The organism is Enterobacter sp. RHBSTW-00901, from assembly GCF_014103115.1.
Taxonomy (GTDB): Bacteria; Pseudomonadota; Gammaproteobacteria; order Enterobacterales; family Enterobacteriaceae; genus Enterobacter; species Enterobacter cloacae_P.
This window is the reverse complement of sequence record NZ_JABXPB010000001.1, coordinates 1606516-1664186: the sequence shown is the minus strand read 5'-3', so window position 1 is coordinate 1664186 and position 57671 is coordinate 1606516. Positions and strand designations below refer to the sequence as shown.

General features: G+C 54.9%; 44 protein-coding genes (1 of these 44 running past the window's edge). 32 read left to right on the top strand and 12 right to left on the bottom strand.

Features of this window, described 5'->3' with window-relative positions; genetic code table 11:
- Positions 1 to 38 precede the first annotated feature (38 nt).
- Complete coding sequence (locus tag HV318_RS07915) at positions 39 to 887, bottom strand: MurR/RpiR family transcriptional regulator (RefSeq protein WP_182272318.1); 849 nt, start codon at positions 885 to 887, stop codon at positions 39 to 41.
- 117 nt (positions 888 to 1004) lie between these two features.
- Between HV318_RS07915 and murQ the strand changes: the two genes are divergently transcribed.
- The 3 genes from murQ to tadA all read left to right on the top strand — a co-directional run bounded on the left by murQ (position 1005) and on the right by tadA (position 3876).
- Positions 1005 to 1898, top strand: a complete 894-nt coding sequence (murQ, locus tag HV318_RS07910) for an N-acetylmuramic acid 6-phosphate etherase (protein ID WP_182272317.1) — start codon at positions 1005 to 1007, stop codon at positions 1896 to 1898.
- A 12-nt stretch (positions 1899 to 1910) separates the two neighbouring features.
- Positions 1911 to 3272, top strand: coding sequence for a PTS transporter subunit EIIC (locus HV318_RS07905; protein ID WP_182272316.1), 1362 nt, complete (start codon positions 1911 to 1913; stop codon positions 3270 to 3272).
- Positions 3273 to 3336: 64 nt separating this feature from the next.
- Positions 3337 to 3876: a tRNA adenosine(34) deaminase TadA gene (gene tadA / locus HV318_RS07900; RefSeq protein ID WP_182272315.1), complete on the top strand. Its 540-nt coding sequence runs from the start codon at positions 3337 to 3339 to the stop codon at positions 3874 to 3876.
- On the opposite strand, the gene mltF is transcribed toward tadA, so the two are convergent.
- On the bottom strand, positions 3764 to 5314 hold the full coding sequence (gene mltF, locus HV318_RS07895) for a membrane-bound lytic murein transglycosylase MltF (RefSeq protein WP_182272314.1): 1551 nt from the start codon (positions 5312 to 5314) through the stop codon (positions 3764 to 3766). The two genes, tadA and mltF, sit on opposite strands and share 113 nt — an antisense overlap.
- A 267-nt stretch (positions 5315 to 5581) precedes the next feature.
- Here mltF and purL point away from each other — a divergent pair, with 267 nt between their 5' ends.
- The 5 genes from purL to glnB all read left to right on the top strand — a co-directional run bounded on the left by purL (position 5582) and on the right by glnB (position 13919).
- Entirely contained in the window at positions 5582 to 9469 is a 3888-nt protein-coding gene (purL, locus tag HV318_RS07890) for a phosphoribosylformylglycinamidine synthase (RefSeq protein ID WP_182272313.1), read from the top strand.
- A 529-nt stretch (positions 9470 to 9998) separates the two neighbouring features.
- Positions 9999 to 11432 (top strand): two component system sensor histidine kinase QseE/GlrK, encoded by a 1434-nt coding sequence (qseE, locus tag HV318_RS07885; RefSeq protein WP_182272312.1) that lies wholly within the window; start codon positions 9999 to 10001, stop codon positions 11430 to 11432.
- The gene (qseG, locus tag HV318_RS07880) at positions 11429 to 12181 is read left to right on the top strand and encodes a two-component system QseEF-associated lipoprotein QseG (protein ID WP_182272311.1); all 753 of its coding nucleotides are present in this window, start codon (positions 11429 to 11431) and stop codon (positions 12179 to 12181) included. Before qseE ends, qseG begins: the two co-directional genes overlap by 4 nt.
- Positions 12178 to 13515: a two-component system response regulator GlrR gene (gene glrR, locus HV318_RS07875; RefSeq protein WP_182272310.1), complete on the top strand. Its 1338-nt coding sequence runs from the start codon at positions 12178 to 12180 to the stop codon at positions 13513 to 13515. Before qseG ends, glrR begins: the two co-directional genes overlap by 4 nt.
- Positions 13516 to 13580: 65 nt before the next feature.
- Positions 13581 to 13919, top strand: a complete 339-nt coding sequence (gene glnB, locus HV318_RS07870) for a nitrogen regulatory protein P-II (protein WP_003860685.1) — start codon at positions 13581 to 13583, stop codon at positions 13917 to 13919.
- A gap of 41 nt (positions 13920 to 13960) precedes the next feature.
- Here the strand turns inward: glnB and HV318_RS07865 are convergent, their stop codons facing one another.
- From HV318_RS07865 to hmpA, 5 genes are all read right to left on the bottom strand, one after another.
- Entirely contained in the window at positions 13961 to 15427 is a 1467-nt protein-coding gene (locus tag HV318_RS07865) for a POT-type proton-dependent oligopeptide transporter (RefSeq protein ID WP_182272309.1), read from the bottom strand.
- Between the two features lie 62 nt (positions 15428 to 15489).
- The gene (gene cadA / locus HV318_RS07860) at positions 15490 to 17634 is read right to left on the bottom strand and encodes a lysine decarboxylase CadA (protein WP_182272308.1); all 2145 of its coding nucleotides are present in this window, start codon (positions 17632 to 17634) and stop codon (positions 15490 to 15492) included.
- A gap of 83 nt (positions 17635 to 17717) precedes the next feature.
- Positions 17718 to 19052, bottom strand: coding sequence for a cadaverine/lysine antiporter (gene cadB, locus HV318_RS07855; protein ID WP_182272307.1), 1335 nt, complete (start codon positions 19050 to 19052; stop codon positions 17718 to 17720).
- A gap of 349 nt (positions 19053 to 19401) precedes the next feature.
- Complete coding sequence (cadC, locus tag HV318_RS07850; protein WP_182272306.1) at positions 19402 to 20955, bottom strand: lysine decarboxylation/transport transcriptional activator CadC; 1554 nt, start codon at positions 20953 to 20955, stop codon at positions 19402 to 19404.
- A 149-nt stretch (positions 20956 to 21104) separates the two neighbouring features.
- Positions 21105 to 22295, bottom strand: a complete 1191-nt coding sequence (gene hmpA, locus HV318_RS07845; RefSeq protein WP_182272305.1) for an NO-inducible flavohemoprotein — start codon at positions 22293 to 22295, stop codon at positions 21105 to 21107.
- 304 nt (positions 22296 to 22599) lie between these two features.
- Here hmpA and glyA point away from each other — a divergent pair, with 304 nt between their 5' ends.
- Entirely contained in the window at positions 22600 to 23853 is a 1254-nt protein-coding gene (gene glyA / locus HV318_RS07840; protein WP_014071358.1) for a serine hydroxymethyltransferase, read from the top strand.
- A 54-nt stretch (positions 23854 to 23907) separates the two neighbouring features.
- Here the strand turns inward: glyA and HV318_RS07835 are convergent, their stop codons facing one another.
- Together HV318_RS07835 and HV318_RS07830 are read right to left on the bottom strand one after the other, a co-directional pair.
- Positions 23908 to 24330, bottom strand: coding sequence for a DoxX family protein (locus HV318_RS07835; protein WP_182272304.1), 423 nt, complete (start codon positions 24328 to 24330; stop codon positions 23908 to 23910).
- Between the two features lie 116 nt (positions 24331 to 24446).
- Complete coding sequence (locus tag HV318_RS07830) at positions 24447 to 25637, bottom strand: ROK family transcriptional regulator (protein ID WP_182272303.1); 1191 nt, start codon at positions 25635 to 25637, stop codon at positions 24447 to 24449.
- 113 nt (positions 25638 to 25750) lie between these two features.
- Here HV318_RS07830 and HV318_RS07825 point away from each other — a divergent pair, with 113 nt between their 5' ends.
- The 4 genes from HV318_RS07825 (at position 25751) to HV318_RS07810 (ending at position 32593) form a co-directional block, all read left to right on the top strand.
- Positions 25751 to 29026 (top strand): DUF5107 domain-containing protein, encoded by a 3276-nt coding sequence (locus HV318_RS07825; protein ID WP_182272302.1) that lies wholly within the window; start codon positions 25751 to 25753, stop codon positions 29024 to 29026.
- A gap of 69 nt (positions 29027 to 29095) precedes the next feature.
- Positions 29096 to 30532 (top strand): sugar porter family MFS transporter, encoded by a 1437-nt coding sequence (locus HV318_RS07820; RefSeq protein ID WP_182272301.1) that lies wholly within the window; start codon positions 29096 to 29098, stop codon positions 30530 to 30532.
- Positions 30532 to 31380, top strand: a complete 849-nt coding sequence (locus HV318_RS07815) for an aldose 1-epimerase (protein ID WP_182272300.1) — start codon at positions 30532 to 30534, stop codon at positions 31378 to 31380. The genes HV318_RS07820 and HV318_RS07815 overlap by 1 nt, the downstream gene beginning before the upstream one ends.
- Before the next feature lie 73 nt (positions 31381 to 31453).
- Positions 31454 to 32593, top strand: coding sequence for a 3-phenylpropionate MFS transporter (locus tag HV318_RS07810; RefSeq protein ID WP_182272299.1), 1140 nt, complete (start codon positions 31454 to 31456; stop codon positions 32591 to 32593).
- On the opposite strand, the gene csiE is transcribed toward HV318_RS07810, so the two are convergent.
- Complete coding sequence (gene csiE / locus HV318_RS07805) at positions 32594 to 33871, bottom strand: stationary phase inducible protein CsiE (protein WP_182272298.1); 1278 nt, start codon at positions 33869 to 33871, stop codon at positions 32594 to 32596.
- Between the two features lie 125 nt (positions 33872 to 33996).
- On the opposite strand from csiE, the gene HV318_RS07800 reads away from it, so the two are divergent.
- Together HV318_RS07800 and HV318_RS07795 are read left to right on the top strand one after the other, a co-directional pair.
- Positions 33997 to 34635, top strand: a complete 639-nt coding sequence (locus tag HV318_RS07800) for a DUF1007 family protein (protein WP_182272297.1) — start codon at positions 33997 to 33999, stop codon at positions 34633 to 34635.
- Positions 34626 to 35606: a nickel/cobalt transporter gene (locus tag HV318_RS07795; protein ID WP_182272296.1), complete on the top strand. Its 981-nt coding sequence runs from the start codon at positions 34626 to 34628 to the stop codon at positions 35604 to 35606. Before HV318_RS07800 ends, HV318_RS07795 begins: the two co-directional genes overlap by 10 nt.
- 67 nt (positions 35607 to 35673) lie before the next feature.
- Here the strand turns inward: HV318_RS07795 and suhB are convergent, their stop codons facing one another.
- Positions 35674 to 36477, bottom strand: coding sequence for an inositol-1-monophosphatase (gene suhB, locus HV318_RS07790; RefSeq protein ID WP_182272295.1), 804 nt, complete (start codon positions 36475 to 36477; stop codon positions 35674 to 35676).
- A 131-nt stretch (positions 36478 to 36608) separates the two neighbouring features.
- Here suhB and trmJ point away from each other — a divergent pair, with 131 nt between their 5' ends.
- The 11 genes from trmJ to sseB all read left to right on the top strand — a co-directional run bounded on the left by trmJ (position 36609) and on the right by sseB (position 45408).
- Positions 36609 to 37340, top strand: coding sequence for a tRNA (cytosine(32)/uridine(32)-2'-O)-methyltransferase TrmJ (gene trmJ / locus HV318_RS07785; RefSeq protein ID WP_182272294.1), 732 nt, complete (start codon positions 36609 to 36611; stop codon positions 37338 to 37340).
- A 221-nt stretch (positions 37341 to 37561) separates the two neighbouring features.
- On the top strand, positions 37562 to 38053 hold the full coding sequence (iscR, locus tag HV318_RS07780; RefSeq protein ID WP_182272293.1) for a Fe-S cluster assembly transcriptional regulator IscR: 492 nt from the start codon (positions 37562 to 37564) through the stop codon (positions 38051 to 38053).
- Between the two features lie 184 nt (positions 38054 to 38237).
- On the top strand, positions 38238 to 39452 hold the full coding sequence (gene iscS / locus HV318_RS07775; RefSeq protein ID WP_182272292.1) for a cysteine desulfurase: 1215 nt from the start codon (positions 38238 to 38240) through the stop codon (positions 39450 to 39452).
- Between the two features lie 27 nt (positions 39453 to 39479).
- Positions 39480 to 39866: a Fe-S cluster assembly scaffold IscU gene (gene iscU / locus HV318_RS07770; protein WP_003860661.1), complete on the top strand. Its 387-nt coding sequence runs from the start codon at positions 39480 to 39482 to the stop codon at positions 39864 to 39866.
- 13 nt (positions 39867 to 39879) lie between these two features.
- Positions 39880 to 40203: an iron-sulfur cluster assembly protein IscA gene (iscA, locus tag HV318_RS07765; RefSeq protein WP_003860659.1), complete on the top strand. Its 324-nt coding sequence runs from the start codon at positions 39880 to 39882 to the stop codon at positions 40201 to 40203.
- 77 nt (positions 40204 to 40280) lie between these two features.
- Positions 40281 to 40796: a co-chaperone HscB gene (gene hscB / locus HV318_RS07760; protein WP_182272291.1), complete on the top strand. Its 516-nt coding sequence runs from the start codon at positions 40281 to 40283 to the stop codon at positions 40794 to 40796.
- A gap of 14 nt (positions 40797 to 40810) precedes the next feature.
- The gene (hscA, locus tag HV318_RS07755; protein ID WP_182272290.1) at positions 40811 to 42661 is read left to right on the top strand and encodes a Fe-S protein assembly chaperone HscA; all 1851 of its coding nucleotides are present in this window, start codon (positions 40811 to 40813) and stop codon (positions 42659 to 42661) included.
- A gap of 1 nt (position 42662) precedes the next feature.
- Positions 42663 to 42998 carry an ISC system 2Fe-2S type ferredoxin gene (gene fdx, locus HV318_RS07750; protein ID WP_182272289.1) on the top strand — a complete coding sequence of 112 codons (336 nt, stop codon included), beginning with the start codon at positions 42663 to 42665 and terminating at the stop codon, positions 42996 to 42998.
- A gap of 1 nt (position 42999) precedes the next feature.
- Positions 43000 to 43200 (top strand): Fe-S cluster assembly protein IscX, encoded by a 201-nt coding sequence (iscX, locus tag HV318_RS07745; protein WP_182272288.1) that lies wholly within the window; start codon positions 43000 to 43002, stop codon positions 43198 to 43200.
- 53 nt (positions 43201 to 43253) lie between these two features.
- Positions 43254 to 44540 (top strand): aminopeptidase PepB, encoded by a 1287-nt coding sequence (gene pepB, locus HV318_RS07740; protein WP_182272287.1) that lies wholly within the window; start codon positions 43254 to 43256, stop codon positions 44538 to 44540.
- Positions 44541 to 44631: 91 nt separating this feature from the next.
- Complete coding sequence (gene sseB / locus HV318_RS07735) at positions 44632 to 45408, top strand: enhanced serine sensitivity protein SseB (RefSeq protein ID WP_182272286.1); 777 nt, start codon at positions 44632 to 44634, stop codon at positions 45406 to 45408.
- 49 nt (positions 45409 to 45457) lie between these two features.
- On the opposite strand, the gene sseA is transcribed toward sseB, so the two are convergent.
- Positions 45458 to 46309 (bottom strand): 3-mercaptopyruvate sulfurtransferase, encoded by an 852-nt coding sequence (gene sseA, locus HV318_RS07730; RefSeq protein WP_182272285.1) that lies wholly within the window; start codon positions 46307 to 46309, stop codon positions 45458 to 45460.
- Between the two features lie 258 nt (positions 46310 to 46567).
- Between sseA and HV318_RS07725 the strand changes: the two genes are divergently transcribed.
- From HV318_RS07725 to ispG, 6 genes are all read left to right on the top strand, one after another.
- Entirely contained in the window at positions 46568 to 51520 is a 4953-nt protein-coding gene (locus tag HV318_RS07725) for an alpha-2-macroglobulin family protein (protein WP_182272284.1), read from the top strand.
- Between the two features lies 1 nt (position 51521).
- Positions 51522 to 53846: a peptidoglycan glycosyltransferase PbpC gene (pbpC, locus tag HV318_RS07720; protein ID WP_182274557.1), complete on the top strand. Its 2325-nt coding sequence runs from the start codon at positions 51522 to 51524 to the stop codon at positions 53844 to 53846.
- Between the two features lie 157 nt (positions 53847 to 54003).
- A complete protein-coding gene (ndk, locus tag HV318_RS07715; RefSeq protein ID WP_182272283.1) occupies positions 54004 to 54435 on the top strand; it encodes a nucleoside-diphosphate kinase in 432 nt (143 codons plus the stop codon).
- A 169-nt stretch (positions 54436 to 54604) separates the two neighbouring features.
- Complete coding sequence (rlmN, locus tag HV318_RS07710) at positions 54605 to 55771, top strand: dual-specificity RNA methyltransferase RlmN (RefSeq protein ID WP_182272282.1); 1167 nt, start codon at positions 54605 to 54607, stop codon at positions 55769 to 55771.
- 293 nt (positions 55772 to 56064) lie between these two features.
- Complete coding sequence (rodZ, locus tag HV318_RS07705; RefSeq protein WP_182272281.1) at positions 56065 to 57072, top strand: cytoskeleton protein RodZ; 1008 nt, start codon at positions 56065 to 56067, stop codon at positions 57070 to 57072.
- 26 nt (positions 57073 to 57098) lie between these two features.
- Positions 57099 to 57671, top strand: the 5' portion of a protein-coding gene (ispG, locus tag HV318_RS07700) for a flavodoxin-dependent (E)-4-hydroxy-3-methylbut-2-enyl-diphosphate synthase (protein WP_182272280.1). It continues 546 nt past the right edge of the window; the window shows 573 of its 1119 coding nt (coding positions 1-573); it begins with the start codon at positions 57099 to 57101; its stop codon lies beyond the right edge, outside the window.

Genomic DNA, 57671 nt, shown 5'->3' with positions numbered 1-57671 from the left:
AACACAAACAGGGCGGGCATTATATGCGCATTCCCTGCTCAAACCAATTTTTTTACCAGCTCTTCACTGTGACGGATACGTTTCGGGGCGTGCTCCAGATCTTGCTGAACCAGCGCCATAAACAGCAGATCGGTCAGCATCATTTGCGCGCTGGTGGACGAGATAGCGGCGCTGCGTGTGGCCTGCTCCTCCGCAATGGTATACAGACAGCGCGTTGCCCGCTGTTGTAGTGAATTGGGGGTAAAACCGGTGATTGCCAGAATTTTACCGCCGACACGCAGGGCCTCATCGGTGGCCATGTTGATCTCGCGACGCTCGCCGGAATAGGAAATAGCCAGCAGTAGATCGCCAGGATCCATCGCCTGCACGGTGGCCAGAAGGGCATGCATATCCTGTTCGACAATGGCGTTATAGCCGATTTTTGTCAGCTTCCAGCCAAAATTACGCGCCACTAAGCCGGAGGCACCAATTCCGGTCAAAATGATACGCCGGGCAGTGCGCAGCATCGCTACGCTTTCCAGCAACTTCTCTTCAGTATTCACGTCAAGGGTGGCATGCATGGCCGCCACATTCTCTTTGATGAGCTTTTCGCCCACCAGACGCATCGGGTCATCGCCACGGATCTGATTATGCACCGGCATCGACTGCGGATTAGGGTTATTCACCAGTGCTTCGCTAATCGCCAGCTTCAGTGCCGGGAAGCCTTTAAAGCCAATCTTCTGGGCAAACTTCACCACGCTGGACTGACTTACACCGGCCTCACTCGCCAGCTGTTGCGAGCTGAGATGGCGCGCGTGATCGGGCTGAGAAAGTAAAAAATCCGCCAGCTTTTTGTCGCTTTGAGCAAAGCCCGCATAACGCTGGCGAATGCGAATTAAACAGTTCATAGGTTCTCCTGGCGAAAATGTGATTGTCTGCGCAAATAAGAATTTTGCTCGCCTGAATGAATTTTATATTCCATTATAGTGTGATTATTATGAATTAAAAATTCTCGAGGTACAAAGATGAATCTTGGCTCACTTGTTTCTGAAGCGCGTAACCCGCAAACGCTGGATCTGGATGCACTCTCCACCCTGGAGTTGGTTAACCGTTTCAATCAACAGGATACGCTGGTCGCGCTGGCAGTGAAAGAGACATTGCCGGAGGTCGCGAAGGCGGTCGATGCGGCGGCGGCGGCGCTGAAAGCCGGCGGTCGCATTATTTATATGGGAGCGGGCACCAGCGGGCGTCTTGGGGTACTGGATGCATCCGAATGTCCGCCGACCTTTGGCGTCCCACACGGTCTGGTTGTCGGGCTGATTGCCGGTGGGCCAGGTGCATTACTGAAAGCCGTCGAAGGGGCGGAAGACAGCAAACAGTTGGGCGAGGACGATCTGAAGGCACTGAATCTGACCGCGCAGGATCTGGTTGTCGGGCTGGCAGCATCCGGACGTACACCTTATGTCATTGGGGGGCTGGAATACGCCAGACAGACCGGCTGCACCACGGTGGCTATCTCCTGTAACCCAGGTTCGCCGATTGCGCAGGTTGCTGCCATTGCAATCTCCCCGGTTGTCGGGCCAGAAGCGCTTACCGGCTCCACGCGTCTGAAATCAGGAACGGCACAAAAGCTGGTGCTCAATATGATTTCCACGGGAGCAATGGTGAAGTTCGGTAAGGTCTACCAGAACCTGATGGTGGATATGAAAGCCACCAATATTAAGCTGGTGGACAGAGCCTGCCGTATGGTGGTGGAAGCGACAGGGGCAAGCCGTGAAGAGGCTGAAGCGGTACTCAAACAGACGGACTACGACGTGAAGCCCGCCATTCTGATGATCCTGAGTGGGCTGGATGCTGCTGCTGCGAGAGCGAAGCTCAATGTGCATCATGGATTCTTACGGGCGGCATTAGAAAACTAAAAAGAGGCGTGTATGGAAAAAACAGCAGCGCTCGCCAGCGGGATTTTGCAGGGTATCGGCGGGGAAAAAAATATTCAGCGTCTGGAAAACTGCATGACGCGCGTGCGCGTCGAAGTGCATGATGATGACCAGCTTGATATCGCGCGTCTTAAGCAACTCCCCGGCGTGAGCGGATACGTCAAACAGGGGCAACAGCATCAGCTGATTGTCGGGCCGGGTAAGGCGGCGCAGGTCGTGGATAAGATGCGTACGCTGATGGGCGGGAAGGTGGAGGCGTCGTTTGACGATGCCGAACGCACCAAAACGCAGGTTAAGGCCAAATACAAAGCCCCGATGAGCGATGCGCTGCGACAGCTGGCAAACGTCTTTATTCCGCTGATCCCGGCGTTTATTGCCTCCGGGTTGATCACCGGGATCATCAATATCCTCAAGCGCCCGGATATCGTGGGGGACTTTGCGACCCACTATCCAAATTTACTGGGCATTCTGGGGATCTTCGGCAGCGCCGTGTTTGCCATCATGAACATTCTGGTGGGGGTCAACACCGCGAAGGTGTTTGGCGGCTCGCTGGCAATGGGCGGCGTGATGGCGGGCATTCTTTCCAGCCCACAGCTGGCTCAGATTACGCTCTTTGGTGAGGCGTTACAGCCGGGGCGCGGTGGTGTTATCGCCGTGCTGCTGGTGGTCGCGCTGATGTGCTGGATAGAGAAGCGGCTGCGGAACATTCTGCCGGGTTCTCTGGAGCTGATCCTCAATCCGCTGCTGACCACGCTGGTTACGGGCAGCATTGCTATCATTGCGCTACAGCCACTGGGCGGCTGGATCTCCGAATCCATTGCGCATGGGGCATCCTGGGCTATCGATCGCGGTGGGTTCCTCGTCGGTGCGGTGCTGGCCGGGACTTTCCTGCCGTTGGTGCTGACGGGGCTGCATCAGGGGCTGGTGCCGATCCACGTTGAACTGGTTCAGGCGCATGGTTATAACGCACTGTTCCCGATACTGGCGATGGCCGGGGTCGGGCAGGTGGGGGCTTCGATTGCCGTGCTGATGAAAACCCGTAATACGCGACTGAAAAAAGTGATTAAAGGGGCGCTGCCGGTTGGCTTGCTGGGGATTGGTGAACCGCTAATTTTCGGTGTCACGCTGCCGTTAGGCAAACCTTTCCTGGGAGCCTGTCTTGGCGGTGCGGTGGGCGGGGCGCTGATCAGCTACTGGAAGGTGGCGACGGTGATCACCTTTGGGATCTCCGGTTTACCTCTGGCGCTCACGATCGTCACCGGAAAAGTGATGCTCTATCTGGCAGGTTTTCTGGTCGCGGTGATCGCCGGGTTCCTGTTTACCTGGCTGTTAGGATTCAACGATCCCGAAGAGTGAGTTCTACCCGGTCAAAGCAAGATCTCAGCAACTCGAATAGTCTTATCCATAGCGGGTGTGTATAATGCCGCCCGCTTTTAGACTGGAGTATCAACCGTTGTCCAACCCCGAGCTTGATCATGAATACTGGATGCGCCACGCGCTGATGCTGGCTCAACGCGCGTGGGATGAAGGCGAAGTGCCCGTGGGTGCGGTGCTGGTTCATAACAACCAGGTGATTGGGGAAGGGTGGAACCGCCCTATTGGCCGCCATGACCCCACCGCTCACGCTGAAATCATGGCGCTTCGTCAGGGTGGGCTGGTGCTGCAAAACTATCGCCTGCTCGACACCACGCTGTATGTCACCCTTGAACCGTGCGTGATGTGTTCCGGCGCTATGGTACACAGTCGTATCGGTACTCTGGTCTTTGGTGCGCGGGATGAAAAAACCGGCGCGGCCGGTTCGCTGCTGGACGTGCTTGGACACCCGGGGATGAACCACCAGGTGAAGACTATCGGCGGGGTACTTGCACCAGAGTGTTCGGGGCTATTAAGTGATTTCTTTCGAATGCGGCGTCAGCAGAAAAAGCAACAAAAGGCAGAATTGAAGTTGTCGGACGATTAATTTCGTCCGGAGCCACGACCGGATAGCTTTGTGCCAGCTGTTTGGTCTCTACCGCCTCTTTTTCCTTCTCCAGCAGATAACCTACCAGGCTAATCTGATACTTACGAATATTCTCCACATAGGCGTAGGCTTCATGCCCGCGCGCATAACCGTAGGTCAGCTTGTTGTACCACGGCTTCTGGCTCAGCAGCGGCAGACGCTGTTTTACGTCAGACCAGCTATCCGGGTTGCCTTTCGTTTTGGCCGTCAGCGTGCGTGCATCCAGCATATGTGCGTAGCCCATGTTGTAGGCTGCCAGCGCAAACCAGATACGTTCCTCTTCCGGCACCGTGTCCGGGACTTTGGTCATCATATCCTGCAAATAGCGCGCACCGCCGCTGATACTCTGTTCTGCATCGGTACGGTCGCTCAGGCCGAGGCTCTGCGCAGTATTTTTGGTCAGCATCATTAAGCCGCGGACCCCGGTGGGGGAGGTGGCCTGGGTATCCCAGTGCGATTCCTGGTAGGAGATGGCTGCCAGCAACCGCCAGTCGATCTCCTGCGCGTACTTTTCGAATAGCGGTTGCAGATCCGGCAGTACGCTATCCACTGCGCGCAGGAAGGTGCGGGTATCGACGTAATCAAAGTCTTCGCCATGCCCAAGATACTTCTCTTCCAGGCGCGCCAGCGTGCCATCCTCATTGATGGAGTTGAAGAAATCGAGCATCGCTGCCGGAACGGTCTGATCGTCATCCCGCTGTGTGAACCAGGTCACTGGCTGTTCGTCAGTGACATCAAGTGCCACGGCAATTTCAGGATGAACGCGCTGGAAAAGGCTAATCGCTACAGAATCGGCAATGGTGTAGTCCAGCTTCTTGTCTTTCACCTGCTCAAGTAGTTCAGTCGTGCCAAGTTTAGGGTCAACCGTCCAGCTGAGTGCCGGGTATTTCTTCTCTTTAAGCCCACGTAAATCGTCAATCACCACATGTCCGGGGGCGATGATTAATTGCTGATCGTTAATGGCGGCCAGCGTTCGCGGACGCTGATTGCCGACGCGGTAAACCAGCTGCTGTGAAACGGAGTAGTAGGTTGGGCCTGGCTGATAGTTCTTGCTGCGCTCGCTGTTGTACACCAGCCCGGCGGCGAGGATATCGGCATCGTCGTTATCCAGGTCATCAAACAGCTGGCTGATGTTCTGGCGTACGGTAATTTTGAGCTTCACACCCAGGTAGCTGGCGAACTGCTGAGCCAGTTCATAATCCAGACCGATCGTTTTGCCGTTGATGTCGCCGTAAATCAGCGGTGAGCTCAGGGTACTGACGCGCAACTCCCCCCGCGCCTTAATCGCAGCGATACGGTTTTCGGCTTTGCCGAACCAGGGGATAGAAGGCCAGAGGGCCACTGCCAGCAGCAAGGTAACAATGCCGATGAGCAGATAATTAATCTTTAATTTTTTCAATTAGTTAATTCTCTGCGACGCCGGTTGCCTCAGTATGCTGTAGCCATGTTAAGAATAAGGTTTGTCATTGAATGAGCGGCATTTTGCGCAAAGTTACGCCACTTGGCAACAAATTAGAGAGACAGGTCACATCTATCGTTAAACGTAAACGTTGATTTTATTTCGACGCAAACGGTTTCGTCTGCGCTCAGGATTCTCTATAATGACGCCCGTTTTCCCCCCTTGCGCACACTGTAAGCGCCCCGGCGCTTCGAAGACGAGAGACTTATGATGGAAATTCTGCGTGGTTCGCCTGCACTGTCTGCCTTCCGTATTAACAAATTGCTGGCACGTTTTCAGGCAGCCGACCTTCCGGTAAGCAATATTTACGCTGAGTATGTCCATTTTGCTGACCTGAATGCACCCCTGAATGCAGAGGAGCGCGTACAGCTGGAACGCCTGCTCAAGTATGGCCCAAGTCTGAGCAGCCATACGCCAACCGGCAAACTTATCCTTGCGACGCCTCGTCCTGGTACCATCTCCCCCTGGTCTTCCAAAGCCACCGACATCGCCCACAACTGCGGTCTGAGCCAGATTAACCGTCTGGAACGCGGTGTGGCGTACTATGTGGAAGCCTCTACCCTGAGCGAAGAGCAGTGGCAGGCCGTTGCCGCTGAGCTGCACGATCGCATGATGGAGAGCGTGTTTACCTCTCTGAACGACGCGCAGAAGCTCTTCTCCCATCACCAGCCTGCGCCAGTACAGAGCGTGGATTTGCTGGGGCAGGGCCGTCAGGCGCTGATTGACGCCAACCTGCGTCTCGGTCTGGCGCTGGCAGAAGACGAAATTGACTACCTGCAGGATGCGTTTGTTAAGCTGAACCGCAACCCGAACGACATCGAACTCTATATGTTTGCGCAGGCCAACTCTGAGCACTGCCGCCACAAGATTTTCAACGCCGACTGGATTATCGACGGTGAACAGCAGCCGAAGTCGCTGTTCAAAATGATTAAAAACACCTTCGAACAAACCCCTGACCACGTGCTGTCTGCCTATAAAGACAACGCAGCGGTGATGGAAGGTTCCGAAGTAGGCCGCTTCTTCGCCGATCGCGAAGCCGGGCGCTATGACTTCCATCAGGAGCCTGCGCATATCCTGATGAAAGTCGAAACTCACAACCACCCGACGGCGATCTCTCCGTGGCCAGGTGCCGCGACCGGTTCCGGCGGTGAAATCCGTGATGAAGGCGCAACCGGGCGTGGCGCTAAACCGAAAGCGGGTCTGGTCGGTTTCTCTGTTTCCAACCTGCGTATCCCGGGCTTCGAACAGCCGTGGGAAGAAGATTTCGGCAAGCCGGAACGTATTGTTACCGCGCTGGATATCATGACCGAAGGCCCGCTGGGTGGCGCTGCGTTCAACAACGAATTTGGTCGTCCGGCACTGAACGGTTATTTCCGTACCTATGAAGAGAAAGTGGAGAGCCACAACGGCGAAGAGCTGCGCGGTTACCACAAACCGATCATGCTGGCGGGCGGGATCGGCAACATTCGTGCCGATCACGTGCAGAAAGGCGAGATCGTCGTCGGTGCGAAGCTTATCGTACTCGGTGGCCCGGCGATGAACATCGGTCTGGGCGGCGGGGCGGCTTCGTCTATGGCCTCCGGCCAGTCTGATGCAGACCTCGACTTTGCTTCCGTACAGCGCGACAACCCGGAAATGGAACGTCGTTGCCAGGAAGTGATCGACCGTTGCTGGCAGCTGGGCGATGCCAACCCCATCCTCTTTATTCACGACGTGGGCGCGGGTGGTTTATCTAACGCCATGCCAGAGCTGGTGAGCGATGGTGGTCGCGGTGGTCGTTTCAACCTGCGCGACATTCTGAGCGATGAGCCGGGCATGAGCCCGCTGGAAATCTGGTGTAACGAATCTCAGGAACGCTACGTGCTGGCGGTTGCCGCCGACCAGTTGCCGCTGTTTGACGAGCTGTGCCGCCGTGAGCGCGCTCCGTATGCCGTTATCGGTGAAGCCACCGAAGAGCAGCACCTCTCCTTAAGCGATACCCACTTCGACAACCAGCCGATCGATCTGCCGCTGGACGTCCTGCTGGGTAAAACGCCGAAGATGACCCGCGACGTGCAGACCCGTAAAGTGGCGGGTAAAGCACTGGATCGCCAGGGCATCACCGTTGCTGAAGCGGTCAATCGCGTACTGCACCTGCCAGCCGTGGCAGAGAAAACCTTCCTCGTGACCATCGGCGACCGTACCGTGACCGGTATGGTGTCGCGCGACCAGATGGTCGGCCCGTGGCAGATCCCGGTGGCGAACTGCGCCGTGACCACCGCGAGCCTCGACAGCTACTACGGTGAAGCAATGTCGCTGGGTGAACGTACCCCGGTGGCGCTGCTGGACTTCGCTGCTTCTGCCAGTCTGGCTGTCGGTGAAGCGCTGACCAACATCGCCGCGACGCAGATTGGTGATATCAAACGCATCAAACTGTCTGCAAACTGGATGGCCGCAGCGGGTCACCCTGGCGAAGATGCCGGCCTGTATGAAGCGGTAAAAGCGGTTGGTGAGGAGCTGTGTCCTGCACTCGGCCTGACCATTCCGGTGGGTAAAGATTCCATGTCGATGAAAACCCGCTGGCAGGAAGGTAATGAGCAGCGCGAGATGACCTCTCCGCTGTCGCTGGTGATCACCGCGTTTGCGCGTGTGGAAGACGTGCGTCATACCATCACCCCACAACTGGTGACCGAAGACAACGCCCTGCTGCTGATTGATCTTGGTAAAGGCAATAACGCCCTGGGGGCGACTGCACTGGCACAGGTTTATCGCCAGCTGGGCGATAAACCTGCTGACGTGCGTGACGTGGCGCAGTTAAAAGGCTTCTACGACGCCATTCAGGCGCTGGTGGCACAACGTAAACTGCTGGCCTACCACGACCGCTCCGATGGTGGTCTGCTGGTGACCCTGGCTGAGATGGCCTTCACTGGCCACTGTGGCGTTGAGGCGAACATTGCTTCTCTGGGTGACGATCGTCTGGCGGCGCTGTTTAATGAAGAACTGGGCGCAGTCATTCAGGTGCGTGCGGCAGATCGCAATGCGGTTGAAGCTGTTCTGGCTCAGCATGGCCTGGCAGACTGCGTACACTATCTGGGTAAAGCCGTAGAGGGCGACCGCTTCGTGATTGAAGCAGACGGCCACGCGGTATTCAGCGAAAGCCGCACTACGCTGCGTATGTGGTGGGCAGAAATCACCTGGCAGATGCAGCGTCTGCGCGACAACCCGGAGTGTGCCGATCAGGAACATGACGCGAAGGCCAACGACAACGATCCGGGCCTGAACGTGAAACTCTCCTTTGATATCAACGAAGATATCGCCGCACCGTACATTGCGACTGGCGCGCGTCCGAAAGTGGCCGTGCTGCGCGAGCAGGGTGTCAACTCCCACGTTGAGATGGCGGCTGCCTTCCACCGTGCGGGCTTTGATGCCATCGACGTTCACATGAGTGACCTGCTGGCAGGGCGTACCGGTCTGGAAGATTTCCAGGCGCTGGTCGCGTGCGGCGGCTTCTCTTACGGTGACGTGCTGGGTGCGGGTGAAGGCTGGGCGAAGTCCATCCTGTTCAACAGCCGCGTGCGTGACGAGTTCGAAACCTTCTTCCACCGTCCGCAGACGCTGGCTCTGGGCGTGTGTAACGGCTGCCAGATGATGTCTAACCTGCGTGAGCTGATCCCGGGCAGTGAAGCCTGGCCGCGCTTTGTACGTAACCAGTCTGACCGCTTTGAAGCGCGTTTCAGCCTGGTCGAAGTGACGCAAAGCCCGTCTCTGCTGCTGCAGGGTATGGTCGGTTCACAGATGCCAATTGCCGTTTCTCACGGTGAAGGTCAGGTTGAAGTGCGTGATGCAGCACATCTGGCTCAGCTTGAAAGCAAAGGCCTGGTGGCGCTGCGCTTTGTCGATAACTTCGGCAAGGTCACGCAAACTTATCCGGCTAACCCGAACGGCTCGGCAAACGGTATCACCGCGGTGACCAGTGAAAGTGGTCGTGCAACCATTATGATGCCGCACCCGGAACGCGTGTTCCGTACCGTGAGCAACTCCTGGCACCCGGAAAACTGGGGCGAGGACAGCCCGTGGATGCGTATCTTCCGCAATGCGCGTAAGCAGTTGGGTTAAGTTTTAAAACGAGTGCCCTCACAGGCCCGGTAGGCGTAGCGCCACCGGGCTTTTTTTGTCGCAATACTGCGACAACCCGATAATACAACCGTCTCCAAAAGGCGACACTTAACTTGTTGATTTATATGCATCTGATAATGTTCCCGTTAAGGTGTTGCTAATTAACGACACTTAGCTCGAAAATCATTCACGGATTAATGAATTTAAAGAATCACTTAAAGTCATTATTATCAATGAGATAAGTTATTTGTTTGCATTCTGGCACGGCTGTTGCATAATAACAGCCAGTGGCTCATTCACCCTCTTATGTCAGCCCCTTCGGGACGCGCTACATAAACTTAGAATGACGCACAAAAAGGTGCCTGCCGTCCAACTACTGATTATAGCGATGCTTTATCAGGCCAGGGCGAAACGTCGAGTTAGGCACCGCCTCATTTCATAACAAAGCCGGGTTTTTACCCGGCTTTGTTGTATCTGAAGGGCAGACTCAGTTACGCTCTCCTCACCCCCATATTAAGAGAGTAATGCGTTGAAACGCTGGCCTGTTTTCCCTCGCTCCCTGCGACAGCTTGTCATGATGGCATTCTTGCTGATCCTGTTGCCCCTGCTGATACTGGCATGGCAGGCGTGGCAAAGTCTGAATGCGCTAAGTGCCCAGGCGGCATTGACTAACCGCACGACGTTGATTGACGCCCGGCGCAGTGAAGCCATGACCAATGCAGCGCTGGAGATGGAGCGCAGCTACCGGCAGTATTGCGTGCTGGACGATCGCACCCTGGAAAAGGTCTATCAGAACCAGCGTAAACGCTACAGTGACATGCTGGATGCCCACGCCGGTGTGTTGCCGGACGATAAGCTGTATCAGGCGTTGCGTCAGGATCTAAACAGCCTTGCTCAACTACAGTGTAAAAACAGCGGGCCAGATACCGATGCCGCTGCGCGTCTTGAAGCGTTTGCTGCGGCCAATACCGAGATGGTGCAGGCCACGCGCACGGTGGTGTACTCGCGCGGGCAGCAACTGCAACAGGAGATTGCCGAGCGTGGTCAGTTCTTTGGCTGGCAGGCGCTGGTGCTGTTCCTGGTCAGTCTGGGGCTGGTTTTGCTGTTTACCCGCATGATCATCGGCCCGGTGAAAGGTATCCAGCGGATGATTAACCGTCTGGGGGAGGGGAAATCCCTCGGGGACACGGTGGCCTTTAAAGGTCCGCGTGAGTTACGCTCCGTCGGTCAGCGAATTATCTGGCTTTCTGAGCGTCTGACATGGCTGGAGTCGCAGCGTCACCAGTTCTTGCGTCATCTTTCTCATGAGCTCAAAACACCACTCGCCAGTATGCGCGAAGGGACGGAACTGCTGGCGGACGAAGTGGCGGGGCCGCTAACCTCTGAGCAAAAAGAGATTGTCGAGATCCTGGATGCCAGTAGCCGTAATCTGCAAAAGCTGATTGAACAACTGCTGGACTACAACCGTAAGCTGGCTGATGGGGTGGTGGTGCTGGAAAAAGTCGAGATTGAGCCACTGGTGGACATGGTGATCTCCGCCCACAGCCTGCCAGCAAGAGCTAAAATGATGCATACGGAGGTGGATCTCAATGAGTCTGCCTGCCTGGCTGAACCCATGCTGTTGATGAGCGTTCTGGATAATCTTTATTCCAATGCGGTGCACTATGGTACTGAATCCGGTACCATTTACATCCGAAGTTATACCAGGGGTTCCCGGGTGTTTATCGATGTAGCGAATACGGGTACCCCCATTCCGGATGACGAAAAAACGATGATCTTCGAGCCCTTTTTCCAGGGGAGTCATCAGCGAAAAGGTGCGGTAAAAGGAAGTGGTCTGGGGCTCAGCATTGCCCGCGACTGCATACAACGCATGCAGGGTGAGCTTAAGATCGTCAGTGACGATCGTTCGGATGTGTGTTTTCGTATTGAACTGCCTCTTGAGCCGGAAAAAACAATGAAATGAGTCTATATCTGGTGAGTATGTCACACGTCTTTTCCCGCGCAGTGCGCGCGGTATTTTCCAGCAAAACAATGCGTCTGAGCGTCTCCTGTTTGCTTCTTGCGGGATGCGTTTCCCATGCACCTAAAAGTGCTATCAGCGATAAACAAAACGATAAATGGCCGGAGAATCAGCTGGCGGATTTCCTGACCACCCGTTGTGACGATCTCTGGAATTTGTCCGGGCATGAGGTTGACTCGAACCCGCTGTACTGGTTACGCGGGATAGATTGTTCCCAGCGCCTTGCTCCAGCCGCTGCCCGTGCTCAGGCAGCGCTGTGGGGCAATGAAACCTGGCAGGAAAATTTCAAACGCGCGATTTTACTGGCTGATGCCAAAATCACGCCTGTCGAACGCCGCGCCAATACCGCACGTCTGGATGCCGTCAGCGCAAATATTCCCGCGCAGGTTCGCCCGGTTTACCAGCTGTGGCGTGACGGGCAGGCATTACAACTGCAGCTCTCTGAGGAGCGTTCTCGCTATAGCAAACTGCAGCAATCGTCTGATGCCGAACTCGATACACTCCGCCAGCAACAGCAATTTTTACGTACACAGCTGGATACCACGACGCGCAAGCTTGAAAATCTGACCGATATCGAAAGACAACTTTCGACGCGTAAACCTGCGGGCAACTACCTGCCTGACGGGTCGAAAGGCAATTCTGCCACGACACCGGACAACGATACGCAGAAACAAGAGGATGTGAAGCCATGACAAGCCGTAAACCTGCCCATCTGTTGCTGGTGGATGACGACCCGGGGCTGTTAAAGCTGTTGGGGATGCGCCTGGTCAGTGAAGGCTACAGCGTGGTGACTGCGGAAAGCGGGCAGGAGGGGCTGAAAGTGCTTGGCCGCGAGAAAGTTGATCTGGTGATAAGCGACCTGCGGATGGACGAAATGGACGGCATGCAGCTGTTCACGGAGATCCAGAAGCAGCAGCCAGGCATGCCGGTGATTATCCTGACTGCGCACGGGTCGATCCCGGATGCCGTTGCCGCGACACAGCAGGGCGTGTTCAGCTTCCTGACCAAGCCGGTGGATAAAGACGCGCTCTATAAAGCTATCGACAGTGCGCTTGAACACACGGCTCCATCGAATGATGAAGCATGGCGGGAGTCGATTGTCACGCGTAGCCCCATTATGCTGCGTCTGCTTGAGCAGGCGCGGATGGTGGCGCAATCTGACGTCAGCGTGCTGATTAACGGCCAGAGCGGAACCGGGAAAGAGATCCTGGCGCAGGCTATCCACAACGCCAGCCCGCGCAGTAAAAATGCCTTTATCGCCATTAACTGTGGCGCGTTGCCGGAGCAACTGCTTGAGTCTGAACTGTTTGGTCATGCCCGTGGAGCCTTCACCGGCGCGGTGAGCAGCCGGGAAGGGCTGTTCCAGGCGGCTGAAGGCGGTACGCTGTTCCTCGACGAAATTGGCGATATGCCAGCGCCGTTGCAGGTCAAACTGCTGCGGGTGTTGCAGGAGCGAAAAGTTCGTCCGCTTGGCAGCAATCGCGATATCGATATTAACGTGCGTATTATTTCCGCCACGCACCGCGATTTACCGAAAGTGATGGCGCGCAATGAGTTCCGTGAAGATCTCTACTACCGCCTGAACGTAGTGAACCTGAAAATTCCCGCCCTGGCCGAGCGTGCGGAAGATATCCCGCTGCTGGCGAACCATCTGCTGCGCCAGTCTGCCGATCGTCACAAACCTTTTGTGCGCGCGTTTTCCACTGATGCGATGAAACGGCTGATGACCGCAAGCTGGCCGGGCAACGTGCGCCAGCTGGTGAACGTTATTGAGCAGTGCGTGGCGCTGACGTCATCGCCGGTCATCAGCGATGCGCTGGTAGAGCAGGCGCTGGAGGGGGAAAACACGGCGCTGCCAACCTTTGCGGAAGCGCGCAATCAGTTTGAGCTTAACTATCTGCGCAAACTGCTGCAGATCACCAAAGGCAACGTGACCCACGCGGCGCGTATGGCCGGACGCAACCGCACTGAGTTCTACAAGCTGCTGTCCCGCCATGAGCTGGAAGCAAACGATTTTAAAGAGTAATGCCGTATGGTACTGTGGGCAATCGATTACGAGGCAGCTTACAGGCAAGAGTTTAAGGACCCACCATGAAAAAGATTGATGCGATTATTAAACCTTTCAAACTGGATGATGTACGTGAAGCGCTGGCAGAAGTTGGCATCACCGGGATGACAGTGACAGAAGTGAAAGGTTTTGGTCGCCAGAAGGGCCACACCGAGCTTTACCGTGGCGCAGAGTACATGGTGGACTTTCTGCCGAAAGTGAAAATTGAAATCGTGGTGAGCGACGATATCGTGGATACCTGCGTGGATACCATTATCCGCACGGCGCAGACGGGTAAAATTGGCGACGGTAAAATCTTCGTCTTTGACGTGGCGCGTGTGATCCGAATTCGTACCGGTGAAGAAGACGACGCGGCGATTTAAGTGCGGCCCTTCGCTGCCACTCCCTGGCGGCGAAGGTGAGGTTAATTGCGCTCCGTTTCCGGTAAGGTGAGCGGCGTGTGGTTAAAGCGCCTTCTTATGCAGACGAGCGCCACGATCAACACCACGCAGCCCAGCGTCCACTCGCCCATCTGAGAGAAAAAGTGTTCGTAGGCAGCAATTGCCGCGTCGCTGATTTGCGATTCTGTGGTTTGTTGCGCCACCAGCCCCGCCAGCCAGTTGGCGACCGCACCGGTTGCCAGCATGTAAATCCCCGTCAATACACCCATTACGCCAGGCAAATTCAGGCGGGTGATTTGCGCCATCGCCACCGGGTCAATAAACAGTTCGGCAAATCCCATCAGCGCCAGACCGGCGATCATCATCCCCATCGAAGCCTGACCGTGAAGCCCGCCACGGCGCGCATTGAGCGCCAGCAGCATAAAGCCGCCACCCATTAACAGCAGGCCAAGCGCGAACTTCAGCCACACGCGTATTGTGGAGCGGATGTTGCTTTCAGGGCGCGCAAGCCAGGTTAATGCAATACCTGCAGCCATAACCGCAACGGCGTTTACCGACTGAAACAGCGCTGTCGGTACTTCAAAACTGAGCAGGTGGCGGTTAACAAAGTGATCGATAAACAGGCTAATAGAGCTGCCGCCTTGCTGCGCCAGTACCCAGAACAGCGTCCCCGCCATCATCAACAGCACGATTTGCCACAGTGCGCGGCGATGTTCGGGGAAGGCGAGCATAATGCGTGTGACCACCACAATGGCAAAGACGCACACCACCGCCAGCAGATAGCCTGACCCGTTGTTTTCCAGCAGCAGGGTGAAGAATACCGGTGCGACGCACAGCATCACCAGCAGCCAGCCCCAGACAGGAAGCGCACACTTCACGGTGCTGAGCGCCCGTTTGTCGATGCCGCGCGTATGGCGGAAATGGCGATGACCGCTGAGGAAGATGAGCAAACCAATAAACATGCCAATACCCGCCAGAGCAAAGCCAACATGCCAGCCGTACCACTGTGCTGCCAGCCCACAGGCAATCGGTGCCGCGATAGATCCCACGTTTCCTGCGGCATAAAGCAGGGAAAAGCCGCCATCGCGACGTGGATCGTCGTGGGCGTAAAGTTCTCCCAGCAGGCAACTGATATTGGATTTAAACAGACCATAGCCGCAGATAATGATCGCCAGCGCGACATACAGACTCCATGTTGAATGGGATCCCATGCCCAGTACAACATGTCCAAGCGTCATCAGCAGCGCGCCGGCAATGACCGCCGCACGGTTGCCGAGCAGGCGGTCGGCCAGCCAGCCGCCGAGAATAGGGGTAACGTAAACCAGAGACGCGTAGGCGCTGAAGAGTGTAATGGCATGGCTGTCATCAAAGCCAAGCTGGTGGGTGAGGTAGAGGATGAGGAGGGCACGCATGCCATAAAAGCTGAAATATTCCCAGATCTGGATCGCTACGATGTAATAAATCGCGCGCGGTTGTGAGGGTGTTTGCATGTCATCTCCTGAACGGCGTGAAAAAAGGGAAGCGGCAGACCACTTCCCTTTGATACTTCTACTTATTTAGTGTTTTCTTTCAGCACTTTAACGGTGTAGCGACCATCCGCCTGGCGGTATGCACCGTGGATATCGGTTTCAAAGCCCGGATAATGAGCGCCGATTTCACACAGCATCTGCAGGAATTCCAGCACCGGACGGCTCTCTTCAGCGATCATCTCGCCAGGCATAACCAGTGGTACTCCCGGAGGATACGGCAGGATCATGTTGGCGTTAACGCGGCCCACCATTTCATCGAGATAAACTTCTTCCGTCTCGCCATGCAGCTCTTTCTGGAACGCGGTGTACGGGGTCATAACCATTGTCGGCAGCACTTCAAACGCGCGGAACATCAGGTCAGGCAGGTTGTGGTGTTCAACCAGCTTGTGAATGTTTTGCGCCAGATCCTGAATACGCATGTCTTCGTAGAATTCAGGGTTCTCGCGATAGAGCGAAGGCAGCATGTTTTTCACGCGCAGGTTCAGGTCAAAGGCGCGTTTGAAATCGGTGAGCGCGCGCAGCAGGCTCAGCGCTTTAGTTTTATCGATACCGATGCTGAACAAGAACAGCAGGTTGTACGGACCGGTTTTCTCTACCACGATACCTTGCTCATCGAGGTATTTCGCCACGATGCTGGCCGGAATACCGAAATCGCTCATGGTGCCGTCTTTCTTCATCCCCGGCGTCAAAATGGTGACTTTAATCGGGTCGAGGTACATGTGCTCGTTATCGATGTTTTTGAAGCCGTGCCATGCGCTATCGGAACGCAGTGCCCAGCATTCAGGCTCATCAATATGTTCTGGCTGCCACACGTCAAAGAACCAGCCGTCAGACTCGCCGTTCAGACGTTTGATCTCTTTACGGAAGCGGATGGCACGCTGGATAGAACCGTCGATCAGACGTTTACCCGAATTCCCTTTCATCATCGCTGCCGCGGTTTCGATGGAGGCGACGATACCGTAGTGCGGAGACGTCGTGGTGTGCATCATGTAGGCTTCGTTGAACGTCTCTTCGTTTACATCACCCTTCACGTGGATCATGGACGCCTGAGAGAACGCTGCCAGCAGCTTGTGTGTGGACTGGGTTTCATAAATCACTTTACCTTCCACACGATCGCCGCTCATCCCGCATTTACCCGCGTAAATCGGTGAGAAGTTGGTGTAAGGCACCCATGCAGAGTCAAAGTGGATGGATTTTACATCCAGCGTTTTCTTGATGTAATCGGTGTTGTAGAGCAAGCCATCATACGTTGAGTTGGTGATAACTGCATGCACAGGCCAGGTCGCGTTCGGTGTCTCTTTCACGCGTTTGGCGATGGTCGTATGCTGGAATTCGCTCTGCGGAATACCACCGAGAATGCCGTACGCGTTACGGGTCGGACGGAAGTAGAGCGGCGTAATGTCACTCATCATCATCAGATGGGTCAGCGATTTGTGGCAGTTACGGTCAATCAGTACGGTGCTGCCAGCAGGCGCGGAGTACATACCAACGATTTTATTCGCGGTGGATGTCCCGTTTGTCACCATATAGCTGCGTTCGGCGTTGAATGCGCGGGCGATGTACTCTTCGGCTTCTTTATGCGGGCCGCTATGGTCGAGCAGCGAACCGAGTTCAGAGACGGAAATCGAGATATCCGACTTCATCGTGTTCGGGCCAAAGAAGTCGTAGAAAATGCTGCCGACCGGGCTTTTCTGGAACGCGGTGCCGCCCATATGGCCTGGCGTACAGAAAGTGTATTTCCCTTCACGCACATATTTAAACAGCGCTTTGGTCAGCGGTGGCAAAATAGTGTCGATGTATTCATCGGTGTTCTGTTTGATCTTGGCAGCGATATCGTCAGCAGCGCCGAGGGCATATTCAAAGAAACGCACTTTCATGCGCAGATCGTTCAGGCTGACATCAAGCGTTGAGTAAGTGTTCGCGAACGCGTACAGAGGCATGTACTCGTTCATTTTGCTGATCTCTTCGCACAGTTCGAGATTGTATTTGTCCCAGTCGAAAATCACGCCGCACAGTCGCGAATTGTTCTCAATCAGTTTCAGTAAATCTTCGCGGTCGTTAGGGTAAACAATGCGGAAATCCAGGCGCTCAAGGGCGCGATGCAGTTCACGAATAGGCTCTTCTTTAAAGTAGACGCCCATGTGATTCATAATTGCGATAACGTTCATAGTCGTATCTCCAGGTGTAAAAGGCCCCTCCCGTCACGGTGTGACTGGTGTCAGGAGGAGCTCAGAGAAAGGGGGGTTAGTGATTAACGCGCGTCGGCGACACGACTTTCAGCATCAATGTTGTTCTGGCGCTGGTACATTTTGCGGCCGTAGAACATCAGGATGATGAGGCTGACGATAAAGGTACCGGACAGTTCGAACGAGTTAGCACCCATCAGCGCGATGAAGCAGAATGCACAGCCGAGTACGGAACAGATGAGGCTTGTCAGATTGCGGACGTTAACGCCTTCAAAGCGAATCAGGTCAACACAAGAGTAGAAGTACGGCAGCATGGTCAGCAGGACGGCAATACCGGTCAGTTCGCCGAACAGGTCGGAGGCTTTACCACCGCTGGAGTTCATCACGGTGATGAGTACCATCAGCACGGTCATTTTGACGGCGGCCAGCAGCAGACCTTTTTTCGGAATACCGTTGCTGTCGACTTCGCCATACACTGCCGGGAAGTTACCGTCAGTGGCGGCACGAACCCCGGCCTGACCTACCAGCATCATCCAGGAACCCAGAGAGGTCAGGCAGGCGAATGCGGTGAAGGCGGAAACAATTGGCGCGGCCCAGCTGCCCATGATGGTTGATGCGCTGATAGCGAACGGCGCACCGGACGCGGCCATCTCTGAAGCCGGATACATACCAGAAATAACCTGAGTCGCGGCAATATAGACGATACCTGCCAGTGCAGTACCCAGCATGGTTGCCAGCGGTACGGTGCGTTTCGGGTTTTTCACCATGCCGGTGCTGACCGCTGCGGATTCAACGCCAACGAATGCCCACAGGCACAGCAGGATACTTTTGACCACCGCATGTGGATCGGTTGTGGTTGAGGTGTTCCAGTTTGCCTGATAGATAGCGGCGTCAAACCAGTGCCAGCCCGCGATAGCAGTAACAACCACCGGGATCAATACCAGCACCAGGCCGATGGTGGTCAGACGGCTAACCCAGGTACCACCCAGCATATTCACGAAGGTGAAGATCCAGACAATCGCAATACAGGCGAGACCTGCCGGTATAGGGTTATTTAATGCCGGGAAGAACGTGGAGAGATAAGATACGGCGGTAATACCGATAGCCAGGTTACCAATCCAGTTTGCATGATAATAAAGCACGCCGGTCTGGAAACCGAAAGCTGGGGATAATTCTCCCGCGTAAGCAATCGGACCACCCTGTTGTGGGTTTTTGGTCGCCAGTCGTGCATAAACATAGGCCAGAGACATCGCACCGATAATAGAAATCACCCAACCCCAGATAGCAATACCGCCGATACTGGCAAGGTTTGCCGGTAATAAAGCAATACCGCTACCCATCATATTTCCGGCGACGACGCCGGTACAGGCAAATAGCCCGATCTTTTTGGCTGAACTCATGTTCATTTCTCCTGAGCTTTATTTTTTGAGGTGCGGGTCGTTATCTGATGTCACTCAGCGATCCGACCGACTGGCGACAAGATTACGGATGCGGGAAGGAAAAATCCTAAAGATAAAATGAAATAAAAAACAACTTCAAAAAAATGACACCATGAGGTTTTTTTATTAACACATCAGGATAAAAAGTTTAGGTCAGGAAAAGATAAATATTGTTATTTTATAGTCTGTTGGTGATGTAATCTGGCGGGGTGTTTATGTTGCCATGAGGTAACAATCAATACATCATGGCAACAATTCAACTACTTTAATAAGGATGTTATTTAACGCGGTAATGATGCAGCGCTATTTTTCACTGTTCATTTTTCAGAAAGGTTTGTAAGTACGGAACGATTTTTTTGATTGAGGTATGAAAAACACCATTCTCAATCCAGTAGAGCGTGTTATCCCCTGGGCGTAAATTAAACGCTGTAATATAGGCGTCGGCAGCCAGACGATTTTCGCCCTTCATTTCGTATACTTTTCCTAACAGCACATAATTTAACCATGACATTTCAAGATCAATGCTTTTATTAATGTCAGTGTATGCGTCATCAATATCGCCTTTAGTTAGCGCATCGATGGTTTGTATTTGATACCACGGCGCAGTGTCCTGAACGCCTGGTCGTTGTGCTATTTTGTCCAGCTCATTATTGAGCCCTTGCAGCTGTGTTTTATCAAATTGCTGCTGCGAATGACGTAATACATCAACCAGAATTTTTCCCGATAAGGCGAAAGTAAAGTCTGGTGCGTCTTTCGTGACCATCTCAAGTATTTCACTGGCTTTATTTAATGATGCAACATCACCTTCCACAATCAGCTGGTTTGCCTGGTAGTATTGCGCCAGCGGCATACTTTTCGAATGGCGGAATTGCTCAAGCAGTGCCTGCATGCGCGGCGGCCAGGGCTGCGTCAACACCGAGGAAAGGCTATGGAGGAGATCCTCCTGCACTGATAGCAGCGTGTTGTCGGTAATAAAATAACGCTTGTCCAGCATGATGGAGCTGTCGGCGTTATCGACCAGCAATACCGACATAAAGCACTGCTGTGCCCGGTAGTGGCGCTGATTTACGAATTTGATGGTGAGCGTTTTCCCTGAACTGCTGGGCTCTGTCACGTTATAGTTGGTCTTGTCATGCACCATAAAGGTGGAGAAGGTATTCAGCGACGTGGTGATCAGATTGCCAAGGCCAATCGCATAGGACTGTTGAGACGTCCAGCTATTACAGGAGTTACCGGGCTCAAAGCGCACGTCAATATCTCGCGGGTTGAGCAGCAGGCGCGTACTGGTGACCGGGGGATGGGAGTTGACAAGCGACATTAATACCAGCGCAATCAGCGCGCCGAGTGAAGACAAAAACAGTAGCCAGGTCCAGAACGTTGCGATGCGCTTGCGCCGATCGACTTTGTCCCGTGCCAGGCGAAATGAGGGTGACGGTAAAGCTGACGAGGTCATCGTCTGAGGCTGTGTTTCTGTTACCCTGATGGGAAGCACTGCGGGTGGTGTGGCGAGAGAAGGGGGAGTGATATCTGGCTCTTCTTCCGTACACCAGACGGTAGTGGCGGTAAGCTTGTAGCCGCGCTTTGGCACCGTGGCGATATATTCAGGGCTTTGTTCGTTACCATCCTTCAGCGACTTACGAAGTTCAGAAATGCTCTGGGTCACTACATGGCTGGTGACAATGTTGCGCATCCAGATGTTATCAATAAGCTCATCCCGGCTCAGTACTTCATCGGGGTGTCTGGCGAAATACATCAAAAGGTCAATTAAACGTGGTTCAAGCGTTAGCTGACGGCCCTGACGGCTAATTTGATTTACGGACGGGGTAACCAGCCAATCGCCAACGCGCACAACAGGTTGTTGCATAAAAAAAGCGCCCTAAAGCGGAAAAGGGGAAGGACCAATCATAACACAAATGACTTACCCATTATTGATAAGCAACATGAGTCAGTACTGGGGATGAAAATAACAAAACGGGCACCGCAGGACGCGGCACCCGGGGGGAAATGTGGAGTTTACAGTACCTTATGTGGGCCAAAACACTCGTAATGAATGTTTTCTGGCTTCACGTTCAGTTCTACCAGCTGCTTCGCGGCATACTGCATAAACGCCACTGGCCCACAGACGTAGAACTGCATCTCTGGTGCGCTGAACGCACCCTCATGCTGGCTTAAATCGATCAGACCTTCGCTGTCGAAACGGGCAGCGGCGCGGTCGGCCTCCGTCGGCAGACGATACCAGGTGTGTGCGTTAAAGCGTGGCAGGCCAGTCGCCAGCGTTTTCACTTCATCCGCAAATGCGTGTACATCGCCGTTCTCGGCGGCGTGGAACCAGTTCACCTGTGCATTGTGATGAGACTTCGCCAGCGTATCCAGCATCGCCAGCATTGGCGTTTGACCCACGCCCGCGGAGATCAGCGTTACAGGCGTATTCGCTTCAACGGTCATAAAGAAGTCGCCGGCAGGTGCCGCCAACTGAACCACATCGCCCACATTCGCTTCATTATGCAGCCAGGTAGAAACCTGACCACCGTCTTCGCGTTTCACGGCAATGCGATAACCTTTACCGTCGGGTTTGCGGGTCAGGGAGTATTGACGGATCTCCTGGTGCGGGAAGCCTTCAGGCTTCAGCCAGACGCCCAGATACTGGCCTGGCTGATAATCAGCGACCGACTGGCCATCAACCGGCTCGAACTCAAAGCTGGTAATCAATGCACTGCGTGGTGTTTTCCCGACGATGCGGAATGCACGTGTACCTTCCCAGCCGCCGTTTTTATTGGCGTTCTCGCTGTAGATCTGTGCTTCACGGTTGATAAACACGTTTGCCAGCACGCCGTAGGCTTTACCCCATGCGTCCAGAACGTCCTGACCCGGGCTGAACATCTCATCCAGCGTCGCCAGCAGGTGGCCGCCGACAATGTTGTACTGCTCTGGTTTGATCTGGAAGCTGGTATGTTTCTGCGCAATTTTCTCTACCGCAGGCAGCAGCGCCGCCAGGTTTTCGATATTGCTGGCATAGGCCGCGATGGCGTTAAACAGGGCTTCACGCTGATCGCCGTTACGCTGGTTGCTCATGTTGAAAATCTCTTTGAGCTCCGGGTTATGCGTGAACATGCGATCGTAGAAATGGGCGGTGAGTTTAGGACCCGTTTCAACCAGCAGGGGGATAGTGGCTTTAACGGTAGCGATGGTTTGAGCGTCGAGCATAGCAGCTTCCTTCAGATGTGACTTTAATAATGTATTTTGAATGCATCTTATAAAAAATACCCCTGCGTTGTAAATGGTTCTTTGCATCATGAAAAATATGCATCACAAACCTGAAAAGAAATCCATTGATAATGGCGAGGACTTTATTCCTCAAACCCTTGCGTGGCGTGAAGGAAAACGTTTGCGTAAAATCGTTTGTCAAGACCTGTTATCGCAGAACTAATCAGTTATACTGTTGCGCGTTGTCCAACTGGACTGCCTTTTCAGGCCAAAATTTTATTGTTAGCTGAGTCAGGAGATGCGGATGTTAAAGCGTGAAATGAACATTGCCGATTATGATGCCGAACTGTGGCAGGCTATGGAGCAGGAAAAAGTACGTCAGGAAGAGCACATCGAACTGATCGCCTCCGAAAACTACACCAGCCCGCGCGTTATGCAGGCGCAGGGTTCTCAGCTGACCAACAAATATGCTGAAGGTTACCCGGGCAAGCGCTACTACGGCGGTTGCGAGTACGTTGATATCGTTGAGCAACTGGCGATTGATCGTGCAAAAGAACTGTTCGGTGCTGACTACGCTAACGTGCAGCCGCACTCAGGCTCTCAGGCTAACTTCGCGGTCTACACCGCTCTGCTGCAGCCGGGCGATACCGTTCTGGGTATGAACCTGGCACAAGGCGGTCACCTGACTCACGGCTCCCCGGTTAACTTCTCCGGCAAACTGTACAACATCATCCCTTACGGTATTGATGAGTCCGGTAAAATTGACTACGAAGACATGGCGAAGCAGGCTAAAGAGCACAAACCGAAAATGATCATCGGTGGTTTCTCTGCTTACTCCGGTATCGTTGACTGGGCAAAAATGCGTGAAATCGCAGACAGCATCGGTGCTTACCTGTTCGTTGATATGGCGCACGTTGCAGGTCTTATTGCCGCAGACGTTTACCCGAACCCGGTTCCACATGCTCACGTTGTGACTACCACTACCCATAAAACCCTGGCGGGTCCACGCGGTGGCCTGATCCTGGCGAAAGGCGGTAGCGAAGAGCTGTATAAGAAACTGAACTCTGCCGTCTTCCCAAGCGCGCAGGGCGGCCCGCTGATGCACGTTATTGCGGGTAAAGCGGTTGCGCTGAAAGAAGCGATGGAGCCAGAGTTTAAAGTTTACCAGCAGCAGGTTGCGAAAAACGCCAAAGCGATGGTAGAAGTGTTCCTGAACCGTGGCTACAAAGTGGTGTCTGGCGGTACTGAAAACCACTTGTTCCTGCTGGATCTGGTTGATAAAAACCTGACCGGTAAAGAAGCTGACGCTGCCCTCGGCCGTGCCAACATCACCGTGAACAAAAACAGCGTGCCTAACGATCCGAAGAGCCCGTTCGTGACTTCCGGTATCCGTATCGGTTCTCCGGCTGTCACTCGCCGTGGCTTTAAAGAAGCAGAAGTGAAAGAGCTGGCTGGCTGGATGTGTGACGTTCTGGACAACATCAATGACGAAGCGGTAATCGAGCGCGTCAAAGGTAAAGTTCTGGATATCTGCGCACGCTTCCCGGTATACGCATAATTCCTCTGCTTTGCAGAAATAAAAAAGGCCGCGTTTGCGGCCTTTTTTTATGGTTTAGCGCCGGTCAAGGGATATTGCCCCCGGCCCCACGATAGCCAGCAAAATAAATGCACCAGCAATACTGATATTCTTGTAGAAGTTAATCATGTTTGGCACAACCGCATCACCGGTCATATCCCAGTAACGGTGGCCAATAATTGCCGTACCCAGCGTGTAGAAAATAAAGAGCACGGCGACAGGGCGGGTGAAAAAGCCGAGCACGATCAGAATTGCAGCGGGGATCTCCATCACCACCGCAATAATCGCTGCCAGCATCGGCATCGGTGCGCCCAGTGAGGTCATATATTGTACGGTTCCGCTAAACCCTATGAGTTTCGGATAGCCAAAGATGATAAACAGCACAGCAAGTGCGATACGGGCAATCAACAGCAACAGGTGGCGTGACTGACCGAAATCAAAATAGCGTAGAGTGTTCATAGCAGGCTCGTTTTTGAGGGGACCTGTTTTAAAACTAATACACAAATCAATACTCTGCCATTCAGCTTTTCTTCATAAATCAGGTATCAGGGTGATTTAAAAAATGGGTATCGCTATTATTCACCTAACTGCGATTCCACATATAAATAACCAATCCCCAGAATTTGCTGCGTGCGGCTGAGTCGGCCAAAACTGATATGCGTTGCTTTAATTCCCGGCCCATCATTTTTATCAAAAGGATTAAATCCTGTTTGGTGAGTGATGGCATTGAGCCAGCTCTCTCCAAACGCGCAGCTACGCCCGTAAAGCCATATCTGGTTAATATTCAGGATATTGAGAAAATTATACAGGCTCAGACCAATAGCGTTGGCCGCGTTTTCTACCCACGCCTGAACCCGTACGTCTCCTTGCTGCCAGGCGTGGATCAGTGCGCTGGTCGTGAGTTGTTCCGGTGAGAATTCTGCTCCAGGCTGGGTTTTTAACCAGACGCGGGCCTGCTTCTTCAGAGCGCTCAACGAGGCGATCGTTTCAAGGCAACCGTAGCGGCCGCAGTCACAGGCGTTGCCGTCTGGATCCACAATAGTGTGCCCGATCTGTCCACTTCCGTAGAGGTTGCCGCGATAAATCTGATCGTTTATTACAAAGGATGAACCAATTCCGTAATCGACGTTTATGACGCAAAAATCTTGATCCGCCCCAGGGTTTTGCCATTTTTCCGCCAGAGCCAGCATCACGCAGTCATTATCTATCCTGACCTGGACCCCCAGCTGTTCCTCAAGCAGATATTTCATCTCGAGCGGTGCTTTCCACTGCGCTTGTGGCATCGTTTGCGATACCCCTGTGACCGGGTCGACCTGCCCATGCACGCCCAACGCAAGATTGATTCGCTGTTCCGGGTAACGTTTGTGATACTGCCGCCAGCAGTTTGCTATCGCGCCGAGAAGGGTCTGTGGATCGGGCGCATTGATGGTGATGTGCTGAAGATCGCCCACTGCCAGCAGGCGGGCATCCGCAAGCTGACACTCAATGCTGGTGGGTGATACCGTCATGCATAGCGTCCATGCTCCATGCTGGGGGATTTGATAGCTACCACTATTGAGCCCGCGGGCGCTCATTTTTTCTGCCGAATGGCTGATTCGCCCCTCATCAAGCAGTTCTTCAAGAATGTTGCTCACCGCCGGAATTGACAGCCCCGTCAGCTGCGCCAGACGCGATTTACTCAGCTGTTTTTCACGCCATAAATGCGACAAAAATATCACCTTGTTGGCCTGACGAACCCGTGCATTATTCAAACCCGCTCGCAACATATACTTAACTCCCTTAACTGTATTGCGTGAACGCTGCGCATTTTAGCAGCGAATGCACACTATAAACTCGATGCATTCCATTTTTTACTTTATTTCATTTAGTGGAGAGCAGAATGCACGGTTCAGTTAAGGTATGGCAGGAAACCATTACCCTTCCGACGTGGACGACAGGGGCTGAAGATCCCAACCCCATGTTTCTGGAAAAACGCGTCTATCAGGGCTCCTCAGGCGCGGTCTATCCCTACGGCGTCATTGATACGCTGACCGGGGAACGCGAAATGCGCGACTACCAGGCGGTTTGGCTGGAGAATGATTTCATTCGTGTGATGCTACTGCCTGAACTTGGCGGACGTATCCATCGTGCTTACGACAAAGTAAAGCAGCGTGATTTCGTCTACTACAACGAAGTGGTTAAACCTGCGCTGGTGGGGTTGTTGGGGCCGTGGATCTCCGGTGGTATCGAGTTCAACTGGCCGCAGCATCACCGCCCAACAACCTTTATGCCGGTTGATTTCACCCGGCAGGCTGGTGAAAACGGCGAGCAAACCGTCTGGATGGGGGAAGTGGAGCCGATGCGTGGCCTGCAGGTGATGACGGGATTTACTCTCTATCCTGACCGCGCGTTGATCGAAATCACCGGCAAAGTCTTTAACGGTAATGTGACACCGCGCCATTTCCTGTGGTGGGCGAACCCGGCTGTCAAAGGTGGCGATGCGCACCAGAGTGTCTTCCCACCGGATGTCACCGCCGTTTTTGATCACGGTAAGCGTGATGTCTCGGCTTTCCCTATCGCCACGGGTACTTACTACAAAGTGGACTATTCGGCGGGAGTGGATATCTCCCGCTACCGAAATGTACCAGTACCAACCTCCTACATGGCTGAAAAATCAGATTACGATTTTGTCGGGGCTTACCATCACGATGAACGAGGTGGCCTGCTGCACGTTGCCGATCACCATGTCTCGCCGGGTAAAAAACAGTGGAGCTGGGGTTACGATGATTTTGGCCAGGCCTGGGATCGTAATCTGACTGATGAAAATGGCCCCTATATCGAACTGATGACCGGAGTGTTCACCGACAACCAACCAGACTTCACGTGGCTCGCACCGTTTGAAGAGAAGATCTTCGTTCAGAACTTCCTGCCCTATAGCGAGCTGGGGATGGTGCAAAATGCCAGCACTCAGATGGCGATGAAATTGGTCAGAGAGTCGCCGCTGCTGCAGACTGGGATCTACGCCATTGCCCCGCTGGATAACATCCTCGTCGAACTGAGTGCCGACCAGAAGCCGATTTTTGAAACCCATCTGACGTTAGCGCCGGGAGAAAGCTGGCAACAAACATTGCCGGATAATTACCCGCAGCGCTTAACCATGACGGTTAAGTCGGCACAGGGCCAGACGCTACTTCACTATCAGGAACATCAGGCACAGGAGACATCGTTACCCGATCCTGCCCGCGCCCCTGCAATGCCAGAAAACATCACTAACGCTGATGAGCTCTATTTTATTGGTCAGCATCTGGAACAGTACAACCATGCCAGCCGCTTTGCGGCTGATTATTACCGCCGGGCGATTGAACTCGACCCATATGATTATCGTAACAACGTTGCCCAGGGCACGCTTGCACTTAACTCCGCTGACTGGGTACTGGCGGAACGCTGTGCCCGCGCCGCACTCACGCGTGCCCATCGGTTGAATAAAAACCCCCGCGATGGAGAGGCCAGCATGCTGTTGGCAACGGCACTCGAGCGACAGGGGGATATCACAGGGGCATGGGATAACTACTTCAAAGCATCGTGGAGCGGCAACTGTCGGGATGCGGCATTTTGGGCACTGGCACGTCTGGCGATGAAGCGTGGCGATGCGAAAGACGCCCTCGAAAAAGTCACTGTTAGCCTGCAGGTAAACGGGGCAAACCATCTGGCAATGGGGCTGAAAGCACTGGCGCTATTTGATTGCGGGTACCAGGACGAGGCACTGGACTTTATCAGTCAAAGTCTGACGCAGTATCCGCTGAGCTATCCGCTTCACTGTGCGCGTTGGCTGCTCGCTCAGGACCCGGAATCACAGGCGATGTTGTTGCAGGTCACCGGGCGGCGCGGGATTAACGCCAGTATGCTCTCCGGGTGGCTGGTTTCTCTGGGACGCACAGATGCGGCAGAGAAGGTGCTGATGCTGCTGGACTGCCAGGAGACAATTCCGTTGCTGTGGCAGGCATCACTGAGCCAAAAACGAGAGGTGCGTGAGCGCTTACTGGATGCGGCGCAGAACTGCCACGCCCGGCATGTTCGTTTCCCCAATACGCTCGATGAAGTTCAGATGCTGCAGACTCTCAAAGATGATCCGTTTGCAGGTTATCTGCTGGGCTGTTTCTGGTATAGCAAACGCCGGTATGACGAGGCCGTTTCCTGTTGGCAGGATACTTTAGTGCGCCTGCCGGACTATGCGCCTGCGCACCGTCTGTTGGGGATCTACGCCTGGAATAAGCAGCACGACGCGACAGCTGCGATGGCCAGACTGCAGCGGGCCGTTGACATCGAGCCGGACAATGCCCGTTTTCTGTTTGAGCTGGATTACCTGAAGAAGCTAACAGCCACAGCGGCCAGCGAGCGCCTGAGTCTGCTTGAGACTCGTATGGCGGTTGTTATGCGACGTGATGATCTGACGGCAGAGCTGTTAAGTCTGTGGAATAGCCAGGGGCAGTATGCGGCGGCGGCGCAGATCCTACAGACTCGCCAGTTCCATCCCTGGGAGGGCGGCGAGGGCAAAGTCACCGGGCAATATCTTCTCAACCAGATGCACCAGGCGTTAGATGCCATTGTGGAGAACGACATCCCCGCGGCCATGCGCTGGCTGGGAGAAGCGCTCCAGTATCCGCGCAACCTGGGGGAAGGGCGCTTACCCGGACAGACAGATAATGACATCAGATATCTGCTTGGCTTCTGTGCGCTGAAAAAAGGTGAACTGCAGCAGGCGCAGTTGCACTTCCAGCAGGCTGCGTGCGGTGGCACAACGCTCGACGCTGGCCGCTACTACAACGACCAGCCAGCGGATTATCTGTTCTGGCAGGGTATGGCGTTACGGGCAGGCGGTCAGGTGGAAGAGGCCGGGCGGCACTTCCGTAGTTTCCTGAAATGGGTAGAGCATCACCACAACGATATCCCCGAAGCCGATTTCTTTGCAGTATCGCTTCCGGATCTGGTTGTTCTTGATACGTCCGCAGCGGTGCAGCACCAGCAACACTGTCTGTTTATCGAGGCGTTGGGGCATCTGGGGCTGGGCGAAATGTCAGCCAGTCAGAAAGCGATGCAACAACTGCTGGCGATAAATCCTGCTCACGATAAAGCGCATCTTATTCTGCATGCACAGCGATGCGGCATCTTTGCCTGAACCTTAACCGGGCGGGAGAACCCGCCCAAACCCTACTGTTCCCTGCGTTTCCCTTATAGAGGAATCAAAATGAATAACGCGCAGACACATCTCAAAATGGGCTACATCTGGACGATCTGTCTGGTGGCGGCCTGCGGTGGTTTATTGTTTGGTTATGACTGGGTGGTGATTGGTGGTGCGAAGCCGTTTTATGAGGCGTACTTTTCGATTACCGATCCTGCTCAGTCTGGCTGGGCGATGAGTTCTGCTCTGGCCGGATGCGTGTTTGGCGCGCTCATTTCTGGCTGGTGCGCCGACCGTCTCGGACGAAAGATCCCGCTAATTCTCTCGGCAATCCTGTTCAGCGCGTCGGCGTTGGGTACGGCGCTGGCGAGCAATTTCGATATGTTCATTATCTACCGCATTGTCGGTGGGTTGGGGATTGGTCTGGCGTCGGCATTGAGCCCGCTCTATATCGCCGAGGTCAGCCCGGCGGAAAAGCGTGGACGCTTTGTTGCCGTTAACCAACTGACCATTGTTATCGGTGTGCTGGCGGCACAGTTGGTAAACCTGATGATTGCCGATCCTGTTGCCAGCGGTGCCACGCAGCAAACACTCCTCAACACCTGGAACGGCCAGGTGGGCTGGCGCTGGATGTTTGGTGCAGAGCTGCTCCCGGCAGTGGTCTTTCTGGTGCTGATGTTCCTGGTGCCTGAATCACCGCGCTGGCTGATGAAAGCCGGAAAAACGGAGCGTGCCCGGGCCACACTTGAACGAATTGGCTCCACGGCTTATGCCAGTCAAACCTTGCAGGAAATAGCCCAGACGCTGGTGAAAGACAACAACAAAGTCTCTTACTCTGCGCTGCTCGCCCCTCAGGTTAAACCCATCGTCATTATCGGGATGGTGCTGGCGGTGTTTCAGCAGTGGTGCGGTATCAACGTCATCTTTAACTACGCGCAGGAGATATTTGCCTCCGCCGGATTTGATATCAACGGAACCCTGAAATCCATCGTTGCCACCGGTATTATCAACCTGGTCTTTACTATCGCGGCATTGCCGCTGGTGGATAAACTTGGGCGACGCAAGCTAATGTTACTGGGCGCAAGTGGTCTCACCGTGATCTACGTGCTGATTGCCGGAGCTTATGCGTTGGGGATCATGGGGTGGCCGGTACTGGTGCTGGTTCTGGCGGCTATTGCCATTTATGCCCTGACGCTGGCCCCGGTAACCTGGGTGCTTCTCTCTGAGATCTTTCCTAATCGCGTGCGTGGTATGGCGATCTCGCTGGGAACGCTGGCGCTGTGGATCGCGTGCTTCCTGCTCACCTACACCTTCCCGCTGCTGAATGCCGGGTTGGGCGCAGCGGGCAGCTTCCTGCTGTACGGGATCATCTGCGCGCTGGGCTTCATCTATATTCTGCGAAATGTCCCTGAAACCAAAGGTGTGACGCTGGAGGCACTGGAAACCCAGCTGGCGCAGCGACACGGGGTGGCCCCTGCGGTTAAGCAGGAACAGGCACACTGATGGTGCAGGCTATTACTCTGGAAAACGCGCATCTGCGGTTGCGCGTTGATCCACAAGGTGGTGCGATAAACGCGCTGTTCTCACTCCATCATCAGCGCCCTGTTTTGCAGGCACCGCCGGGCCAGCAGCCGCTGTTTCCAATGCTGCCGCTGGCAAATCGGGTCGCCGGGAATCGGTTTTTGCTGCATGGTCGTGAGGTGGTATTACCGAAAAGCCCGCGTGACACCGATTTTTATCTGCATGGTGACGGTTGGATCAAGCCGTGGCAGGTTGTTTCCTTCTCCGCCACCGAGTGTGTATTACAGCTTCGAAGCATAGAGCCCTGCGGCTTCGACTATCTGGTGCAACTGTGTTACCGACTTGTCGATAATGCGTTCCATGTCAGTCTGACGCTCACCCACTGTGGCACAGAACCCATGTTGTATGGATTAGGGGCTCATCCCTGGTTCTGTTTTGAACCTGGGAGTACGGCACAGTTCAGCGCCAGCGGCTACTGGCCGGAAGGGGAAAACCACCTGCCGCTGCAATGGCAGGGGGAGCTACCCGCTCACGCGGATTTTCATTCGGCGCAATATGGACGAGATGAGTGGCTGAATGTCTGCTATTCCGGCTGGAGTGGGCAGGCGATATTGCGAAATAATGAGATGGAAATCACACTTATTTCGCAAACTCCCTGGTTGATGCTATTCAGAATGTCGGGGCAGTCATTTCTTTGCCTTGAACCTCAAAGCCACCCGGTAAATGCCCACCAGATGCCGGGACAGCCAGGTTTGGTGATGCTTTCTGGCGGGGAGGAAACCCATTTTTCAATGGCAATAGTGGTCAATTCAACAGTGGAAAAATGTTAATTTATTGTTAATTCTACACTTGCGCCTCCCGGCGTTTACCGCCAGACTAGCGCCTTCATTTCGGGAGGGATTCATGGTTTTGCATTCCACGCGCTGGCTGGCGCTCAGCTATTTCACCTACTTTTTTAGCTACGGCATTTTTCTGCCTTTCTGGAGCGTCTGGCTCAAAGGCATCGGGCTTACCCCAGAGACCATCGGTGTGTTGCTTGGCGCAGGACTGGTGGCGCGATTTCTGGGAAGCCTGCTGATTGCACCGCGCGTCAGCGATCCCTCCTTACTGATTAAAGCGGTGCGTATTCTGGCGCTGTTGACGCTGGTCTTTGCCGCCTGTTTCTGGGTCAATAACACGTTTGCCTGGCTGATGGTGGTAATGGTGGGTTTTAACCTGTTCTTCTCACCGCTGGTTCCGCTGACGGATGCGCTGGCGAACACCTGGCAAAAGCAGATTACGATGGACTATGGCCGCGTGCGCCTGTGGGGGTCTATTGCCTTTGTCATCGGCTCCGCGCTGGTGGGGAAACTGGTCAGTCTCTACGATTACCATGCGATTCTGGCTCTGCTGAGTCTGGGTATCGCCTCTATGCTACTGGGGATGTTGCTGCGTCCGTCAGTGATGCCGCAAGGGGAAAGCCGACATCAGGAAAGCGCAGGCTGGCCCGCCTGGCGTAGCCTGGTGACACAAAGCTGGCGGTTCCTGGCCTGTGTCTGTCTGCTCCAGGGGGCGCATGCCGCGTACTATGGCTTCAGCGCCATTTACTGGCAAGGCGTGGGTTACTCCGCGTCTGCCATTGGTTACCTGTGGTCGCTTGGCGTGGTCGCTGAAGTGGTTATCTTTGCGCTCAGTAAAAAACTATTCCGACGCTTTGGCGCGCGTGATTTGTTACTGCTCTCCGCCGTGTGCGGCGTGATCCGCTGGGGCATTATGGGCTGGACAGCCGAACTACCGTGGCTGATTGTGGCGCAGATCCTGCACTGTGGTACCTTCACCGTGTGTCATCTGGCGGCGATGCGTTATATCTCAGCGCGTGAGGGTGGGGATGTTATCCGCCTGCAGGCGGTCTATTCTGCGGTGGCAATGGGCGGTAGTATTGCCGTGATGACGGTCTTTGCGGGCTTCCTCTACCAGCATCTGGGGCACGGCGTGTTTTGGGTGATGGCACTGGTTGCATTGCCTGCGATGATCGTTCGCCCAAAAGTGGTCGCGCGCGCGTAACTACGATTCCAGCATGGCGCGAATATGTTCTTGTTGCTGCGCGTTCAGCGCCTCAACGGCGTGGATCAGCGGCGGCGAGAACAGTGGCAGAGCGGTCGGGTAAGGGGTAATCACCAGTGCGGCTTCGCGCGGTGCCCCCTCTCTCTGGAAGGTCTGCAGCGTCAGATAGCGAATGTTGAGCGGGAGCAACGTCAGTTCCCGCAACTGTTGCTCAATCAACGCTTCGCATTCTTTATCCGTTCCCGTCAGTAACACCACCTGTTTTTCATGCAGATCGGTCTCCTGCATCAGCCAGGCACCAAAAATCACGGCGACCAGGCTCATCTCTTCATCGGAGAAACGTAGCCCAAATTCAGCTTCCAGTTCAAATAACGCCTCTTTGGTGGTGCGCAGCAGGCGCGGGTAAAGGCGGTGGATCTCTTCTGGCAGGCTGTTATCAATACCGATTTCAAACAGTGAGCGGTCAAGCGCCTGGGCAAGATGAATATACAGCTGATCGGTCAGCCCTTGCTCATCGCTAAAGTTCATTCCCGTCTGCGCCCGAAAGCGCGCAATCATTCGCACAATTGTCCGGCGCAAACGCTGATCCTGCTGGTGTTTATCGAGCACCGGATCGGGGGTGCGCAGCATCATAAACAACAGTGCCAGAAACAGGTGTTCATCCGTGTGAGGAGCCTGAGGAACGCGCCGTTTCCAGTGACGTACGATCTCCTGCGCGGTGAAATATTCCCCCCGCGACTGCGCCCAGCTGCGCTGAATACGGGAAAACTGCGGCGTATTGCCCTGATGATGCTGAATCAGACAATATTGCAAATAGAGCTGCAAAAACTGGATATCGCGGCACTCAAACTGGCGCTGAAGCTTGCGTGAGCAGAAGTTGATCAGCGCCCGCAGGTTAGTATCGTCGTAGAGAGGACGGGCAATTCCGTGTCGTTTAAGCGCGGTTTTTAGCGCGGGAGTAAACTGGTGCGAGACAAAATGAGGGCAAAGCCGGAGCGCCCTGCGCAGCCAGTGCAGCAGGCATAAACGCTGATTCAGGGCAGAACCTTCAATTCGGTAGCTGCCGTCAGGGTGCGTGACGATATCAAGCCGGTGATAGCGCTGGATTTCATCGCGCGTCTCGGCTATATCTTGCCGTGCCATAGCGTCGTCCACGCCATTGGCAGCGATTATACTCTGTGCGGTGACGACAGCATCGGGCAGGTAAAGCATCAAAAGCACCTGGCAGCGGCGCTGCGAACTGGAAAGCACAGATGGAATTTCAAGCGTCGTCATCATCTGTCGGGTATCCAGTGTGAATGTTTGATAAGGATAGCTAAAGGATGGGCGCTGAAAAGCGCACCGGCAGGCCTTTCACTCAGGATTGCTGGTGAACATCACAGAATTTTTGACGTGAGGAATTGATGCAAATAGTTAAACAAAGTGCGATGACGTTATTTTTGGCGGTTTCCACTTTCGCCGCCAGCGCACATCCTCACAGTTTTATCAGCCTGAAAACCGGGCTGGTAACCGACGGGGGGCAGCTCAGTGGCCTTAAAATGCGCTGGACGATGGATGAAATCACCTCGGCTGACCTGCTTTATGATGCGGGAAACGCAAAGCCAGGCGATGAGATCTGGAAAAAGCTGGCGGCGGAAGTGATGGCTAACGTACTGGGTCAGCACTACTTCACGGAGTTCTGGCATAACGGGCAAAAGGTGAAATTTCTGAACCGCCCGACGGAGTACGGTATGTCGCGCGATGGTCATCAGGCGGTGTTAACGTTTGTGCTCCCGCTGGCGCAACCTCAGCCGCTGGCAGGACAGACGTTCACCTTCTCAACCTTTGACCCGACTTACTACGTTGATATGAGCTACGCAGAAGACAGCGACGTGCAACTGCCCGCGACGCTGCAAAAAACCTGCAAAATAGCGGTTCACACGCCGAAACCCAGCGAAGAGACGCTGAACTTTGCGGTCTCACTCGACAAGGAAGATGCCCCACCTGAGGATATGGAGTTGGGTAAACAGTTCGCGCAGGAGGTGACGTTACAATGTCAGTGATCGCCTCTCCGGTTCGGAAACCGCGCCGCTGGCTACACCTCTGGCCGCTGGCGCTCTTTTTGCTGTTAGCCATTTTCGGTTCGCTGTGGCTGTGGCAAGCCTGGCCCCAGGTGCTGATGAAAAGCATCATCTGGCAGCGCGAGCTTAACCAGCAGATGAGCGGGCTGCTGAAGGCCGTGGCGGAAAACCCGACAAAAGCGGGTGGCTCTCTGCTGGCGTTCAGCTTTATCTACGGCGTACTGCACGCTCTGGGGCCGGGGCATGGCAAGATTGTGATCACCACCTGGCTTGCCACCCATCCTTCGAAACTGAAATCAAGCATCGGTCTGACGCTGGCCTCTTCACTGCTTCAGGGCGGCGTGGCGATTGTGCTGGTCGCGGTCGTCCTTTCGCTTTTACAACTTCCTGCTCGTCAGTTGCACATGAGCAGTTTCTGGCTGGAGAAGGGGAGCTATGCGCTGGTGGGTGTGCTGGGGCTCATCCTCTGCTGGCGGGCGTTGAAAAAACTGCGCCAGTTACTGCAAAAACCCAAATTTAAAACCTTTATGCCGCATCACGTGCATGATGCCCACTGCGGCTGCGGACACCAGCATCTGCCGACGCAGGAACAGCTGCAGAACGGCGACGACTGGCGCGCACGTTTAATGATCGTTCTTTCGATGGGAATGCGCCCGTGTTCGGGAGCGATTATGGTGTTGCTGTTCAGTAAGGTGATCGGTGTTTTCGGCTGGGGGATGCTCTCGGCGCTGGCGATGGCCGCGGGAACGTCACTCACTATTTCGTCGCTGGCGTTGCTGGTACACAGCTTCCGTCAGCTGGCGGTAAAACTCAGCGGTAATAAAACACCGGTGCTATGGCGACAGATAGGGTGGACAACGCTCGCGCTGGCGGGCGGCGTAATTTTGCTGGTGGCGGCGATAACGATGTGGATGAGTGCGGTGCCGGTGGGCAGGGGATTGAGGCCGTTTTAGTCGGGTGTGGTCTGATGTCCTCACCCTGACTTTAACCCTCTCCCACGGGGAGAGGGAATGACCGGGATTAACGCTTCAGCGCGTCACTCAGTTCATCACGCATGTTTGCCAGCATGGCTTTAACGACGCGAGGGTTGCCTGCAACGATGTTGCCGGTAGACATATAGTTGTGGCCACCGGTGAAGTCGCAAACAATCGCACCTGCTTCACGTGCGATCAGCTCGCCCGCAGCAAAGTCCCACGGCTTCAGTGCCAGTTCGAAGTAACCGTCAACGCGGCCGGTCGCAACGTAGGCCAGATCCAGCGCAGCAGAACCGGTGCGACGGAAGTCAGCACATTCGGTGAACAGTTTGCCCAGGATATTCATATAGGTGGTTGCGTGCTGTTTCGCCTTGAACGGGAAACCGGTCGCCAGAATGGTACCGTCCAGATCGCGTGCATTGCTGCAGCGCAGACGGTAGCCGTTCAGCTGTGCGCCCTGGCCACGGGTGGCGGTGAACAGTTCGTTACGCATTGGATCGTAAACCACGGCGACTTCAGTACGGCCTTTGATGCGTACTGCAATAGATACAGAGAAGTGTGGCAGGCGTTTTACAAAGTTGGTGGTGCCATCCAGTGGATCGATAACCCATTGAACATCCTGATCGGTACCTTCATGTTCACCGCTTTCTTCGGTGATGATGGTGTGCTGCGGGTAAGATTTGCGGATCGTTTCGATAATAATCGCTTCTGCGGCTTTATCGACGTTAGTCACGAAATCATTGCTGCCTTTCTGGCTGGTTTCTACGGAGTCAGGGGTTTCGTAGTGTTTGGCAATTACATTACCCGCCTTGCGCGCTGCGCGCACGGCGATGGTCAGCATCGGATGCATCGGTCTCTCTCACTGGATGTTAAAGAACGGGAAAATCGGCGCAGAGTATAGCAGCGAGATCGGAATCTGTCTCTCGTTTATGGTAATATGTCCGAATATTCTTCAGACACTGAATTCAGACGTAAAAAAATATGCTGCAAAACATTCGAATCGTGCTGGTCGAAACCTCGCACACCGGCAATATGGGCTCTGTTGCTCGCGCTATGAAAACGATGGGTTTAACAAACCTGTGGCTGGTTAACCCACTAGTGAAACCAGACTCTCAGGCGATTGCCCTGGCGGCCGGAGCCAGTGATGTGATCGGCAACGCACAGATTGTCGATACTCTGGACGAAGCGCTGGCAGGCTGCAGCCTGGTGGTAGGAACCAGCGCCCGTTCACGTACGCTGCCGTGGCCAATGCTGGATCCGCGCGAATGCGGCCTGAAAAGTGTCGCTGAAGCAGAACAGGCACCGGTTGCGCTGGTGTTTGGCCGCGAGCGCGTTGGCCTGACCAACGACGAGCTGCAGAAATGCCACTACCACGTCGCGATTGCGGCCAACCCGGAATACAGCTCGCTGAACCTGGCGATGGCCGTGCAGGTTATTTCCTATGAAGTGCGCATGGCATGGCTGGCGACGCAGGAAAAAGAGAGTGCAGAGCCTCAGGAAGAGACAGCGTACCCGCTGGTGGATGACCTGGAGCGCTTCTATGGTCACCTGGAGCAGACGCTGCTTTCCACCGGTTTTATCCGCGAAGGTCATCCGGGGCAGGTGATGAATAAGCTGCGCCGCATGTTTACCCGCGCACGCCCTGAAAGCCAGGAACTGAACATCCTGCGCGGCATTCTGGCGTCGATTGAGCAGAAGAATAAAGAAGAGTAGTACCTGTTTGGTATCTCCCTCTCCCCGTGGGAGAGGGGCGGGATGAGGGCATCAGGCCGCACCCATGCTATGAAGGCACAGAAAGTTAAATACCTGACTAAAACAGTCAAGTAAATAGTTGACCAATTTAGTCGGGAATGTCAGACTTGGCCCTGCTATGCAATACCCCCATTTTACAATAAAAAACCCCGGGCAGGGGCGAGTTTGAGGTTAAGTAAGACATGAGACTGACATCTAAAGGGCGTTATGCCGTAACCGCGATGCTGGACGTTGCACTCAACTCCGAAGCGGGCCCGGTTCCATTGGCAGATATTTCTGAACGACAAGGGATCTCCCTCTCTTATCTGGAACAGCTGTTCTCCAGACTGCGTAAAAATGGACTGGTTTCCAGCGTTCGTGGCCCAGGTGGCGGTTATCTGCTGGGTAAAGACGCGGGCAGTATTGCGGTAGGTGAAGTCATTAGCGCAGTTGACGAATCTGTTGACGCGACCCGTTGCCAGGGTAAAGGTGGTTGCCAGGGCGGCGATAAGTGCCTGACCCACGCGCTGTGGCGCGATCTGAGCGACCGTCTGACCGGCTTCCTGAACAACATCACCCTGGGTGAACTGGTTAATAACCAGGAAGTTCTGGATGTCTCTGGCCGTCAGCACAACCATGATTCACAACGCAGCACCCGCGCGCAAGACGCAATCGACGTTAAATTACGCGCTTAATTTGCTCGTTATATTTTGTGCAGCAACTGCGCTGGCCGCACTTGCTGCAACACGAACTATTTAGGGCAAAGATTATAAGATTTCAGAATCAGGCCGGGGCGAAGACAGCCCCGAGTACTCGGTCGTACATCCAGCCGGTTGCCTGATTCCTTGCATTGAAGCGATGTACGGAGTTTATAGAGCAATGAAATTACCTATCTATCTCGATTACTCCGCAACCACGCCGGTGGACCCGCGTGTTGCCGAGAAAATGATGCAGTGTCTGACCCTGGACGGAAACTTTGGTAACCCAGCTTCCCGTTCACACCGTTTTGGCTGGCATGCTGAAGAGGCGGTCGATATCGCCCGTAATCAGATTGCTGACCTGGTGGGTGCCGACCCGCGTGAAATTGTTTTCACCTCCGGTGCGACCGAATCCGACAACCTGGCGATCAAAGGTGCAGCCAACTTTTATCAGAAAAAAGGCAAGCACGTCATCACCAGCAAAACCGAACATAAAGCCGTGCTGGATACCTGCCGCCAGCTGGAGCGTGAAGGGTACGAAGTGACCTATCTGGCTCCGCAGAGCAACGGGATCATCGACCTGAAAGAGCTCGAAGCGGCGATGCGCGATGACACCATCCTGGTTTCCATCATGCACGTGAACAACGAAATCGGCGTCGTACAGGATATCGCGACCATTGGCGAAATGTGCCGTGCGCGCGGCATCATCTATCACGTGGATGCGACCCAGAGCGTGGGCAAACTGCCTATCGACCTGAGCCAGCTGAAAGTGGATCTGATGTCCTTCTCCGGCCACAAAATCTATGGCCCGAAAGGCATCGGTGCGCTGTACGTGCGTCGTAAGCCACGTATCCGCATCGAAGCACAGATGCACGGCGGTGGTCACGAGCGCGGCATGCGTTCAGGTACTCTGCCTGTTCACCAGATCGTGGGTATGGGTGAAGCGTACCGCATTGCGAAAGAAGAGATGGAAACCGAGATGGCGCGCCTGCGCACATTGCGTAACCGTCTGTGGGACGGCGTGAAAGATATGGAAGAAGTGTATCTGAACGGCTCCCTCGAGCAGGGCGCTCCAAACATCCTCAACGTCAGCTTCAACTATGTTGAAGGTGAGTCGCTGATCATGGCGCTGAAAGACCTGGCGGTTTCTTCCGGTTCTGCCTGTACGTCTGCAAGCCTGGAGCCATCCTACGTGCTGCGTGCACTGGGTATGACCGACGAGCTGGCACACAGCTCTATCCGTTTCTCTTTAGGTCGTTTCACTACCGAAGAAGAGATTGACTACACCATCAAGCTGGTTCGCAACTCCATTGGTCGTCTGCGCGATCTTTCTCCACTGTGGGAAATGTTCAAACAGGGCGTGGATCTGAACAGCATTGAATGGTCACATCACTAATCGGTACCCAATAAGGAGAATTCAATCATGGCATACAGCGAAAAAGTCATCGATCATTACGAGAACCCGCGCAACGTTGGCTCTTTTGACAACAGCGATGAATCTGTCGGTAGCGGCATGGTCGGTGCACCGGCGTGCGGCGACGTGATGAAGTTGCAGATTAAAGTCAACAATGAAGGTATCATTGAAGACGCGCGCTTCAAGACCTACGGCTGCGGTTCTGCTATCGCTTCCAGCTCCCTGGTAACCGAATGGGTAAAGGGAAAATCTCTGGACGAAGCACAGGCAATCAAGAACACGGACATTGCTGAAGAACTCGAACTGCCACCGGTGAAAATTCACTGCTCTATCCTGGCAGAAGACGCGATCAAAGCCGCTATTGCGGATTATAAAAGCAAACGTGAAGCAAAATAATTGAGGTTTGAGTATGTCGATTACCCTTAGCGACAGCGCTGCCGCGCGAGTAAGCTCTTTTCTGGCGAACCGTGGTAAAGGCTTTGGCCTGCGACTGGGCGTACGTACCTCCGGCTGTTCTGGTATGGCTTACGTACTGGAGTTTGTTGATGAACCGGCGTCTGACGACACCGTGTTTGAAGACAAGGGCGTGAAGGTGGTGGTCGATGGCAAAAGCCTGCAATTCCTCAACGGCACTCAGCTGGACTTTGTAAAAGAAGGCCTGAACGAAGGGTTCAAATTCACGAACCCGAACGTCAAAGACGAGTGTGGTTGCGGCGAAAGCTTCCACGTTTAACCGTGCGTCATCCGATGAACCCCACCGCAGTAACCTGTGCGTGGGGTTTGTTTTAATCGGCTACCCCTGAGATTGTTATGGATTACTTCACTCTCTTCGGACTACCCGCTCAATACCCGATTGATCTCCAGGCGCTGACGATCCGTTTTCAGGATCTGCAACGTCAGTATCATCCGGACAAATTCGCCAGTGGTACTCAGTCAGAGCAATTGGCTGCGGTTTCACAATCTGCGACCATCAACCAGGCCTGGCAGACGCTGCGCCACCCGCTGACGCGCGCAGAATATCTGCTTTCGCTCCACGGTTTTGACCTGGCGAGCGAACAGCACACCGTGCGCGACACGGCGTTTTTGATGGAACAGCTGGAACTGCGTGAAGAGCTGGATGAGATTGAACAGGCTAAAGACGAAGCGCGTCTGGAAAGCTTCATCAAACGCGTGAAGGGCATGTTCGATTCCCGCCATCAGCTGATGGTGGCGCAACTGAACGACGAGACCTGGGATGTAGCGGCAGACACTGTGCGCAAACTCCGTTTTCTCGATAAACTGCGAAGCAGTGCTGAACAACTCGAAGAAAAGCTGCTCGATTTTTAATTTCGGAAGCAATTATGGCCTTATTACAAATTAGTGAGCCTGGCTTAAGTGCCGCACCGCACCAGCGTCGTCTGGCGGTGGGTATTGACCTGGGCACCACCAATTCCCTCGTGGCGACCGTGCGTAGCGGCCAGGCGGAAACGCTGGCTGACGAGCAGGGCCGCCATCTGCTGCCTTCCGTGGTCCACTACCAACAGCAGGGTCACGTGGTTGGCTATGACGCACGCGCGAACGCTGCGCGCGATCCGGCTAACACCATCAGCTCTGTGAAGCGCATGATGGGCCGTTCTCTGGCCGATATTCAGACCCGTTATCCGCATCTGCCGTATCAACTGCAGGCAAGTGAAAATGGCCTGCCGATGATGGCAACGGCAGCCGGCCTGCTGAACCCAATCCGCGTCTCGGCAGACATCCTCAAGGCGCTGGCAGCGCGTGCTACGGCAACGCTCGGCGGCGATCTGGACGGTGTGGTGATCACCGTTCCGGCCTATTTCGATGATGCACAGCGTCAGGGTACCAAAGACGCGGCGCGTCTGGCGGGCCTGCACGTTCTGCGTCTGCTGAACGAACCGACGGCAGCCGCTATTGCCTACGGCCTCGACTCTGGTCAGGAAGGGGGGATTGCGGTTTACGATCTCGGCGGCGGGACTTTTGATATCTCTATTTTGCGCTTAAGCCGTGGCGTTTTTGAAGTGCTGGCCACCGGCGGAGATTCCGCGCTGGGTGGTGATGACTTCGACCATCTGCTGGCCGATTTCATTCGCGAGCAGGCGGGCATTGCCGATCGCAGCGATGCGCGTTTACAGCGTGAACTGCTGGATGCGGCTATCGACGCCAAAATTGCGCTCAGCGACGCGCAGGCTGTCACGGTTAACGTGGCGGGCTGGCAGGGTGAAATCACCCGTGAACAGTTTAATGACCTGATCACTTCTCTGGTAAAACGCACGCTGCTGGCCTGCCGTCGCGCACTGAAAGATGCGGGTGTTGAGGCAGACGACGTGCTGGACGTGGTTATGGTGGGTGGCTCTACCCGCGTACCGCTGGTGCGTGAGCGCGTAGGTGAATTCTTTGGCCGCACGCCGCTGACCTCCATCGATCCGGACAAAGTGGTTGCCGTTGGCGCGGCTATCCAGGCCGATATTCTGGTCGGCAACAAACCAGACAGCGAAATGCTGCTGCTCGATGTGATCCCGCTCTCTCTGGGGCTGGAAACGATGGGCGGCCTGGTGGAGAAAGTGATCCCGCGTAATACCACCATTCCGGTGGCGCGTGCGCAGGAGTTCACCACCTTTAAAGATGGTCAGACCGCGATGTCCATCCACGTGATGCAGGGCGAACGCGAACTGGTGCAGGACTGCCGTTCACTGGCGCGCTTTGCGTTGCGCGGTATTCCGGCACTGCCAGCGGGCGGGGCGCATATTCGCGTCACCTTCCAGGTGGATGCGGACGGCCTGCTGAGCGTCACGGCGATGGAAAAATCGACCGGCGTTGAATCGTCCATCCAGGTGAAACCGTCTTACGGTCTGACCGATGGCGAAATCGCCTCCATGATTCAGGATTCAATGAGCTACGCCGAACAGGATGTGAAGGCGCGCATGCTGGCTGAACAAAAAGTGGAAGCCGCTCGCGTGCTGGAAAGCCTGAACGGCGCGCTCGCTGCTGATGCCGCGCTGCTCAGCGCCGCTGAGCGTCAGGTCATTGACGATGCCGCCGCGCACTTAAGCGCAGTGGCGGAAGGCAATGACGCTGACGCAATAGAAGAAGCCATTAAAAACGTTGATAAACAAACCCAGGACTTTGCTGCTCGCCGCATGGACAAATCTGTCCGCGTCGCGCTGAAAGGCCAGTCCGTGGACGAGGTTTAATATGCCAAAGATTGTTATTTTGCCTCATGCGGACCTCTGTCCGGATGGTGCAGTTCTGGAAGCGAAGACCGGTGAAACCATCCTCGATGTTGCCCTGCGTAACGGTATCGAAGTGGAACACGCCTGTGAAAAATCCTGCGCCTGTACGACCTGCCACTGCATCGTGCGTGAAGGTTTCGACTCTCTCGCTGAGAGCACCGAAGACGAAGACGACATGCTGGATAAAGCATGGGGTCTGGAGCCAGACAGCCGCTTGAGCTGCCAGGCCACGGTGACCGATGAAGATCTGGTCGTGGAATTCCCACGCTACACCATCAACCACGCACGCGAGCATTAATATGGGACTGAAGTGGACAGATAGCCGTGAAATCGGCGAAGCACTCTTTGATGCTAACCCGGACCTCGATCCGAAAACCGTACGATTCACCGACATGCATCAGTGGATTTGCGATCTGGAAGATTTTGATGATGATCCCAACGCATCCAATGAAAAAATTCTGGAGGCGATTCTGTTAGTCTGGTTAGATGAGGCTAACTAAATCACATTACGGGCTGCCTTCAGGCGGCCCGTTTGCTAATAAGGATAAATAAAATGACCGAAGCGATGAAGATTACGCTCTCTACACAGCCTGCGGATGCACGCTGGGGCGAAAAAGCCACTTACAGCATCAACAACGACGGTATTACCCTGCACCTGACTGGCAACGATAATTTGGGGCTGATCCAGCGCGCGGCGCGTAAAGTGGATGGCCTGGGTATTAAACATGTCCTGCTGGACGGTGAAGGCTGGGATACTGACCGCAGCTGGGCATTCTGGGCAGGTTACAAAGGCCCGAAAGGCACCCGTAAAATTGAGTGGGCGAACCTCGACGCTGCGGGCCAGAAAGAGCTGGAAAGCCGTCTGACCATTATCGACTGGGTGCGTGACACCATCAACGCCCCGGCGGAAGAGCTTGGTCCTGAGCAGCTGGCACAACGTGCCGTTGACCTGTTGTGCGGCGTGGCGGGCGATAAGATGTCTTACCGTATTACCAAAGGTGAAGACCTGCGCGAACAGAACTACATGGGGATCCACACCGTGGGCCGCGGTTCTGAACGTCCTCCGGTGCTGCTGGCTCTCGATTACAACCCAACCGGTGATAAAGAAGCGCCAGTCTTTGCCTGCCTGGTCGGCAAGGGCATCACCTTCGATACCGGCGGTTACAGCCTGAAGCAGAGCGCATTCATGGACTCCATGAAGTCCGATATGGGCGGTGCGGCCACTATTACCGGTGCGCTGGCATTCGCCATCACCCGTGGTCTGAACAAACGCGTGAAGCTCTACCTGTGCTGTGCAGACAACATGGTCAGCGGTAATGCCTTCAAGCTGGGCGACATCATTCGCTACCGTAACGGTAAAAACGTCGAAGTGATGAATACCGATGCAGAAGGCCGCCTGGTACTGGCCGATGGCCTGATTGACGCGTCTGCGCAGAAGCCAGAGCTGATTATCGACATGGCAACCCTGACCGGTGCGGCGAAAACTGCGCTGGGTAACGACTACCACGCACTGTTCAGCTTTGACGACAAGCTGGCAGCCCGCCTGCTGGCGAGTGCCGCTGCGGAAAACGAACCGTTCTGGCGTCTGCCGCTGGCCGAGTTCCATCGTAGCCAGCTGCCGTCTAACTTTGCCGAGCTGAACAACACCGCAAGTGCAGCGTACCCGGCGGGTGCGAGCACTGCAGCAGGCTTCCTGTCTCACTTCGTAGAGAACTACCATGAAGGCTGGCTGCACATTGACTGCTCCGCAACGTACCGTAAAGCGGCGGTTGAGCAGTGGTCTGCGGGCGCGACCGGTCTGGGCGTACGTACCGTTGCGAACCTGCTGACGGCTGAGTAATCGTCATTGCCCTCACCCTAACCCTAACCCTCTCCCTCTCCCTTGAGGGAGAGGGCCGGGGTGAGGGGGAAATGCATCATCTGGAATTGTTATGTCCGAAACCAAAAACGAATTAGAAACCCTGCTGGAACAGGCGGCGACCGAGCCCGCCCACCGTCCGGCATTTTTCCGCACGTTGCTGGAATCCACCGTCTGGGTGCCGGGAACCGCAGCAGAAGGTGAGCAGGTCGTTGAAGACAGTGCGCTGGATCTGCTCCACTGGGAGAAGGACGATGGCACTTCGGTGATCCCGTTCTTCACCTCTCTGGAAGCGCTGCAGGAAGCGGTGGAAGACGAACAGGCGTTCGTCGTCATGCCCGTTCGCACGTTATTTGAAATGACGCTGGGTGCAACGCTGTTCCTCAACGCCAAACTGCCGACCGGGAAAGAGTTCACGCCGCGTGAAATTAGCCATCTGATTGGCGAAGAAGGTAACCCGCTCAGCACGCAGGAAGTGCTGGAGGGGGGCGAGACGTTGCTGTTATCAGAAGTGGCAGAACCGCCTGCGCAGATGATTGACTCCCTGACCACGCTTTTCAAAACCATCAAGCCGGTGAAACGCGCGTTCCTTTGCTCCATTAAAGAGCGTGCGGACGAGCAGCCAGTGCTGCTGATTGGTATTGAAGCGGACGGTGATATCGAAGAGATCATTCAGGCGACGGGAAGCGTTGCCACCGATACGTTGCCGGGCGATGAGCCAATTGATATCTGTCAGGTGAAGAAAGGTGAGAAGGGCATCAGCCACTTTATTACCGAGCACATCACGCCGTTCTATGAGCGTCGCTGGGGCGGGTTCCTGCGCGATCTCAAAACCAACCGCATTATCTAAACGCGGCGGGGTGAAGACTCATCCCGCCGTATTTCTTAGCAGGCCGCTCTCAGCGGGTAGGCTCAGGCTCAACCGGCAGATCGTCGCGGGCTCCCCATTCGCTCCAGGCTCCGTCGTACAGCGTCACGTCGTTTGCGCCGAGGGTTGCAAGCGCCAGAATCACCACGCACGCCGTCACGCCAGATCCACAGCTGGCAATAATCGGACGATGTAAATCGACGCCCTGACGGTCAAAAATGGTGTGCAGCTCGTCGGTAGTTTTCAGTTCACCCTCAAACACCAGATCGCCCCACGGTACGTTCAGCGCACCCGGAATATGACCACGCTTCAGGCCAGGACGAGGCTCATCGGCTTCGGCGTTGAAACGTGGTGCGGGGCGGGCATCGACAATTTGTGCCGTTTTTTCATGACTGATAACCAGAACATCGGTCAGGCGTTTCACGACGTTTGCGTCAAACGTTGCGTCGAAATCCCCTTCAGGCAGCGTCACGTCACCTTGTTGCAGTGGCAGCTCGTCGCGCTTCCAGCCTGCGAGACCGCCCGCCAGAATTGAAACTTTTTCGACGCCGAAGTTTTTCAGCATCCACCACGCACGCGGCGCAGAGAAGAGGTTACCTTCGTCGTAGACCACCAGGTGCTTGTCACGACTAACGCCAAGCTCGCGCATCGCCACGGAAAACGCTTCCGGGCGCGGCAACATGTGTGGCAGAGAAGAGGTGTGGTCGGACAGGGCTTCGATATCAAAAAACACTGCACCTGGCAGATGCCCTGCGCGGTATTCGCCGGGAACATCGCGGTGCTCTTGCCCGGGAGGGGCCATCCGGGCATCAATAATCTGGACTTCCGGGTCGTCACTGTGCTCAATCAGCCAGTCGGTGGCGACAAAATATGAGGTGGACATGGTTGCCTCCATTCTTTTCCGTTAAAAAAGGATTGTCGGTGTTTTTTCTGACACCGACAAGCAGAGCGCGTTCAACTCGCGAGCAAGCCCTTATTTTTTCACCGCTTCGTCATCCTGTCCGGTTTTTTGCCGGGGCTGGGTCCCTCGCTTTGCGAGGCGCTTTCCAGATTCTAAAATTGGACTTTTTGTATTAATCAAACTTGAGGATAATACTTATCCGGATGACGACCAACAGGCTCCACGGGCCAGGGACAAAGGATGAAACCGTTTCGCTTAGCCGCGATTTCTCTCGCGCTACTCACCACCTTCACGTTTGTCGGCTGTGATAACAGCGACAATAAACCTCAGGCTGTATCACCCGCAGCATCAACGGCAACTGCAGTAAAAACACCGGAAAAACCCGATGCTGAAACGCTGGCAAAACTGGCTGCACAGAGTCAGGGCAAGGCGCTAACCCTGCTGGATACCTCTGAAGTTCAGCTCGACGGTGCCGCTACGCTGGTACTGACGTTCTCTGTTCCGCTGAATCCCGATCAGGATTTTGCAAAGACGGTGCACGTGGTGGATAAGAAAAGCGGCAAAGTGGACGGGGCGTGGGAGCTTGCGCCGAACCTGAAAGAGCTGCGTCTGCGCCATCTGGAACCAAACCGCAATCTGGTCGTTACCGTTGAACGTGACCTGCAGGCGCTGAACAAGGCGACCTTTGGTATCGATTACGAAAAAGCGCTGACTACCCGGGACGTTGAGCCGACCGTTGGCTTCGCCAGCCGTGGCTCGTTGCTGCCAGGTAAAGTGGTGGAAGGTCTGCCGGTGATGGCGCTTAACGTCAACAACGTGGATGTGAACTTCTACCGCGTGAAGCCTGAGTCGCTGGCCTCCTTTGTCAGCCAGTGGGAGTACCGTAACTCCCTGACCAACTGGGAGTCCGATAACCTGCTGAAGATGGCGGAACTGGTTTACACTGGCCGTTTTGACCTCAACCCGGCGCGCAACACGCGTGAGAAACTGCTGCTACCGCTGCGTGATATCAAGCCGCTTCAGCAATCTGGTGTCTACATCGCAGTGATGAACCAGGCCGGACACTACAACTACAGCAATGCCGCGACGCTCTTCACACTAAGTGATATTGGGTTGTCCGCTCACCGTTATCATAACCGTCTCGATATCTTCACCCAGAGTCTGGAAAACGGTGCGGCGCAATCTGGCGTAACCGTCACTCTGTTGAATGACAAAGGGCAGACACTTGCCCAGGCGAACAGCGATGCCGACGGCCATGCAAAACTGGAGACAGACAAAGAGGCGGCGCTGATTCTGGCCAGCAAAGATGGCCAGACCACTCTGCTTGATCTCAAGTTACCAGCGCTTGATCTGGCGGAATTTGATATTGCAGGTAGTCCGGGCTACAACAAGCAATTCTTTATGTTTGGCCCGCGTGATCTCTACCGCCCGGGTGAAACGGTGATCCTCAACGGCTTATTGCGCGACAGCGACGGCAAACCGCTTCCTGCCCAGCCGGTGAAACTTGATGTACTGCGCCCGGACGGACAGGTGGCTCGCACCGTGGTCGTCCAGCCTGAGAACGGCCTCTACCGCTTTAATTATCCGCTCGACAGCGGAGTGCAAACCGGGATGTGGCATATTCGTGCCAATACGGGCGATAACCTGCAGCGCCTGTGGGATTTCCACGTTGAAGATTTTATGCCGGAGCGTATGGCGCTGAACCTGACCGGACAAAAAACGCCGGTTTCGCCACAGGATACTGTCGATTTTAACGTAGTGGGTTATTACCTGTATGGCGCACCTGCCAATGGTAACTCGCTGCAGGGCCAGCTCTTCCTGCGTCCGCTGCGTGACGCCGTTACTGCACTGCCGGGGTTCCAGTTTGGTGATATCGCCGAAGAGAACCTGAGCCGTAGCCTGGATGAAGTGCAGATTACGCTGGATGAACAGGGGCGTGGACAGGTTTCCACAGAAAGTCAGTGGAAAGAGGTGCATTCCCCTCTGCAACTGATCTTGCAGGCCAGCCTGCTGGAATCTGGTGGTCGTCCGGTGACGCGTCGTGCCGAGCAGGCTATCTGGCCTGCTACCGAATTACCGGGTATTCGCCCACAGTTTGCCAGCAAGGCAGTGTACGACTACCGCACGGAGACTACCGTCAACCAGCCGATTGTTGATGAAAACGGTAACGCCAGCTTCGACGTTGTGTATGCCGATGCTACTGGCGCGAAAAAGGCTGTTTCCGGGCTTCAGGTTCGTCTGATCCGCGAGCGTCGTGACTACTACTGGAACTGGTCAGAGAGCGATGGCTGGCAGTCTCAGTTTGATCAAAAAGATCTTGTGGAAGGTGAACAGGAACTGACGCTCAAGGCCGATGAGACAGGTAAAGTCACCTTCCCGGTGGAGTGGGGCTCCTACCGTCTGGAGGTCAAAGCACCCGATGAGATGGTCAGCAGCGTGCGCTTCTGGGCAGGTTACAGCTGGCAGGATAACAGCGACGGTACCGGTGCTGCTCGCCCTGACCGCGTAACGCTAAAAATCGATAAGCCTGCTTACCAGCCCGGCGATACCATTCAGCTACATATTGCGGCACCGGCTGCGGGCAAAGGCTATGTGATGATCGAATCCAGCGAAGGGCCGCTGTGGTGGAAAGAGATCGATGTACCGGCAAATGGGCTGGATCTCTCCATTCCGGTGGATAAAACCTGGAAACGTCATGATCTTTACCTCAGCACGCTGGTGGTTCGCCCGGGTGATAAATCCAAATCGGCCACGCCGAAACGCGCGGTCGGGTTGTTGCATCTGCCGATGGGTGACGAAAATCGTCGACTGAATATCGCCCTGGATAATCCGCAGAAGATGCGTCCTGACCAGACGCTGTCCGTGAAGGTGAAGGCCAGCGTGAAAGAGGGCGCAGTACCGCAGAAAGTGAACGTACTGGTTTCGGCGGTCGATAGCGGCGTACTGAATATTACCGACTATGTCACGCCGGATCCGTGGCAAGCCTTCTTTGGTCAGAAGCGTTATGGCGCGGATATCTACGATATCTACGGCCAGGTGATCGAAGGGCAGGGCCGTATGGCTGCACTGCGCTTTGGTGGTGACGGTGATGAACTGAAGCGCGGCGGTAAGCCGCCAGTGAACCATGTCACTATTATTGCGCAGCAGACACAACCGGTAGAGCTGGATGCCAACGGCGAAGGCACCATTACGCTGCCGATTGGTGATTTCAACGGCGAGCTGCGTCTGATGGCGCAGGCCTGGACGGAAGAGGATTTCGGCAGCAGCGAAAGCAAGGTGATTGTGGCCGCGCCGGTCATTACCGAACTCAACACACCACGCTTCCTCGCCAGCGGAGATACCTCCAGACTGACGCTGGATATCACTAACCTGACTGACCAGCCGCAAACGCTGAACGTCGCCTTAACCGCGACCGGCAAGCTGACGCTGGAAGGCGCTCAGCCACAACCGGTTCAGCTCGCTCCAGGTGTCCGCCGCACCATGTTCATTCCGGTGCGTGCGCTGGATGGTTATGGTGATGGTGAGATTAGCGCTCAGGTGACCGGCCTTCAGCTTCCTGGTGAGACGTTTGCACCGCAGCAGAAGAGCTGGAAAATCGGTGTCCGTCCGGCATTCCCGGCACAAACGGTGAATACCGGGGCGATGCTGAACCCTGGCGAGTCATGGACCGCACCAGCGCAGCATATCAACGGTTTCTCTCCTGCAACGTTGCAGGGCCAGCTGTTGCTTAGCGGTAAACCGCCGCTGAATCTGGCGCGCTACATTCGTGAACTGCAGGCTTATCCGTACGGCTGTCTGGAACAAACTACCAGTGGTCTGTTCCCGTCGCTCTATACCAACGCAGCACAGTTGACGACGCTTGGCATCAAAGGCGATACGGACGATAAACGCCGCGCGGCCATTGATATCGGTATCTCCCGTCTGCTGCAGATGCAGCGTGACGACGGGGGCTTTGCACTGTGGGATAAAAACGGCCCGGAAGAATACTGGCTGACCGCCTACGTTACTGACTTCCTGGTTCGCGCAGGCGAGCAGGGCTACAGCGTACCCACCGATGCGGTAAACAATGCTAATAACCGTCTGCTTCGTTACCTGCAGGACCCCGGCACAATGTCCATCCGCTACAGCGATGACACGCAGGCCAGCAAGTTTGCGGTGCAGGCGTATGCCTCGTTGGTACTGGCGCGTCAACAGAAAGCACCGCTCGGTGCGCTACGTGAGATCTGGGATCGCCACGGGCAGGCGGCTTCTGGTCTGCCCCTGATGCAACTGGGTATGGCACTCAAATTGATGGGGGATGCACCGCGCAGCCAGCAGGCGCTGGATCTGGCGCTTAAGACGCCGCGTAACGACAGCAAAAACTGGATGGCGGATTACGGTAGCCCGCTTCGTGATAACGCCCTGATGCTCTCTCTTCTGGAAGAGTACAAGTTGTTGCCGGATGCGCAAAATGCACTGCTCAATACCTTATCTGAAGAGGCATTCAGCCAGCGCTGGCTGTCAACGCAGGAGAGTAATGCGTTGTTCCTGGCCGGACGTTCACTGCAAACTCTGAGCGGGGCATGGCAGGCGAAAACGTCTCTGTCGGATACTGCATCTGGCGGTGACAAGGCGCAGGTACAAAACGTGAACGGTGACCAGCTTGGCGCACTGCAGGTAACCAATACCGGCACTGCACCGCTGTGGGTACGCCTTGATAGCACGGGTTATCCGGAATATGCGCCTCAGCCAGCGTCTAATGTACTGCAGGTTGAACGTCATATTCTGGCGACCGATGGCAGCACAAAATCACTCTCTTCACTGAAGAGCGGCGAACTGGTGCTGGTGTGGCTTGACGTTAAAGCCAGCCAGAACGTACCGGATGCACTGGTGGTGGATCTGCTCCCGGCGGGGCTGGAACTGGAAAACCAGAATCTGGCGAACAGCAGTGCCAGCCTGCAGGACAGCGGCAGCGAAGTGCAGAACCTGCTCAGCCAGATGCAGCAGGCAGATATCCAGCATATGGAATTCCGCGACGACCGCTTTGTGGCGGCTGTGCCGGTTAATGAAGGACAACCAGTCACGCTGGTTTATCTGGCGCGCGCCGTGACGCCGGGAACCTACCAGGTACCTGTCCCGATGGTGGAGTCCATGTATGTTCCGCAGTGGCGGGCAACGGGTGCAGCCAGTGGCCCGCTGATTGTTGTTCCGTAATATGCTGATTGCACGTCTGATACGCTCCCGCTGGCTGTGGCTGGCGGGAGCGCTTCTCATTGTATGGGGGCTTATCTTTGCCGCCGACCGCCTGTGGCCGCTACCTCTGAAAGAGGTTAACCCCGCGCGGGTGGTGGTCGATGAGAAGGGAACGCCACTCTGGCGTTTTGCCGACAGCGAAGGTATCTGGCGCTATCCGGTCACTATTGAAGAGGTATCTCCGCGCTACCTTGATGCCCTGATCCAGTACGAAGATCGCTGGTTCTGGGATCACCCTGGAGTGAACCCTTTTGCAGTGCTGCGTGCCGCCTGGCAGGATCTCACCTCCGGGAAGGTTGTGTCTGGCGGCAGTACGCTCACCATGCAGGTCGCTCGCCTGCTGGATCCACATCCGCGCACCTTTGGCGGCAAGATCCGTCAGCTCTGGCGGGCAATGCAGCTGGAGTGGCACCTCTCCAAGCGTGAGATCCTCACGCTTTATCTCAACCGGGCCCCGTTTGGTGGAACGCTACAGGGAATTGGTGCCGCGAGCTGGACGTACCTGGGCAAACCACCATCACAGCTGAGCTATTCTGAAGCCGCACTTCTCGCGGTATTGCCGCAAGCACCTAGCCGCTTGCGTCCTGACCGCTGGCCGGAACGTGCCGAAGCGGCACGCAATAAAGTGCTTGAGCGGATGGTGACGCAGGGTGTCTGGTCAGCCAGTCAGGTGAAAGAATCCCGTGAAGAGTCTGTATGGCTGGCACCACGGCAGATGCCGCAGTTGGCACCACTGTTTTCACGCATGATGCTCAGTAAAAGCCGCGATACAAAAATTGTCACCACGCTGGATGCCGCCCTGCAGCGGCAGCTTGAAGAGCTGGCCATGAACTGGAAATCCCGGTTACCGGCACGCAGTTCGCTGGCAATGATCGTGGTGGATCATACGAATATGAAAGTGCGTGGTTGGGTTGGCTCGGCCGACATCAACGATGACAGTCGTTTTAGCCATGTGGACATGGTTAGTGCGATCCGATCGCCTGGATCGGTGCTGAAACCGTTTATCTACGGTATGGCGCTGGACGATGGCCTGATCCACCCTGCTTCGTTACTTCAGGACGTGCCGAGAAAAACGGGGGATTATCGCCCGGGAAATTTTGACAGCGGGTTCCACGGGCCTGTCAGCATGAGTGAAGCGCTGGTTCGTTCCCTCAACCTGCCAGCCGTCCAGGTGCTGGAAGCGTACGGGCCAAAACGTTTTGCGGGGATGCTGAGCAACGCGGGACTGCCGTTGATCCTGCCTGCTGGTGCGCAGCCGAATTTATCGTTGATCCTGGGGGGCGCAGGCGCACGGCTGGCGGATATCACTGCCGCGTACAGCGCCTTTGCCCGACACGGTAACGCGGGAAGATTGCGCTTACAGCCTGGCGATCCGCTGATCGAACGCCCGCTGTTGTCGCAAGGCTCGGCATGGATCATTCGTCGTATTCTGGCTAATGAGGCACAACCGCTGCCGGACGATGCACTGCCACAGGTTGCACCGCTGGCATGGAAAACGGGAACCAGCTATGGCTACCGTGATGCCTGGGCCGTCGGGCTTAATGCCCGCTATGTTATTGGTATCTGGACGGGGAGGCCGGACGGTACGCCAGTGGCCGGGCAGTTTGGTTTTGCGAGTGCTGTTCCGCTGTTGAACCAGGTGAATAATCTGCTTCAGTCGCGATCAACGTTAGATGAGGCGCGTCTGCCGCGTGACCCTCGCCCGGAAAGCGTGGGGCGGGGTGTTATCTGCTGGCCGGGCGGACAATCGCTGCCGGAAGGCAGTGAAAACTGTCGGCGTCGCCTGTCGACCTGGTTGCTGGAGGGCAGCGAACCTCCCACGCTTCTGCTGCCTGAGCAGGAAGGTATTCGTGGGATCCGTTTCCCCGTCTGGCTGGATAAGACGGGTAAGCGCGTCGCGGCAGACTGCCCGGACGCAGCCGAAAAAGTTCTGGATGTCTGGCCGCTGCCGCTCGAACCGTGGCTTCCAGCAACGGAGCGTCGTGCGGTGCGGGTTCCCGCCTCTTCTGCAACCTGCCCGCCACTGTCGCAGGATGCACCTGCGCCACTCATGTTAACGGGTGTGCGTGAAGGCGCGGTTATCAAACGTCTGCCTGGCGAGTCCCGTGTTTCACTCCCGCTGCAGGTGACCGGTAATAGCGGTGAACGATGGTGGTTTTTGAACGGTGAGCCGCTGGATGTGAAAGGGCGGGTTTACACACTACAGCTTGATAAATCGGGTGATTATCAGTTACTGGTAATGGATGAGGCGGGGCAGGTGGCGACGGTGAATTTTGTGCTGCAGTAACGTAAAAAGCGCTTTCAGATGTGAGCTGTTGCTAAAACTCGTCTTATTTTAAAAAAATGTTACCTGAATCCATAGGCAATGGCGCTATTGCTCATTATAATCCGCGCCACACCATACTCAGGTATGTAAAACAACAGAACATTTGACAGAGGTTATCATGGCTATTGAACGTACTTTTTCCATCATCAAACCAAACGCGGTGGCAAAAAACGTTATTGGCAGCATCTTTGCTCGTTTTGAATCAGCAGGGTTCAAGATTGTTGGCACCAAAATGCTGCACCTGACCGTTGAGCAGGCGCGCGGTTTCTACGCTGAGCACGAAGGTCGCCCATTCTTTGACGGCCTGGTAGAGTTCATGACCTCAGGCCCGATCGTTGTATCCGTACTGGAAGGCGAAAACGCAGTACAGCGTCACCGCGATCTGCTGGGTGCAACCAACCCGGATAACGCGCTGGCAGGTACTCTGCGCGCGGACTACGCAGACAGCTTCACCGAGAACGGTACCCACGGTTCTGACTCTGTTGAGTCTGCTGCTCGCGAAATCGCCTTCTTCTTCGGTGAAGGCGAAGTATGTCCACGTACCCGTTAATTTAACGGTTTCGTTTACATATTATTTTCGTAAATGCCGCGTGCAAACGTGGCATCCCTGCGCCAGACTTTGTACAATGCAACGCCCCGGATGAGCAGACAGCTTTCCGGGGCGTTTCTTTTCAACCCTCCACGGGCCATAACGTGTAACAACGAGGCCGGAAAAAATTATGTCTGAATTAGTGAATACCTCCGAAGTCGTCATTCCTGCGGTTCCAAATAAAAATGGAAAAATTAACCTGTTGGATCTGAACCGTCAGCAGATGCGCGAGTTCTTTAAAGAGATGGGCGAGAAGCCGTTTCGTGCCGATCAGGTCATGAAATGGATGTACCACTATTGCAGCGACAACTTTGATGACATGACTGACATCAACAAAGTGCTGCGTAATAAGCTCAAAGAAGTGGCGGAAATCCGTGCGCCGGAAGTGGTGGAAGAGCAGCGCTCTTCAGATGGCACCATCAAATGGGCGATTGCCGTTGGCGATCAGCGCGTTGAAACCGTCTACATTCCGGAAGAAGACCGTGCCACGCTGTGCGTGTCATCCCAGGTGGGTTGTGCGCTGGAGTGCAAATTCTGTTCTACCGCTCAGCAAGGTTTTAACCGTAACCTGCGCGTGTCTGAAATCATCGGCCAGGTATGGCGCGCCGCGAAAATCGTGGGTGCAGCAAAAGTGACCGGCACCCGCCCAATCACCAACGTGGTGATGATGGGGATGGGAGAGCCGCTGCTGAACCTGACTAACGTGGTTCCGGCAATGGAAATCATGCTCGACGACTTCGGTTTTGGTCTGTCCAAACGTCGCGTGACGCTGTCTACCTCAGGCGTTGTGCCTGCGCTGGATAAACTGGGCGACATGATTGACGTGGCGCTGGCAATCTCCCTGCATGCACCGAACGACGAAATCCGTGATGAAATTGTACCGATCAACAAAAAGTACAATATCGAAACCTTCCTCGCGGCTGTGCGTCGTTACCTGGAGAAATCCAATGCGAACCAGGGTCGTGTGACTATCGAATATGTGATGCTGGATCACGTGAACGACGGTACTGAGCATGCGCATCAGTTGGCTGAGTTGCTGAAAGATACGCCATGCAAAATCAACCTGATTCCGTGGAACCCGTTCCCGGGCGCGCCGTATGGCCGTAGCTCGAACAGCCGTATCGACCGCTTCTCCAAAGTGCTGATGGAGTATGGTTTTACGACTATCGTGCGTAAAACCCGTGGCGATGATATTGATGCGGCATGCGGCCAGCTGGCAGGCGAGGTGATTGACCGTACCAAACGTACTCTGCGTAAACGCATGCAGGGCGAGACGATTGCGGTCAAATCTGTTTGATTATTATGCACTCACGGCGCATTTTCTGCGCCGTGACGCATAAGCTTACTGAATATTCAGTCATATTAATGATGACTGAATAATAATTACGGTGCGTTTCATACGACTTTCGGGCAGTATGTAACGTCGTAACAACAGTTTAGCTTCGTGGGCAGGGCTGCACTGTCATCTACGGGCTGACAGTCTTATACTGTCTGTTCAAGGTTAACTGACCAGAAGTTTCGCGGTGCGGGTGGCATTGTGACTCACCGGCACCTGGACCCTTATTTTTCACGTACCAGTAGTTGTAGCGAATGAATACTGAAGCCACTCACGACCAACATGAAGCACTCTCCACTGGCGTTCGTCTTCGCAACGCCCGTGAACAACTCGGACTCAGCCAACAAGCCGTTGCAGAACGCTTGTGTCTGAAGGTTTCCACGGTTCGCGATATTGAAGAAGATAAGGCACCTGCCGATCTGGCTTCAACATTCTTGCGTGGTTATATCCGCTCTTACGCAAAACTGGTGCATATCCCCGAAAACGAATTACTGCCAATGATGGAGAAGCAGGCACCTGTACGTGCAGCAAAAGTTGCGCCGATGCAGACCTTCTCTCTGGGGAAACGTCGTAAAAAACGTGATGGTTGGCTGATGAGCTTTACCTGGCTGGTGCTGTTTGTGGTTATCGGTCTGACGGGGGCATGGTGGTGGCAAAACCACAAAGCGCAGCAGGAAGAGATCACCACAATGGCCGATCAGTCCTCCGCTGAGCTTAACCAGGCCGGCAATGGTAATGCGCAAAGTGTACCGCTCAGCACTGACGGCGCGGCAAGCTCCAGCGAACCGCAAACGGCGGCAACGGATGCTCCTGCAACCGACGCTGCGCAGACGCCAGCGGCAACGGCGGACACGCCAGCACCTCAGGCTCAGGATCAAAACGCAGTTGTTGCCCCTTCTCAGGCTAATGTGGATGCGGCTCCTGCCGCTACTGCGCCAGCGAATAACACCGCAGCGTCACTGCCTACTGGCCAGGCTGGCACGATGACTCCTGCAGCCGATCCAAACGCGCTGGTGATGAACTTCAGCGCCGACTGTTGGCTGGAAGTGACTGATGCAACCGGTAAAAAACTTTTCAGCGGCTTACAGCGTAAAGATGGCACGTTAAACCTGACGGGTCAGGCTCCGTATAAGCTCAAGATTGGCGCTCCTTCAGCGGTACAGATCCAGTACCAGGGCAAACCTGTCGATCTGAGCCGCTTTATCAGAACTAACCAGGTTGCGCGTCTTACCGTTAATGCCGAACAATCAGCAGCACAGTAACAGACGGGCAACGCGGGAGATTTTTCATGCATAACCAGGCTCCGATTCAACGTAGAAAATCGAAACGGATTTACGTTGGGAATGTGCCAATCGGCGATGGGGCACCTATCGCCGTTCAGTCAATGACCAACACGCGCACCACGGATGTGGAAGCAACGGTCAACCAAATCAAAGCATTAGAGCGCGTAGGTGCGGATATTGTCCGCGTCTCTGTGCCGACAATGGATGCCGCTGAGGCGTTCAAACTGATCAAGCAGCAGGTGAACGTCCCGCTGGTTGCAGATATCCACTTTGACTACCGCATTGCACTGAAAGTGGCCGAGTATGGCGTGGATTGCCTGCGCATCAACCCGGGCAACATCGGTAGCGAAGAGCGTATCCGTACGGTTGTGGATTGCGCGCGCGACAAAAACATTCCAATTCGTATCGGCGTGAATGCCGGTTCTCTGGAAAAAGATCTGCAGGAAAAATACGGTGAGCCAACACCACAGGCACTGCTCGAATCCGCTATGCGCCATGTTGATCACCTGGATCGTCTTAACTTCGATCAGTTCAAAGTTAGCGTAAAAGCGTCCGATGTATTCCTGGCGGTAGAGTCT

Bases quoted from the DNA above. Each gene is read 5' to 3' on its own strand.
- murQ (WP_182272317.1), top strand. From the start codon at position 1,005: ATGAATCTTGGCTCACTTGTTTCTGAAGCGCGTAACCCGCAAACGCTG.
- iscU (WP_003860661.1), top strand. From the start codon at position 39,480: ATGGCATACAGCGAAAAAGTCATCGATCATTACGAGAACCCGCGCAAC.
- hmpA (WP_182272305.1), bottom strand. From the start codon at position 22,295: ATGCTCGACGCTCAAACCATCGCTACCGTTAAAGCCACTATCCCCCTG.
- HV318_RS07800 (WP_182272297.1), top strand. From the start codon at position 33,997: ATGCAAATAGTTAAACAAAGTGCGATGACGTTATTTTTGGCGGTTTCC.
- pbpC (WP_182274557.1), top strand. From the start codon at position 51,522: ATGCTGATTGCACGTCTGATACGCTCCCGCTGGCTGTGGCTGGCGGGA.
- HV318_RS07725 (WP_182272284.1), top strand. From the start codon at position 46,568: ATGAAACCGTTTCGCTTAGCCGCGATTTCTCTCGCGCTACTCACCACC.
- cadB (WP_182272307.1), bottom strand. From the start codon at position 19,052: ATGAGTTCAGCCAAAAAGATCGGGCTATTTGCCTGTACCGGCGTCGTC.
- hscB (WP_182272291.1), top strand. From the start codon at position 40,281: ATGGATTACTTCACTCTCTTCGGACTACCCGCTCAATACCCGATTGAT.
- glrR (WP_182272310.1), top strand. From the start codon at position 12,178: ATGACAAGCCGTAAACCTGCCCATCTGTTGCTGGTGGATGACGACCCG.
- iscR (WP_182272293.1), top strand. From the start codon at position 37,562: ATGAGACTGACATCTAAAGGGCGTTATGCCGTAACCGCGATGCTGGAC.
- tadA (WP_182272315.1), top strand. From the start codon at position 3,337: ATGCCGCCCGCTTTTAGACTGGAGTATCAACCGTTGTCCAACCCCGAG.
- glyA (WP_014071358.1), top strand. From the start codon at position 22,600: ATGTTAAAGCGTGAAATGAACATTGCCGATTATGATGCCGAACTGTGG.
- cadA (WP_182272308.1), bottom strand. From the start codon at position 17,634: ATGAACGTTATCGCAATTATGAATCACATGGGCGTCTACTTTAAAGAA.
- sseB (WP_182272286.1), top strand. From the start codon at position 44,632: ATGTCCGAAACCAAAAACGAATTAGAAACCCTGCTGGAACAGGCGGCG.
- iscA (WP_003860659.1), top strand. From the start codon at position 39,880: ATGTCGATTACCCTTAGCGACAGCGCTGCCGCGCGAGTAAGCTCTTTT.
- csiE (WP_182272298.1), bottom strand. From the start codon at position 33,871: ATGATGACGACGCTTGAAATTCCATCTGTGCTTTCCAGTTCGCAGCGC.
- cadC (WP_182272306.1), bottom strand. From the start codon at position 20,955: ATGCAACAACCTGTTGTGCGCGTTGGCGATTGGCTGGTTACCCCGTCC.
- iscX (WP_182272288.1), top strand. From the start codon at position 43,000: ATGGGACTGAAGTGGACAGATAGCCGTGAAATCGGCGAAGCACTCTTT.
- HV318_RS07815 (WP_182272300.1), top strand. From the start codon at position 30,532: ATGGTGCAGGCTATTACTCTGGAAAACGCGCATCTGCGGTTGCGCGTT.
- glnB (WP_003860685.1), top strand. From the start codon at position 13,581: ATGAAAAAGATTGATGCGATTATTAAACCTTTCAAACTGGATGATGTA.
- HV318_RS07835 (WP_182272304.1), bottom strand. From the start codon at position 24,330: ATGAACACTCTACGCTATTTTGATTTCGGTCAGTCACGCCACCTGTTG.
- HV318_RS07865 (WP_182272309.1), bottom strand. From the start codon at position 15,427: ATGCAAACACCCTCACAACCGCGCGCGATTTATTACATCGTAGCGATC.
- rlmN (WP_182272282.1), top strand. From the start codon at position 54,605: ATGTCTGAATTAGTGAATACCTCCGAAGTCGTCATTCCTGCGGTTCCA.
- trmJ (WP_182272294.1), top strand. From the start codon at position 36,609: ATGCTGCAAAACATTCGAATCGTGCTGGTCGAAACCTCGCACACCGGC.
- HV318_RS07820 (WP_182272301.1), top strand. From the start codon at position 29,096: ATGAATAACGCGCAGACACATCTCAAAATGGGCTACATCTGGACGATC.
- qseG (WP_182272311.1), top strand. From the start codon at position 11,429: ATGAGTCTATATCTGGTGAGTATGTCACACGTCTTTTCCCGCGCAGTG.
- HV318_RS07915 (WP_182272318.1), bottom strand. From the start codon at position 887: ATGAACTGTTTAATTCGCATTCGCCAGCGTTATGCGGGCTTTGCTCAA.
- purL (WP_182272313.1), top strand. From the start codon at position 5,582: ATGATGGAAATTCTGCGTGGTTCGCCTGCACTGTCTGCCTTCCGTATT.
- fdx (WP_182272289.1), top strand. From the start codon at position 42,663: ATGCCAAAGATTGTTATTTTGCCTCATGCGGACCTCTGTCCGGATGGT.
- HV318_RS07830 (WP_182272303.1), bottom strand. From the start codon at position 25,637: ATGTTGCGAGCGGGTTTGAATAATGCACGGGTTCGTCAGGCCAACAAG.
- suhB (WP_182272295.1), bottom strand. From the start codon at position 36,477: ATGCATCCGATGCTGACCATCGCCGTGCGCGCAGCGCGCAAGGCGGGT.
- pepB (WP_182272287.1), top strand. From the start codon at position 43,254: ATGACCGAAGCGATGAAGATTACGCTCTCTACACAGCCTGCGGATGCA.
- HV318_RS07795 (WP_182272296.1), top strand. From the start codon at position 34,626: ATGTCAGTGATCGCCTCTCCGGTTCGGAAACCGCGCCGCTGGCTACAC.
- rodZ (WP_182272281.1), top strand. From the start codon at position 56,065: ATGAATACTGAAGCCACTCACGACCAACATGAAGCACTCTCCACTGGC.
- hscA (WP_182272290.1), top strand. From the start codon at position 40,811: ATGGCCTTATTACAAATTAGTGAGCCTGGCTTAAGTGCCGCACCGCAC.
- sseA (WP_182272285.1), bottom strand. From the start codon at position 46,309: ATGTCCACCTCATATTTTGTCGCCACCGACTGGCTGATTGAGCACAGT.
- HV318_RS07905 (WP_182272316.1), top strand. From the start codon at position 1,911: ATGGAAAAAACAGCAGCGCTCGCCAGCGGGATTTTGCAGGGTATCGGC.
- ndk (WP_182272283.1), top strand. From the start codon at position 54,004: ATGGCTATTGAACGTACTTTTTCCATCATCAAACCAAACGCGGTGGCA.
- HV318_RS07810 (WP_182272299.1), top strand. From the start codon at position 31,454: ATGGTTTTGCATTCCACGCGCTGGCTGGCGCTCAGCTATTTCACCTAC.
- iscS (WP_182272292.1), top strand. From the start codon at position 38,238: ATGAAATTACCTATCTATCTCGATTACTCCGCAACCACGCCGGTGGAC.
- HV318_RS07825 (WP_182272302.1), top strand. From the start codon at position 25,751: ATGCACGGTTCAGTTAAGGTATGGCAGGAAACCATTACCCTTCCGACG.